This is a genomic window from Paenibacillus sp. FSL R7-0210 (genome assembly GCF_038009085.1).
GTDB lineage: Bacteria > Bacillota > Bacilli > Paenibacillales > Paenibacillaceae > Paenibacillus_AQ > Paenibacillus_AQ silagei.
Map to the genome: position 1 here is coordinate 1,787,819 of NZ_JBBPAR010000001.1, position 57,428 is coordinate 1,845,246.

General features: G+C 45.9%; 57 protein-coding genes and 1 tRNA gene (2 of these 58 running past the window's edge). 40 read left to right on the top strand and 18 right to left on the bottom strand.

Going from position 1 to position 57,428, the window contains the following annotated elements; all coding sequences use genetic code 11:
- Nucleotides 1-131, top strand: partial view of a sensor histidine kinase gene (locus MKY64_RS07660; protein WP_340952027.1) — the 3' portion only. It extends 364 nt beyond the left edge of the window; 131 of the gene's 495 nt are visible here — the last part of the coding sequence; its start codon lies off the left edge, out of view; it ends in the stop codon at nucleotides 129-131.
- A gap of 303 nt (nucleotides 132-434) precedes the next feature.
- Here the strand turns inward: MKY64_RS07660 and MKY64_RS07665 are convergent, their stop codons facing one another.
- Nucleotides 435-788, bottom strand: a complete 354-nt coding sequence (locus MKY64_RS07665) for a hypothetical protein (RefSeq protein ID WP_036733435.1) — start codon at nucleotides 786-788, stop codon at nucleotides 435-437.
- 275 nt (nucleotides 789-1,063) lie between these two features.
- Here MKY64_RS07665 and MKY64_RS07670 point away from each other — a divergent pair, with 275 nt between their 5' ends.
- Nucleotides 1,064-1,960 (top strand): AraC family transcriptional regulator, encoded by an 897-nt coding sequence (locus tag MKY64_RS07670; protein WP_340952030.1) that lies wholly within the window; start codon nucleotides 1,064-1,066, stop codon nucleotides 1,958-1,960.
- Nucleotides 1,961-2,091: 131 nt separating this feature from the next.
- Nucleotides 2,092-2,820, top strand: a complete 729-nt coding sequence (locus tag MKY64_RS07675; protein WP_340952033.1) for an SDR family oxidoreductase — start codon at nucleotides 2,092-2,094, stop codon at nucleotides 2,818-2,820.
- Nucleotides 2,821-2,848: 28 nt separating this feature from the next.
- On the opposite strand, the gene MKY64_RS07680 is transcribed toward MKY64_RS07675, so the two are convergent.
- Nucleotides 2,849-3,844 (bottom strand): MerR family transcriptional regulator, encoded by a 996-nt coding sequence (locus MKY64_RS07680; protein WP_340952035.1) that lies wholly within the window; start codon nucleotides 3,842-3,844, stop codon nucleotides 2,849-2,851.
- A 78-nt stretch (nucleotides 3,845-3,922) separates the two neighbouring features.
- Here MKY64_RS07680 and MKY64_RS07685 point away from each other — a divergent pair, with 78 nt between their 5' ends.
- Both MKY64_RS07685 and MKY64_RS07690 read left to right on the top strand, forming a co-directional pair.
- Entirely contained in the window at nucleotides 3,923-5,209 is a 1,287-nt protein-coding gene (locus MKY64_RS07685) for an amidohydrolase (RefSeq protein WP_340952037.1), read from the top strand.
- 287 nt (nucleotides 5,210-5,496) lie between these two features.
- A complete protein-coding gene (locus tag MKY64_RS07690; protein WP_340952040.1) occupies nucleotides 5,497-5,751 on the top strand; it encodes a DUF6809 family protein in 255 nt (84 codons plus the stop codon).
- Between the two features lie 120 nt (nucleotides 5,752-5,871).
- Here the strand turns inward: MKY64_RS07690 and MKY64_RS07695 are convergent, their stop codons facing one another.
- From MKY64_RS07695 to MKY64_RS07705, 3 genes are all read right to left on the bottom strand, one after another.
- Nucleotides 5,872-6,165, bottom strand: coding sequence for a VOC family protein (locus MKY64_RS07695; RefSeq protein WP_340952044.1), 294 nt, complete (start codon nucleotides 6,163-6,165; stop codon nucleotides 5,872-5,874).
- Nucleotides 6,166-6,403: 238 nt separating this feature from the next.
- Nucleotides 6,404-6,724, bottom strand: a complete 321-nt coding sequence (locus tag MKY64_RS07700) for a MazG nucleotide pyrophosphohydrolase domain-containing protein (RefSeq protein WP_036733455.1) — start codon at nucleotides 6,722-6,724, stop codon at nucleotides 6,404-6,406.
- 106 nt (nucleotides 6,725-6,830) lie between these two features.
- The gene (locus MKY64_RS07705) at nucleotides 6,831-8,681 is read right to left on the bottom strand and encodes a hypothetical protein (protein WP_340952046.1); all 1,851 of its coding nucleotides are present in this window, start codon (nucleotides 8,679-8,681) and stop codon (nucleotides 6,831-6,833) included.
- Nucleotides 8,682-8,922: 241 nt separating this feature from the next.
- Between MKY64_RS07705 and MKY64_RS07710 the strand changes: the two genes are divergently transcribed.
- From MKY64_RS07710 to MKY64_RS07720, 3 genes are read left to right on the top strand one after another with little or no spacing between them, the layout of a single operon-like run.
- On the top strand, nucleotides 8,923-10,404 hold the full coding sequence (locus tag MKY64_RS07710) for a serine hydrolase domain-containing protein (protein ID WP_340952050.1): 1,482 nt from the start codon (nucleotides 8,923-8,925) through the stop codon (nucleotides 10,402-10,404).
- On the top strand, nucleotides 10,401-10,952 hold the full coding sequence (locus tag MKY64_RS07715) for a hypothetical protein (protein WP_340952052.1): 552 nt from the start codon (nucleotides 10,401-10,403) through the stop codon (nucleotides 10,950-10,952). Before MKY64_RS07710 ends, MKY64_RS07715 begins: the two co-directional genes overlap by 4 nt.
- Nucleotides 10,953-10,966: 14 nt before the next feature.
- A complete protein-coding gene (locus MKY64_RS07720; protein ID WP_340952054.1) occupies nucleotides 10,967-11,266 on the top strand; it encodes a metallophosphoesterase family protein in 300 nt (99 codons plus the stop codon).
- A 49-nt stretch (nucleotides 11,267-11,315) separates the two neighbouring features.
- On the opposite strand, the gene MKY64_RS07725 is transcribed toward MKY64_RS07720, so the two are convergent.
- Both MKY64_RS07725 and MKY64_RS07730 read right to left on the bottom strand, forming a co-directional pair.
- Nucleotides 11,316-11,801, bottom strand: a complete 486-nt coding sequence (locus MKY64_RS07725; RefSeq protein WP_340952056.1) for a hypothetical protein — start codon at nucleotides 11,799-11,801, stop codon at nucleotides 11,316-11,318.
- 63 nt (nucleotides 11,802-11,864) lie between these two features.
- Nucleotides 11,865-12,818 (bottom strand): hypothetical protein, encoded by a 954-nt coding sequence (locus tag MKY64_RS07730; protein WP_340952058.1) that lies wholly within the window; start codon nucleotides 12,816-12,818, stop codon nucleotides 11,865-11,867.
- 404 nt (nucleotides 12,819-13,222) lie between these two features.
- Here MKY64_RS07730 and MKY64_RS07735 point away from each other — a divergent pair, with 404 nt between their 5' ends.
- The 5 genes from MKY64_RS07735 (at nucleotide 13,223) to MKY64_RS07755 (ending at nucleotide 17,254) form a co-directional block, all read left to right on the top strand.
- Nucleotides 13,223-13,666: a DUF4275 family protein gene (locus MKY64_RS07735; RefSeq protein ID WP_340952060.1), complete on the top strand. Its 444-nt coding sequence runs from the start codon at nucleotides 13,223-13,225 to the stop codon at nucleotides 13,664-13,666.
- A 108-nt stretch (nucleotides 13,667-13,774) separates the two neighbouring features.
- Complete coding sequence (locus MKY64_RS07740) at nucleotides 13,775-14,467, top strand: class I SAM-dependent methyltransferase (protein ID WP_340952061.1); 693 nt, start codon at nucleotides 13,775-13,777, stop codon at nucleotides 14,465-14,467.
- Between the two features lie 172 nt (nucleotides 14,468-14,639).
- Nucleotides 14,640-15,566 carry a hypothetical protein gene (locus MKY64_RS07745; RefSeq protein WP_340952063.1) on the top strand — a complete coding sequence of 309 codons (927 nt, stop codon included), beginning with the start codon at nucleotides 14,640-14,642 and terminating at the stop codon, nucleotides 15,564-15,566.
- 96 nt (nucleotides 15,567-15,662) lie between these two features.
- Entirely contained in the window at nucleotides 15,663-16,211 is a 549-nt protein-coding gene (locus MKY64_RS07750; protein WP_340952065.1) for a putative immunity protein, read from the top strand.
- Between the two features lie 512 nt (nucleotides 16,212-16,723).
- Nucleotides 16,724-17,254: a DUF1648 domain-containing protein gene (locus MKY64_RS07755; RefSeq protein WP_162174728.1), complete on the top strand. Its 531-nt coding sequence runs from the start codon at nucleotides 16,724-16,726 to the stop codon at nucleotides 17,252-17,254.
- Nucleotides 17,255-17,390: 136 nt separating this feature from the next.
- On the opposite strand, the gene MKY64_RS07760 is transcribed toward MKY64_RS07755, so the two are convergent.
- The gene (locus MKY64_RS07760; RefSeq protein ID WP_200869616.1) at nucleotides 17,391-17,576 is read right to left on the bottom strand and encodes a hypothetical protein; all 186 of its coding nucleotides are present in this window, start codon (nucleotides 17,574-17,576) and stop codon (nucleotides 17,391-17,393) included.
- A 253-nt stretch (nucleotides 17,577-17,829) separates the two neighbouring features.
- Here MKY64_RS07760 and MKY64_RS07765 point away from each other — a divergent pair, with 253 nt between their 5' ends.
- The 5 genes from MKY64_RS07765 (at nucleotide 17,830) to MKY64_RS07785 (ending at nucleotide 22,669) form a co-directional block, all read left to right on the top strand.
- Nucleotides 17,830-18,756, top strand: coding sequence for a helix-turn-helix transcriptional regulator (locus MKY64_RS07765; RefSeq protein ID WP_340952068.1), 927 nt, complete (start codon nucleotides 17,830-17,832; stop codon nucleotides 18,754-18,756).
- 75 nt (nucleotides 18,757-18,831) lie between these two features.
- A complete protein-coding gene (locus MKY64_RS07770) occupies nucleotides 18,832-19,497 on the top strand; it encodes a hypothetical protein (RefSeq protein WP_340952071.1) in 666 nt (221 codons plus the stop codon).
- A 100-nt stretch (nucleotides 19,498-19,597) separates the two neighbouring features.
- Nucleotides 19,598-20,314 (top strand): HEAT repeat domain-containing protein, encoded by a 717-nt coding sequence (locus MKY64_RS07775; protein ID WP_340952072.1) that lies wholly within the window; start codon nucleotides 19,598-19,600, stop codon nucleotides 20,312-20,314.
- A 196-nt stretch (nucleotides 20,315-20,510) separates the two neighbouring features.
- Nucleotides 20,511-21,905 (top strand): ADP-ribosylglycohydrolase family protein, encoded by a 1,395-nt coding sequence (locus MKY64_RS07780; RefSeq protein WP_340952073.1) that lies wholly within the window; start codon nucleotides 20,511-20,513, stop codon nucleotides 21,903-21,905.
- 35 nt (nucleotides 21,906-21,940) lie between these two features.
- The gene (locus MKY64_RS07785; protein ID WP_340952075.1) at nucleotides 21,941-22,669 is read left to right on the top strand and encodes a GNAT family N-acetyltransferase; all 729 of its coding nucleotides are present in this window, start codon (nucleotides 21,941-21,943) and stop codon (nucleotides 22,667-22,669) included.
- Nucleotides 22,670-22,894: 225 nt separating this feature from the next.
- Here MKY64_RS07785 and MKY64_RS07790 read toward each other — a convergent pair whose 3' ends face one another.
- Nucleotides 22,895-23,113, bottom strand: coding sequence for a helix-turn-helix domain-containing protein (locus MKY64_RS07790; protein ID WP_209869420.1), 219 nt, complete (start codon nucleotides 23,111-23,113; stop codon nucleotides 22,895-22,897).
- 264 nt (nucleotides 23,114-23,377) lie between these two features.
- Between MKY64_RS07790 and MKY64_RS07795 the strand changes: the two genes are divergently transcribed.
- Together MKY64_RS07795 and MKY64_RS07800 are read left to right on the top strand one after the other, a co-directional pair.
- A complete protein-coding gene (locus MKY64_RS07795; protein WP_339249098.1) occupies nucleotides 23,378-25,186 on the top strand; it encodes a copper amine oxidase N-terminal domain-containing protein in 1,809 nt (602 codons plus the stop codon).
- Nucleotides 25,187-25,357: 171 nt separating this feature from the next.
- The gene (locus MKY64_RS07800) at nucleotides 25,358-27,460 is read left to right on the top strand and encodes a thioredoxin domain-containing protein (RefSeq protein WP_340952077.1); all 2,103 of its coding nucleotides are present in this window, start codon (nucleotides 25,358-25,360) and stop codon (nucleotides 27,458-27,460) included.
- A 48-nt stretch (nucleotides 27,461-27,508) separates the two neighbouring features.
- Here the strand turns inward: MKY64_RS07800 and MKY64_RS07805 are convergent, their stop codons facing one another.
- Nucleotides 27,509-28,306 carry a PaaX family transcriptional regulator C-terminal domain-containing protein gene (locus MKY64_RS07805; protein WP_340952080.1) on the bottom strand — a complete coding sequence of 266 codons (798 nt, stop codon included), beginning with the start codon at nucleotides 28,304-28,306 and terminating at the stop codon, nucleotides 27,509-27,511.
- Between the two features lie 196 nt (nucleotides 28,307-28,502).
- On the opposite strand from MKY64_RS07805, the gene MKY64_RS07810 reads away from it, so the two are divergent.
- Nucleotides 28,503-29,192 (top strand): metal-dependent hydrolase, encoded by a 690-nt coding sequence (locus MKY64_RS07810; protein ID WP_209869408.1) that lies wholly within the window; start codon nucleotides 28,503-28,505, stop codon nucleotides 29,190-29,192.
- Nucleotides 29,193-29,293: 101 nt separating this feature from the next.
- On the opposite strand, the gene MKY64_RS07815 is transcribed toward MKY64_RS07810, so the two are convergent.
- Nucleotides 29,294-30,103, bottom strand: a complete 810-nt coding sequence (locus MKY64_RS07815) for an alpha/beta fold hydrolase (RefSeq protein ID WP_340952082.1) — start codon at nucleotides 30,101-30,103, stop codon at nucleotides 29,294-29,296.
- 143 nt (nucleotides 30,104-30,246) lie between these two features.
- Between MKY64_RS07815 and MKY64_RS07820 the strand changes: the two genes are divergently transcribed.
- Complete coding sequence (locus tag MKY64_RS07820; RefSeq protein ID WP_340952083.1) at nucleotides 30,247-31,116, top strand: phosphotransferase family protein; 870 nt, start codon at nucleotides 30,247-30,249, stop codon at nucleotides 31,114-31,116.
- A 200-nt stretch (nucleotides 31,117-31,316) separates the two neighbouring features.
- Here MKY64_RS07820 and MKY64_RS07825 read toward each other — a convergent pair whose 3' ends face one another.
- On the bottom strand, nucleotides 31,317-31,544 hold the full coding sequence (locus MKY64_RS07825) for a hypothetical protein (RefSeq protein WP_340952085.1): 228 nt from the start codon (nucleotides 31,542-31,544) through the stop codon (nucleotides 31,317-31,319).
- 151 nt (nucleotides 31,545-31,695) lie between these two features.
- On the opposite strand from MKY64_RS07825, the gene MKY64_RS07830 reads away from it, so the two are divergent.
- The 3 genes from MKY64_RS07830 (at nucleotide 31,696) to MKY64_RS07840 (ending at nucleotide 35,537) form a co-directional block, all read left to right on the top strand.
- A complete protein-coding gene (locus MKY64_RS07830) occupies nucleotides 31,696-32,535 on the top strand; it encodes a DegV family protein (RefSeq protein WP_339310183.1) in 840 nt (279 codons plus the stop codon).
- Between the two features lie 177 nt (nucleotides 32,536-32,712).
- Nucleotides 32,713-33,081: a hypothetical protein gene (locus tag MKY64_RS07835; RefSeq protein ID WP_036733528.1), complete on the top strand. Its 369-nt coding sequence runs from the start codon at nucleotides 32,713-32,715 to the stop codon at nucleotides 33,079-33,081.
- Between the two features lie 200 nt (nucleotides 33,082-33,281).
- Nucleotides 33,282-35,537 (top strand): AraC family transcriptional regulator, encoded by a 2,256-nt coding sequence (locus tag MKY64_RS07840; RefSeq protein ID WP_340952091.1) that lies wholly within the window; start codon nucleotides 33,282-33,284, stop codon nucleotides 35,535-35,537.
- 141 nt (nucleotides 35,538-35,678) lie between these two features.
- On the opposite strand, the gene MKY64_RS07845 is transcribed toward MKY64_RS07840, so the two are convergent.
- Nucleotides 35,679-36,563, bottom strand: a complete 885-nt coding sequence (locus tag MKY64_RS07845; RefSeq protein ID WP_340952093.1) for a carbohydrate ABC transporter permease — start codon at nucleotides 36,561-36,563, stop codon at nucleotides 35,679-35,681.
- Nucleotides 36,564-36,943: 380 nt separating this feature from the next.
- Here MKY64_RS07845 and MKY64_RS07850 point away from each other — a divergent pair, with 380 nt between their 5' ends.
- The 3 genes from MKY64_RS07850 to MKY64_RS07860 are packed head-to-tail and all read left to right on the top strand — an operon-like array spanning nucleotide 36,944 to nucleotide 40,350.
- Entirely contained in the window at nucleotides 36,944-37,801 is an 858-nt protein-coding gene (locus MKY64_RS07850; RefSeq protein ID WP_445668096.1) for an ABC transporter permease, read from the top strand.
- 40 nt (nucleotides 37,802-37,841) lie between these two features.
- A complete protein-coding gene (locus MKY64_RS07855; RefSeq protein ID WP_340952097.1) occupies nucleotides 37,842-39,344 on the top strand; it encodes an extracellular solute-binding protein in 1,503 nt (500 codons plus the stop codon).
- 46 nt (nucleotides 39,345-39,390) lie between these two features.
- The gene (locus MKY64_RS07860) at nucleotides 39,391-40,350 is read left to right on the top strand and encodes a pectinesterase family protein (RefSeq protein WP_340952099.1); all 960 of its coding nucleotides are present in this window, start codon (nucleotides 39,391-39,393) and stop codon (nucleotides 40,348-40,350) included.
- A gap of 91 nt (nucleotides 40,351-40,441) precedes the next feature.
- On the opposite strand, the gene MKY64_RS07865 is transcribed toward MKY64_RS07860, so the two are convergent.
- The 3 genes from MKY64_RS07865 to MKY64_RS07875 form a co-directional block, all read right to left on the bottom strand.
- The gene (locus MKY64_RS07865; RefSeq protein WP_036701193.1) at nucleotides 40,442-40,729 is read right to left on the bottom strand and encodes a YxcD family protein; all 288 of its coding nucleotides are present in this window, start codon (nucleotides 40,727-40,729) and stop codon (nucleotides 40,442-40,444) included.
- A complete protein-coding gene (locus tag MKY64_RS07870) occupies nucleotides 40,729-41,163 on the bottom strand; it encodes a hypothetical protein (RefSeq protein ID WP_340952102.1) in 435 nt (144 codons plus the stop codon). Before MKY64_RS07870 ends, MKY64_RS07865 begins: the two co-directional genes overlap by 1 nt.
- A gap of 213 nt (nucleotides 41,164-41,376) precedes the next feature.
- Complete coding sequence (locus MKY64_RS07875) at nucleotides 41,377-41,940, bottom strand: beta-class carbonic anhydrase (RefSeq protein WP_036733547.1); 564 nt, start codon at nucleotides 41,938-41,940, stop codon at nucleotides 41,377-41,379.
- Between the two features lie 231 nt (nucleotides 41,941-42,171).
- Here MKY64_RS07875 and MKY64_RS07880 point away from each other — a divergent pair, with 231 nt between their 5' ends.
- From MKY64_RS07880 to MKY64_RS07935, 12 genes are all read left to right on the top strand, one after another.
- Nucleotides 42,172-43,689, top strand: coding sequence for a carboxypeptidase M32 (locus MKY64_RS07880; RefSeq protein ID WP_340952104.1), 1,518 nt, complete (start codon nucleotides 42,172-42,174; stop codon nucleotides 43,687-43,689).
- A gap of 145 nt (nucleotides 43,690-43,834) precedes the next feature.
- Nucleotides 43,835-44,482: a PAQR family membrane homeostasis protein TrhA gene (gene trhA, locus MKY64_RS07885; protein WP_036733553.1), complete on the top strand. Its 648-nt coding sequence runs from the start codon at nucleotides 43,835-43,837 to the stop codon at nucleotides 44,480-44,482.
- A 170-nt stretch (nucleotides 44,483-44,652) separates the two neighbouring features.
- The gene (locus tag MKY64_RS07890; RefSeq protein WP_339249066.1) at nucleotides 44,653-45,009 is read left to right on the top strand and encodes a putative DNA-binding protein; all 357 of its coding nucleotides are present in this window, start codon (nucleotides 44,653-44,655) and stop codon (nucleotides 45,007-45,009) included.
- A 21-nt stretch (nucleotides 45,010-45,030) separates the two neighbouring features.
- Entirely contained in the window at nucleotides 45,031-46,422 is a 1,392-nt protein-coding gene (gene ffh, locus MKY64_RS07895) for a signal recognition particle protein (RefSeq protein WP_036701200.1), read from the top strand.
- A gap of 401 nt (nucleotides 46,423-46,823) precedes the next feature.
- On the top strand, nucleotides 46,824-47,096 hold the full coding sequence (rpsP, locus tag MKY64_RS07900) for a 30S ribosomal protein S16 (RefSeq protein WP_036701203.1): 273 nt from the start codon (nucleotides 46,824-46,826) through the stop codon (nucleotides 47,094-47,096).
- A 22-nt stretch (nucleotides 47,097-47,118) separates the two neighbouring features.
- A complete protein-coding gene (locus tag MKY64_RS07905; RefSeq protein WP_020432321.1) occupies nucleotides 47,119-47,349 on the top strand; it encodes a KH domain-containing protein in 231 nt (76 codons plus the stop codon).
- 104 nt (nucleotides 47,350-47,453) lie between these two features.
- Nucleotides 47,454-47,978 (top strand): ribosome maturation factor RimM, encoded by a 525-nt coding sequence (rimM, locus tag MKY64_RS07910; RefSeq protein ID WP_036733560.1) that lies wholly within the window; start codon nucleotides 47,454-47,456, stop codon nucleotides 47,976-47,978.
- Nucleotides 47,978-48,766 (top strand): tRNA (guanosine(37)-N1)-methyltransferase TrmD, encoded by a 789-nt coding sequence (gene trmD / locus MKY64_RS07915; protein ID WP_339257520.1) that lies wholly within the window; start codon nucleotides 47,978-47,980, stop codon nucleotides 48,764-48,766. Before rimM ends, trmD begins: the two co-directional genes overlap by 1 nt.
- A 927-nt stretch (nucleotides 48,767-49,693) precedes the next feature.
- A tRNA-Pro gene (locus tag MKY64_RS07920) sits at nucleotides 49,694-49,767 on the top strand.
- Nucleotides 49,768-50,716: 949 nt separating this feature from the next.
- Nucleotides 50,717-51,757 (top strand): hypothetical protein, encoded by a 1,041-nt coding sequence (locus MKY64_RS07925; RefSeq protein WP_340952107.1) that lies wholly within the window; start codon nucleotides 50,717-50,719, stop codon nucleotides 51,755-51,757.
- Nucleotides 51,758-52,036: 279 nt separating this feature from the next.
- Nucleotides 52,037-53,464: an RES family NAD+ phosphorylase gene (locus MKY64_RS07930; protein WP_340952108.1), complete on the top strand. Its 1,428-nt coding sequence runs from the start codon at nucleotides 52,037-52,039 to the stop codon at nucleotides 53,462-53,464.
- 357 nt (nucleotides 53,465-53,821) lie between these two features.
- Nucleotides 53,822-56,416 (top strand): hypothetical protein, encoded by a 2,595-nt coding sequence (locus MKY64_RS07935; RefSeq protein WP_340952110.1) that lies wholly within the window; start codon nucleotides 53,822-53,824, stop codon nucleotides 56,414-56,416.
- A gap of 168 nt (nucleotides 56,417-56,584) precedes the next feature.
- Here MKY64_RS07935 and MKY64_RS07940 read toward each other — a convergent pair whose 3' ends face one another.
- A complete protein-coding gene (locus MKY64_RS07940; RefSeq protein ID WP_340952112.1) occupies nucleotides 56,585-57,142 on the bottom strand; it encodes a hypothetical protein in 558 nt (185 codons plus the stop codon).
- Nucleotides 57,139-57,428: the 3' portion of a toxin C-terminal domain-containing protein gene (locus MKY64_RS07945; protein ID WP_340952114.1), read on the bottom strand. Its footprint extends 106 nt past the window's final position; 290 of the gene's 396 nt are visible here — the last part of the coding sequence; its start codon lies off the right edge, out of view — the gene reads right to left on this strand; it ends in the stop codon at nucleotides 57,139-57,141. Before MKY64_RS07945 ends, MKY64_RS07940 begins: the two co-directional genes overlap by 4 nt.

Consider the following 57,428-nt stretch of genomic DNA (forward strand, 5'->3'; position numbering starts at 1 on the left):
CGAACGGAGTAACAGGTCTCGGGCTAGCTATCTGCCGCCAGATTGCGGCACGATTGAACGGAGAGCTGACCTATTCCCGCTCGGAGCTGGGCGGGGCTCGGTTTAGTTTTAGGAAGAAGGTTGGGGAATGAGGTGCTATGTGTGTAGACGCGGGGCGGTAGTTTAACCCAAAACAAGTCATCAAAAGGAACAGCAGCAGAATAAGACTGGATAAGTCTTAGACTGCTGCTGTTTTCGTTCAACTTGCGTTTTTTGTTTTTCATCGGCATTCTTCATACCAATGGTCTTCAAGATTTTGAATAGTATCCTGTAAAAGATTTGAAAAGGTTGGAGCTATAAAATAAACAAAATCAGAGAAAAATTTCTTAGTGTCTTCTAATATCATCAAAGGAAAACAATGTAAATGGAATAACACCATATTCCACCTTAGAATACTAACCTTCCGGCATTTTCCAACCTGTTTCCTCATCCCAAACAGCATCCGTATCATCTAGATGCACATGCCAATCCCCACTAGAAATACTTCTTCTAATATCCGTCAAACAGGCCAACCAATAATACAGCGCATTCAATGTATCTTCAAAATTGTCTGAAAGGGGTAGCTTTGTCGAACCTGCAAAGATCACCGTTGGTTCATCCTGATCATAGTCATAAACATAAAATGTTTCTCCAATATCCTTCATTTCAAAACCCGCATTGTATTTATCAATGATGGCCCTGATCTCCTGCTCCTCACTGCCCGTAAGGTTATGATTTCTCGTACAAGTGTAATAGACAGAAACTCCCATGTTTTATTCTCCCCTTTTGTGCTGGTTAGTGATAACAATACATACCCACATTTGCACAGTCTAATCCTTTATTTTCATTCTATTATAGCACTTGCTCGTTTGGAGCTAAATGAACAAGTCGTTTGAGCTTTTCAGCAAAGTATTCTCGCCGGGTTCCAGTTATACTAAAAGGATAAGTGTTGAAACGTAAGCGCAGACTGGCATAACCGAAAGGATGATTAAGAAATGGAAACTAGAGCAATCGCAGGTACAAGTAGGGCGGGACGTCCATGACTATGAGATCAAGCAAAATGGTCAAGGTGCCTAATGAACTGGTAAAGTTTCCGAATAAAAAAGGGAGCTTAAAGCTGGATGGGATGTCCGTTATCGAAATCTGCTTTTACACGCAAGGCATAAAAGGAACCTTTTTTTTGCAGGATCATCTTCTGCTAATTGTCAAGTCGGGTGTCTATACAGTTCGCTTCGGTGATCAAGAATATACGATGCGGAGCAACGAAATGATGTTTATTCATAAATCAATGGGAGTCGAGTACGAGAAAGCGGGTGAACCCGATTCCGAATACATCCTCGACTATATGATGTTTTTCCTGAACGAGAAGATCGTAGATGAATTTCTCAAATTCGCCGGTTTAAACCCGCTTTATCCCGTGAATGATGTTGTTCCGATAACAGTCTTTCCGATCAATGACCGCATTGGAAGCTATATCGAGTCGTTAAAACCCTATTTCGAGAACCCTGACGACGTCAAAGAAGGACTGGTTCGTGTGAAACTGATGGAATTGCTGTTTCATATAGCAGATTCGAATGATCGTTTGTTGCATCAAATGATGCAACCCATAAGCAAGGACAGAGGCAGCATCACAAAGATCATGGAGGAGAACTTCATGAATCCCGTTTCCCTTAACGACTTGGCCTATTTGTCTGGCAGAAGCCTGGCGGCGTTCAAAAGGGATTTTCAAGCAATATACAACACCTCCCCGCTCAAATGGGTTCGCAATCGAAGGCTAGATAAAGCCAAGGCACTGTTAGCGAAAACAGCGTTATCTGTTACGGATATCTGTTTTTCGACCGGATTCGAAAATATCGCTCACTTTTCCAAAGTATTCAAAGAAAGATTCGGACTTCCACCGTCAGAGTTTAGACGGCAGCTGAGGTTGGAGAAGGATGCCTAAAGGGGCTTGGAAATGAGCTAAATAAACAAATAGAATGAGCTTGTAGGCAAAGAAATGTATTCGTCTCCTTGATATTCTTATCTCATGCGGTAAACGCAGCCGTATTAAAACAAGAATAGGGAGGCAATTTTATGAATAAATCTAAGATCGTATTAATTACAGGTGGAAACAAAGGTATCGGTTTTGAGACAGCAAGGCAATTGGGAACTATGGGGTATGAGATTTTAATAGGAGCAAGAAGCGAAAATAAAGGACATGAGGCCGTAACGTTATTGGAAAAGGAGAAAATTACAGCTAAAACAGTGGTTCTTGATGTCACGGACCCCAGCTCCGTTCTCTCCGCAGCAGAATGGATTGAGCAAGAGTATGGATTGCTTGATATCTTGATTAATAATGCAGGCGTGTTTTTCGAAGAAAATACCACTCCAATTGAACTGGAATTGTCTGTTCTCAAGAGTACGTATGAGACAAACGTTTTCGGTGTATTTTCTGTCACTAAAGCAATGCTTCCACAGCTCAGAAATTCTTCTGCCGGAAGAATCGTTAATCTTTCCAGCGCCTTAGGCTCCTTAACCTTGAATTCAGACTCAACGTCGGAATTTTATAATGCGAATTCGCTCGCCTACAATAGTTCTAAAACGGCTGTAAATGCTTTAACCGTTTCCTTAGCCAAAGAATTAAGCGATTCTCCTATTAAAATCAACTCCGTTTGCCCTGGATTTACAGCTACCGATTTAAATGGTAATACTGGCTATCGTTCAGTCGAACAAGCAGCTTCCGTTGTAGTGGAGCTTGCCACAATAGCTAGTGATGGTCCAACTGGCGGCTTTTTTGATGAGCAGGGAGTTGTGGCTTGGTGAACCTTGACGCAGGGGTAAGCTTTTTGGCTTACCGGATAGGTACTGCTAAAACAACATGCAACAGTTTATTTACTTTAACGTGCTTCGTGATGCATCCGCTATCCTCTAATAAATCAATGAGCTTGGGGAGCAGAACAGAATCCTCATCACCTTCATGCGCTGTGCTGCCTTCCCCGTCAATCATCAAATCGGCGATGCAGATCCGTCCGTGAGGTTTTAATACCCTGCGCATCTCCTGAATAGCCAATAGCATTTGGCCGCTCGTCAGATGATGCAGGGCAAAGCTTGAAACAATAAAATCAAATTTCCCGTCAAGGTACGGAAGTGCCAGGAAATTTCCAAGCTTGGTCTCCATCTCGGGAAATTTGCGCTGACACTCCTTTAACATTTCATTGGACTGATCCACCCCAGCCATCACCGCGCCTTCATGGATCAGTCGGCCAGCCAAATTCCCTGTCCCCGTTCCAATATCCAATCCACGTTCTCCACGCATTGCTGAGACCCATTTCACTACGAGCCGCAGCGCCTCATCATAGTCCCCATATTTCCGTGTGTCCTCTTGAACCAACTGATCGTGAACGCCGGCTAAGCGGTCATACCCCCACTTATCCTTCCATGTCCGTTGTTCTCTCAGTCTTCTCGAACCCTCCGCCAGAATGTAAATGTCGTCAAGCGGAAGGGTATGGTCATTCTTGAGGGTGTCAATCATTTGGTCTGTTGTCTCGATAATCTGCTGCATTTCGACCCACTTGGTGAACATGACGGACCGCTGGAGCTCCAACAAATACCGTAATTGACTGTTTCCTTTGGCTTCAATATCCAATAGTGCAGTCCGAATCTCACTAACCGGCATTCCTGATTCCCTGAGTGCAATGATTGTCTGCAAGCGCCAAATATCTTCTTCGTCAAACCTCCGATACTGATTGTCAGCTTGTTTGGAAGGAGCAATGAGACCTTTGGCTTCGTAAAACCGAATCGCGCGCTGCGATATTTTCAGCATATCAGCGACTTCTTTTATTTTCATGAGATAGACCCCTTTATGTTCTTGACCCTCACTTAACGTCAAGGTTTAGTATAAACCCTAGAAAAGGAGGCTGTCACGATGAAGACGTTAATCAAAGGCGCGACCATCTTAACCATGGGAAACGAGGAACCCTATATCGGGGATATTCTCATCGATGGGGACCGCATAGCGGACATTCAGTCCATTATATCTACTGGGGCAGATGTGATCATTCATGGCGGGGGGATGGCTGCAATGCCCGGGCTGATCAACGCCCACCAACACTCGTCTATGAGCTTATTGCGGGGATTTTCCGACGATTTGAAGCTTATGGATTGGTTGAACCAGAAAATGCTCCCTGCTGAAGCACGCATGACTCCAGAGGATATTTATTGGGGAGCAAAGCTCGCGATGGCGGAAATGATTAAATCGGGTACGACAACCTTCGCCGACATGTACATTCACATGAATGAAATCGCGGCAGCGGTAGAAGAGGCTGGTATGCGGGCTTCTTTAACACGGGGGCTCACCTTCCTCGAAAATGACGGAGGGCGGCGAATGTCCGAGGCGCTTGATCTTGTTCGTCACTGGAGCGGTGCAGCGGGAGGCAGAATCACGACCATGCTAGGTCCGCATTCCCCTTACACTGTTCCTCCGCAGCCATTTAGAGAGCTTATCGAATTAGCGGAGCAGGAGGACATACCGTTACATACTCATTTAGCCGAAACGAAAGAGGAAGTCATTCAGATTCGGGAAAAGTATAATCAGACCCCAACCGAATATTTGTATCACCTCGGTCTGTTTGAACAGGCGCATGTGCTCCTCGCACATAGCGTGCATCTAAATCGCCGTGATATCGGTTATCTGAAGAGTATGCGGGGTGGCGTGTCCCATAATCCAGTGAGCAATCTCAAACTTGGCTGCGGCATAGCACCGATCAAGGATATGGCTGACCAAGGGATTACCATTGGTTTAGGCACGGATGGGGCTGGCAGCGCCACCACATTAGATATGTTCGAGGAGATACGGGCTGCAACATGGCTGCAAAAGTTGGATTACGGGGACCCTACGAAGCTTCCTGCTCTGGATGCTCTTCGCATGGCGACGGCTGGAAGTGCGGAATTGCTCCGCATCGCCCATGAGGTAGGCACACTCGAAATCGGGAAGAAGGCAGATATCATCTTGATTGATATGAGAAAACCTCACTTGCAGCCGATACACAACCTCCATTCACTGCTCGCATACTGCGCTAACGGTGCTGACGTGGACACCACCATCGTTAACGGAAAAGTGTTAATGCAAGGCCGTCAACTGCTCACGATTGATGAAGACGAGTTATTGGAGCAAGTATCGCTGAGGTCTAAGCGCATCGTTGAAGGCATCTAATTCTTACTAGAAACGCGGGCAGATCATGTCCGCGTTTTTCGTTGATTATTTTTGCCTTAAACTGCCCGTTAGCTTAATGAAGCGCCGCACTAGCTATATATTTAATTTTCTTTAAACATCGGCATATGGTCTTGTTTTTGTTGAGGTTGTGATTCTATGCGAATACTGCATAAAAAACAATATATACCCACTTTATCAGTTAAACTTGATTTGGTAGGGATCACTATTGTCCACAAGTATACGGATCACATTCAAAGGGAGGCCTGATAATCATTATTTTAGAGGATTTGTATTATGGGAGTTTGCGCCCCAATGAGCGGATGAACCCAAACGATCCGGAATTAAAAAGGATTAATCAGCGGATTATTGATTCATTACAGATGCTTAAAGAGAGACTACCCGAAGAAGATTTTGATCAGGTTGAGGAATTGCTGGAGCTACATAGTGAATCCTGCTCGCTGCATTCGGCATTATCTTTTATTCAAGGCTACAAAGTAGGTGCATTAATGATGATTGAGGTGTTTGGTGGGGAGAGAAGTTAAATAAACTAAGGAGGTCCACACCATGAAACTAGGAGCAACCTTATACATTAAAAATACTACTGAAGCTGTATCATTTTATTCAGAGGCCTTTGGACTTACCCTGGGCTACCACGAGAAATATCACGGTAGATCCTTCTTCTCAATGAAGCTAACCGTATTGCCGTCGGGGTCAAGGAACCAGAAGGAATAGGCGCCCCACGGTCTGCGCTCAGGTGGAGAGGTAATCCCGATGCCGGGGATGGCTTGCATTAGACGGTCATATTCAGCCAAGACATCATGGGCATAGAACATTAGTGACATATTCTTGTCATTGACCACATTCACTTGGCCTGGATTGTAGACCGCGAGCTGGGCGCTGTCGAATCCATAATGCTGCCCTTCAACAACCGGAGGACTCCTTGAGCACGATTTCATAAAAAGCAGCCAGGCGCGGCGCATTGTCAGTGAGGATACAGACTCCACAAAGCTTCATGTGTATACCTTCTTTCCTTTTTTTAGGCGGCTTAGATTATGCTCATTATCCCAAATCTTGTTTAGGATCACAAGTTATTCATGTATTGCTCTTGCCATTGACATAATTACACAGCGAATAACCGAGGCATCAACTGCTTCGGTTATTCATCACTTAGTATAAGTATTACTCCCATTTACTTTAATTTTCTGAATAGCGTGCCTGAAGCTTTTGCTTATGCGATATCAAGATATCTTCAAGCGATATATCATATTTATTGGCGATGACAATGAGATTTCCTAGAACATCTCCAAGTTCTTCTGTTAATTCAGCTTTATTCTCTTGAAATGTGCCTGCAACCTCGTCTGGACGATCCCTGCCAATCTCTAATGCACGAATTGCGCGGGCGACTTCCCCAGTTTCTTCAGCAAGAAATCCAATACGAACAAATATATCTAAGTCCGACCAGTTACGATTCTTGTAATATTCCCTAACCCATTGTTGAAATTCAGTGATATCCATGTTTCCCTCCGGTATAAGAAGATTGATAGACTCAAAAACTCGAATATAATAATACCATAACTACGCTCATTGTAATTTGCTTTCGGTGTTAGCTGTTACCATTCAACTACTTCGTCCGCCCAATGAAAAACGAATATTTATCTGCCGTCCCCAGCTCTGTAGTCTCTGTACGATCCATAAGCTGTAATGCTTTCAATAGAGACCCGACCTGTTCGTGCATCAGGTTCACATCGAATTTATCCATTTCTCTATTTGTGCTATCTACCAGGAGATAATCTGGCATGGGGATCAGTCCAATCATTGGAATCCCGGCATTGAACAGGGGCTGACTCTCACCGAATTGAAACTTATTATGTCCGCGCAGGATAACGGTCCGGGTGTTATTTCTATCTTCAACAGCTTTCATCCAAATAGCTTCCATTATTTCATTCCCTGTATAGGTGAATTCTGTGCTTATTTTGCCAGTCGGTCCATATTGTCCGGAAGCATTGTCCTTCCATTCTAAGCTGCCCAGATGCTCTACAGTGAGTCCTGCCACGGCTTTCAGATGTCCATCTTTACCATCCCACAGCTCAGGATGAGCTTGCATCCAGGTTGAGGTTGCCTGCGAGGTACCTTTGAATTCAGGCAATCTGAAATGTCCTGTTACGAAGGTGAAGATCATCGTCCGTTCTGGCTGCTCCTGCTGCTGCAGGTAACGAATCATGGAGAACATGCCAATCGCACCGTCTTCTTCTACCACATTCACACCATCGGTATGCGTATTTATAATGATCGATTCCTTTTTATTCTTTCCTTCAATTTTCACATAAAAAGATTCGGTCGGCGCATGCTCCTGTTTTTCCGCCTCTAAAATCACTGTGCCCGCCTTATGTTCCTTAGCTGCATTGACCACCTTCTGCCCAGCTGTTTTGTTGACCCAAACTGCCGGGATTCCGAAATAATGCTCGGTGAAGGGGAGGTATTGCTTCTCAGCCTTTTCATCTGAAACACCATCCCAGACGATAATGACTGCTTTGACGCCCTGTTCCTTGGCTTCGTCCAATTTAGCATGCTTCAAAGCTGTGGTAAGGACCAGATCGCCCTCATCTGAAGGAATACCGCCCGGTGCCCGAAATTTTTCGCGTATATTCATCACCAGTGCCATGGGGAAATTCTTAAAGTTCTTGATTTCAACGACGGCTATTTTGCCCTTGGCTTCCTCATATTCACCAGGTTTGGTGTAGACAAACTCTCCGGTAACTCCATTTGTATCGGTCTCGCCAGAGTAAGGAAACGCAGAGGATACATGAATTTCCTGGTTATCAAGGATTACAGAGCTGTCCTTCTCTTCCCAGCGATCAAAAGTATACTTGTCACGGTACACAGTAAGGCCCATACCCGTCACCTGCTGCTGTAACCATGCAATGAACTGATTGTGACCTTCAGATCCGGTTGTACGGCTGCCAAAGGTATTCATTTTTTGGATATTTTCCAACATGAGGGCTGGAGAATCAAGCTGGTCATTGTTGATTTCAGCAGTTAATTCAGCTGGCAGAGTAACAGACCCCGTAATAGGCTGAACATATATGTTAACGATCCAAACCACACTGGCAACTAAAGCTACAATTCCGAACAACACTCTCCGAACCACTAGAAAAACCATCCCGCTCTTACGCACATCACCAGCAAAAAACACATTCCATACCCCTGCTACTATCAGCAGTAGAATAGCAAGTGCGAATATCCAAAACTCCTTAGTGGCCAAGAATAAAATCTCGGTTACCAGGGCAACTGCATAGACCCAAAACAGTTTACCTCTTCTTTGGAGGTGAAAACTATATATACCTAATTGTGCCAATAGCACGATGATTGCTAGTACAGCGAACGACATTTCTTTCCCGATCAATACAGAAGCACCAAGCGCTAGAATTAGGAATACAATCCCCGACAATTCTCGATTTAATTGACTTCTCATAGTCTACCTCTCTCGTTATAAGCATATTTGCCCGTTTTTTAAGTGTACCATTAACTATATTTCACTATAAGGGTTGAAGTATACTTCAAGGTCAAGCCAGGGAGAGAAATTAAATATGGCAGTAGCGTTTTATTCAGAAGCTTTGGGATTTACCCTCGTTGTGCAGGGAACGGCTGCGTCAATACGTCTTACTAGTTAAGTACATCTTGAACCAGACGACAGATCTTAAAGGAGCTTAATCATGAAGAAGACACCGCGGAGAAAAGAAATGCTGCTGAAAGGCATTGCGATGCTGCTGATCGTAATCCTTGCTACGGCTGCATGTTGGCATGAGATTGGAACGCTTTTGACCTCAGGGAAGGTTGACAGTGAGTCCGCTATGGTACAGAGCATCATGGACAAGACAGCGACTCCAGGGATAGCAATTCTATCCGCCACAGGCGGCAAAACAGAATTCAAAACCTACGGCTACGCCGATAAGGCGCAGGGTAAGGAGGTCACAGCGGAGTCGCTTTTTGAGATAGGCTCAACGACTAAAGCGTTTACGGCGCTTGCTGTGATTATGCTACAGAATCAGGGGGATTTGGCTTATACCGATGACGTCTCGCAATATCTGCCAGAGTTTGCTCCGACCTATAAGGGGGAGAAGATTAAGATCACCATTAACCAGTTACTCGCACATACCAGCGGAATACCGTCCTGGAGCATCCGCCTGATCCCTGAAGGTTCAGGTAAGGAGCAGCTTGCAGCGACCATACATAAGATGTCCAGCCTTGCGCTGGATACTAATCCAGGCAGTGCCTATCAGTATGCAACAGTGAATTACGATATCCTGGCAGCGATCATTGAGCGGGTTACAGGGGGGAGTTATCAGGATTATGTGACGCAGCAGATCCTTAAGCCGCTGGGGATGAACGACAGCTATTTCTCGACAGGACAGGAATGGAAGCCGGAGAAGCTTGCACAGGGGTATCGGGTGTTTTTTGGCAAAAGCATGGCCTACGATGCTCCCAGATACTACGGAAATATAGCCGCAGGGTATCTGGTGACCAATCTGAAGGATTTGCAGCACTGGGTCAACGCTCAGATGGGAAGCGGCGAGGTGCCGGATAATCTAAGAAAGGCCATTCAACAATCCCATGAGCTTGACCTTCGTACAACGGGGCATGAAGCTGAGAACCAATTCTATGCCTTCGGCTGGAGCCAAGACCGGGAGACGAGGGTGATCCGTCATAGTGGAAGCAACCCGAATTATTCTTCCCAGGTGATCATCGATCCAGAACGTAAGGAGGGGGTGTTCGTACTGGCTAATCTGAATTCTACGGCCCCCACGCTCATTGCCCAGAATGTCTATGACCAGATGCAGGGACAGCCGATGAAGACGTTCAAGTATGACGATACTTATATCCTGATGGATGGGGTAGCTTCGTTGTTAGTTGTGTTCACTGTGATTGGTATTGCGTTTAAGCTCATCCGTCTGGCGGGAGGGAGAAGCACATACACCATGGAGGAGAAGGGAAACCGCCGTCAAAAGCTCAAGGCCTGTGTTACCCTGCTCATCAGAACGCTGCTGCTGCTATTCGTGCTGGGCTGGCCTTTAATGGTAAATTACAATTATACTATGATTAGTGTGTGGATGTCGTATTCCGTATTGCTGTGGATGGGGCTGGCTTCGATTAGCTGCGTGTTGTCTATGATTCTGGCAGGCAGACATTGGCGTTGACTATAAAGAAGGAGATGATCCTTATTAATCGCTGTAAAAAAATAATATTGAGTATGCTTCTAGGTTCATTACTTGTAGCATTTACCGGCTGTGATGGTAGTCCTAAGAGTAGTGTTACCATTCTTGGCGGAAAAGAAAATATTAAATATGCGACTTTAAATAGTGATCAAAAGGCTTCTTTATCCGATCAGACAGCTTCACCGTTTTCCTTTGCGTTCGAGGAAGGGAAACCTTCAGACATTCAATATTTGAAAAATGGCGAAGAGATTTCAATTGATTTTGGATCGAATCCGCCTGACAAGCTTTCCGTAAGTGATGGATTACTTGATGCTAATGGAGATTATTTATATACATCCAAAGAAATCACCGATGTCCCCTATGTTACAAAGAAAGGTGTGTATAGCTTCAAATTAGACACGCACATCGCTTCTGCTTTAAGCTCTTACTATGAAAAAGATCAAAAGGAATTTAGAGGTTTTATCATAAATGCAATCTGGGAGAAGCAGGAGAAGAAATATGCTTTTGCGATCCAATCAAACGCTCTCTGAAAGGAGCAAATCCCATGATCTACATAACAGGCGACATTCACGGTTCCATCAGTGTGGCCAGCCGTTTTAATTCAAGGAATTTCCCTGAAGGCAGGACGCTGACGAAGCAGGATTATGTCATAATCGTAGGGGATTTCGGCTTGTTGTGGGCAGATGACGCGGAGGATCGCTTTTGGCTAAAAAGGCTTACTGAGAAACCATGGACCACCCTGTTTATTGACGGGAATCACGAGAACTTTGATCTGCTCGAATCCTACCCAGTCTTCGAATGGAACGGCGGTCGGGTGCATCACATCCTAGTATCATATCGGTAAACCAAAAAAAGGAGCAGAAAAAAACTGCCCCTCTAAGACTCATTAATAATCATTTTGCCATAACATTAGAAATCTGATTTTGAACCTCATCTATTGTAAATTCGCCGCTAAATCCTTGAAGACTAGATGAAATGACTCCATTTTTTTCGATTAAAAGAGAGTTATACGATTTTTGTGTATAGTAAGAGCCGGTATCCTCTAAGAACATAACATACTTAGAATCAGAACTAACATAATATGAAGGGTCTGTTAGTTTTAAGGATATTGTTTTATTCGTTTCGTCACCTTTCAACACTTTCAAAACATTCAAATTTGATTCTTGTGAAGGAGGGTCACCGTCAAGATTTTTAGTGTCAGTGATTTCTCCATAAACAACCAAATCTGAATTCGAGACTAATTCTTTAAAGGTGTAAGAAGGCCAATCTCCAGTATTGCTATTGTTTCCAGTACTAGGTTCAGTCGAGGATTGACATGAAGTAATCAATAGTGCAAACAAAAATAATAATAGTAATTTTGTAGGTCTGGTTCTGTTCATCTTTATTTCATCTCCTTTTATCATAAAAGGACGGAGAAGCAAATGAAATAGTTTCTTCTCGGCTTATAAACTTAATTTCTTGCTGGCAAACGTTGACTTAAAAGTATCGAACTCTGTGAATTTTCCTTTGAAATCAGGGATGTTACTATTATATGTGCCATTTTGATCTATAAGAATAGAGTTTTTATCACTTTCATAATAATAATCGCCTTGCTTTTTTAAGATCATAATGTAGGTATTTCCGTTTTCTACAAAATCTAAGGCCTGATCTAAAATAATTTCGCCAGATACATCACCTTGAATCGTGTCCAGGATTTTGAGAGTTGAAAGTTGAGCTGGTGGAAGGTTATCATCAACTGGCTTTTCCTGTGTATCCATGACCCTTACTTGAACGACTACATCTGACTGTTTAGAAATAAGATCATTAAAGTTATACTCAGGCCAATCGGCATGCGGTATTGGATTGTAATTGTCTGGGCTGGTCGAGGATTTTGCGCTGGATCTATAAGAGTTTATATCGTTAATGTCATGTGGCTGTGGAGTGGTTATTGTAGTTCTATCTCTTTCATAACTCATAATGGAAGTGTTACCGTATCCGCTCTCAATGTCATTTAAAAACTGTGCATGTCCGAATTCGTGAGTTGCTGAACTAATTGCACATGCACCTGGGTTGCTATTACACCCTGGATACTCATGTATGGCCTTGGTGTTAACGTAAACATGGAAATATTTAGTTGGAGTGCCTGTAGGAGAATATAAGCCAAACCAGCTATAAGCTAATTCCCCGTAGTGGGCAGCATTTAGAGAGGTTGAGTTTTGTGATATCGTTGTCCCTACAGAACTTGTCCAATTGGAGCCAGCGGTTGTCCAAGCAGTATTTCCCGCAGAGTCGATAAGGCGGTATTGAATCGAATACAGATTATAACCACTTGAATAATAGTGTGCGGAAGAAACTGAACCCATAATAAGCGATAAAAATCCGAAAAATAGAAACATTCTTGTTAACTTTTGCTTCATTTAATTTACTCCTCCTTAAAATTTTAATGAATTTTACATACAATTAATTAACAAAAAATTCTAATCGTGAATCATATATTCAAAATATCCCCTTTTATCTCTATGCGGAAATCTATGGAAAACAATCTTTACTCATATTTAGGCATCCAGTTTGCTTAAGGAGGGAGTATCTGATTCAACATAGTGAGTGATCACTTTTATGAGGAATTCCGAGTGCCTTAGGATATGAATAAGCCTCCGGTCTGTAGCCCACATAGGAAATACTATTTATGTACTTCGTATATAGGGAATAGAATATTATTAATAATATCCCAACTGCCAGCTTCATCGAGCCTTTTATACAATGTAAATACAAAATAAATATTCAACTATATGCTAAATAGTAACGAAAGTGATGATACCTGATGACAAAGACAAAGCTTACAGATATACTTCATAAACGAAATATTCATTATACTGAGGTTGGTAGATGGGGGAAGTATCTTAGAGGCGTCTGGGAGAAGGAATCTGCTGAGACTATAAGCAGCGATGAGAAAAGGAAAATATATTTGAACGACTTTTTATGGAATCTATTCAGCTACAGTAGGGTGAAAGCTTACGAGAAGGACTATGCAAAAAATGCATTTAACAATGAACTGAAGAATCGTGTATATGTGTTTTATCAACATTCTGATCTTGCATTAACTATAGAGAATGCGAAGGATATTGTTGCTGAAGATATTAAAAATGAAGACGATATTTATATCGTAGATACTGAATTTCAATGGACGTATGTGAACACTCATGAATCATTTACTGGACCTTATTTTTATCATAAAAAGAAGAATATTCACATGACCAACGGTTAAGTGCTGGGTCAGTTTCCGCTCATCATGATTTCATCATTTACTAAAAAAAATTGTAGCTATGCTTATGATTGAGTTGAGACTAGATGAGTAGAGGAAAGGTGAGCTGAGATGAGCAGAGAGGTTAAATTGGATTTAAGCCGTATTGTGTTTATTGGACGTACATTTGAAGAATATATGTCCATGTTTAATTTAAGACAGGCGGAATTGAAGGGACGGTCCATTCTGGATTGCCCCGCTGGAGCATGCTCGTTCACGGCGCACGCGAATAAACGGGGTGCCGATGTAACGGCAACGGATATCGCTTATTTTCATGACTATGAGGATCTTCACACAAAAGGCATGAACGACTTGGAACACGCCATGACCAAAATGGAAAGTGCCCAAACGAACTACGTATGGGATTATTTCCAATCCGTTGACGAACTGAAACAACATCGATCCCGCGCCTTAACTGATTGTGCAGAGGATATGAAGAACTATCCCGAGCGTTACATTGCATCCGCATTGCCCTCGCTCCCATTCAAGGATAAGCAATTTGATATGACACTGTCTGCACACTTTTTGTTTATGTATTCAGATCGGCTAGATTTTGATTTCCATAGGCAAGCAATCCAAGAGTTACTTCGGGTAACCAAACAGGAAATCCGGATTTTTCCTTTAGTCAGCCTTTCAGGAGAGAGATATCGTCAATTGGATGAGCTGCTCACCTTCTTACATCAACAAGGTTGTTCAACTGAAGAAATAACGGTCGGATACGAGTTTCAAAAGGGAGCAAACAGCATGTTGAAGATCACTCTTTAGATTATGGTATAAACTGAGTTAAATCGATAAAGGCGCTAACTCCATGTTAGTGTCTTTTCATTTATTCCTAAGCTTCGCCATACTTCCGCCATGTTCTGGTTCCATCTACTCTGACATAATACGGTAATAGAACAGAGGATGGTTTTACACCAGCTCTTAAGGAGGAATTGGCATGTTTCATAAAACAGTGACGCTGCAGCCTTTTGCAGATATTTCGGAGTATACTGAAGGGTTCAAGATCGTCTCGGCTCAATTAGGTGGAGATGGCTGCGTATATGTCCTGCTGATTAACCAGATCCCGGAACGGAAACGAGGAATGTTCGTCCAACCGGCTTTGAAGCAACCACATACCTACAAGGTCCTGATGGTAGAAAGTAAAGATTATATCGATGAAATTATATTTCCAGATCAGCATTTCAATTATCATTATGTTCAGCCGCTTCGCAGACATCTGCTGCTGGTTGGTGCACGCAGTACGTATTATGGTGCAGGTAAATATGATCTGAACGCCAAAGTGTGTGATTATACAGGACGTACCGTTCGTGAGTTCCTGCTTGGAGACGGGATTCAGAATGTTCAAGTGACGGAGAAAGGTACCATCTGGACCAGTTATTTTGACGAAGGTGTATTCGGGAATAACGGTTGGGATCAGCCTGTCGGTGAACACGGCCTGGTGGCCTGGGATGAGCATGGCAACAAATTATACGAAGATCATGTGTCGGATATTGCCGATTGTTACGCTTTAAATGTTGTCCGTGAAGAGCAGGTCTGGTTTTATTATTATACGGACTTTTTGCTCGGCTGCATCTCAGGCGGACCCAGTCAGCCCAAGGTTACGTTTATCAATCCTGAGATTTCAGGTTCGGCCGGGTTCTGCACGGATGGTTGTCACTTCTTGTTCGATGGCGGTTACGGCAAACACGGAGAATATGTTATCAAAAAACATGAAAAAGCAAGCTTGACCAAAGGGCATAAGATACAGTTTCTGAATGAAAAATCTGAGCCTCTTGTGCCAGTCACGCAAGATTTTCGGGAAGATCTCGTGCTGTTCTGTGCAGATGATATGTTGTATCAGGTTTCGGTTAAAGAATTGCTGTGATGCTGCGGGTACCTTATGATTGTAATACAATAAGGAATTGAGGCTATGGTTTCGTTTTCTAATCAAATCTTTTGTAGTTTAATAGGAGTGAATTCAGTGAGATTAGAAGATTACGCATGGAATAAACATGAGCAAAAATTAAAAGAAGAACAAACAGAATTCAAGCATAGTAACCCTAAAATAAAAATTATAGATAACACCGAATTGCGCAATAAAATTGAAGAGGCTCTTGAAAAAATACCGCAGAAGTTAGTTGCTCAATGGACTTTAAAAGTAGCAACTCCGTACTTGGATTACTTAGATGACCATTTAAAAAATGACTCACGAATACATTTAGGGATAGAAACTTTACAAAAACGAATAGACGGAAGCATTAGAGCCTCCGATTTACGGAAAGTTGGATTTGTAGTTAATGAATTGGCGAAAGAATCCAAATCAGACATTAGCAAGTATTCTGCACGTTCATTTGCCCAAGCCATTGCAACAGGACATATGAGAGGACATGCTTTAGTTAGCAGTGATTACGCAATAAGGGCAACAAATGTATTAACTGATAACTCCACAGATTCTTCAACAAAGGAGAGGGAAAGACAATTGAATTTAATACATGAAGTAATTCTAACGCCTCCAGAACTTCAAGCTTGAAGCATTACACCGAAGAAGGTATGCTGCCGATAGGCCTCGGATGAAACTTTCTTAGCATGTGATACGTACACCATAATATGGTAGGGTTATTGCATTGTGCGGAAATTGAGGGCTTCAACTTCTATTGAGTATAAGATCGTTTTCGAGGACTATGTAAAATAATAAGTATGTAGAATGAGGTGAACGATATGACGATACTGCCTGTTATAATATTTATCCTGGTATTTGTACCTTCCATTGTACTCATCGTGAGTATGCCGTATTTAACAAAAGAGACGATTAGTTTCGGAGTCACCGTCAGCGCTGTCCAATTCCACAGTGAGCCGCTGCGTCAGATGCGGAAGTCGTATGCTAGGATTAGTGCAATTTTACATACCATCCTGTTCATAGTTGGCATTCTATGCTTAATTTACAGTGATGAACATTCGAGACAAATTAGTTGGATCATTATTACTTATGCACTCGCTATGCTCGTAATCTCTCTGGTCATTAACATCAGGTATCATTTGAAAATGAAAAGCGTACTGCCTATGCTGCCTGCTGCTCCCGAATCATCGGTCATGGAACCAGGATTGCGGAACGGAAATGTTGGCCTGCCCAGTCATTGGTTCCTCATTCATGCTGTTATTATTGTGGTTAGTATTGTAACAGTGCTGCGCAACTACGATCTGATTCCTGACCAGCTTCCGGTCCATTTCAACGGCAGTTGGACCGTAGACCGCTATATAGATAAATCTTATAGTATCGTGTTTATACCTACGATCATGCAGGTGTTAGGAATCCTTCTGTTCATATATGAATATTGGAGAATGCGCAGAGGGAAGCAGCAGGTTAGGGAAGACTTAACTTACCGCCGTGCCTGGTCGAATTATATGATTACAGCAAGCTTCTTGTTCGTTATCCTGTTATCCGTAGTGCAGCTAAATATGACGTCTCTGCTTAACATGAATTTTGTTATCCCCGTTGTCCTAAGTATAATTGCCTTTATCATCCTATACGCCTACACCTTAACGTACTGGGCTGGTCTGCGCGAAAGCCGCTAGACATGAGCAGATGATTGAGCGCTGGATCAGCTACTCCTCAAATTCTGAGTGCCGCTGATCCAACACGCTCCAACGCAACGAAGTTGCTTCTACCTACAGCCCAATGTTATTTCCTCAAGCTTAATCCTCAATTTGCCTACCGCTTCTTCACCGGCACCCATACTTCAACTTCGGCATCCATAGGATTGCCATTGGTTAGTACCTCCGCGATCGGGTGTCCGGTATACACATACTCATAATTATCGTTCAGGATGGCATCGAATGCCTCATCCTCCAGCCGGTCAAACGCGAGACGCGACAAGCCGCCCTGACCCGACAACACCAAATACTCTCCTCCCGTTCTCCAGCGTGCTTTTGAAAAAAGCCGTTTTGAGCGGAGAATACGCTGGATCGTGCACTGCTCCATCTTCACTTAGTGTGGCCTTGAACCCAATGATGCGGAATGCTTCCTTCGTTTCAATTCTGGTCGAAATCATGACAATGTACCTCCTGGATAGTGGGATTGGTGTATTCCAAGCAAGCATAATCTACCAACTGTGACACCTGTATGGCATACTTGATTAGAGGTGGTCATCATGAAAATGGATCGCTTGATTGCGCTCATTATGATCCTGCTGGAGCATGAGCAGATTAGTGCGCGCGAGTTAGCAGAGCGTCTCGAAGTCAGCAGACGAACGATTTACCGGGATATTGAAACGCTGAATAGAGCCGGCCTGCCCATCTATACGCTTATGGGAGCGTGGGGCGGTGTCGGCTTAATGAAATCCTACAAAGTGGGCAAAACCTTGTTCACCCCGCAAGAAATTCAGAACCTGCAGAATGGATTGCACAGCTACAAGCAGCTTTTTGGAAGAAGGGAAATGGTGTATGCAGCGGAAAAGCTGAACGCTCTCTACCCGGACAATGCAGAGGGAAGGCCGAATGCGCCGTTTGTTATGGATCTGTCCTTGAATCAGGGGAATGAATCGCTGCGCAGCCTGTTCGGGATGATCGAGACGGCGATGAATGAGCACGCTGTGCTGGCTTTTGCGTATACGGATGCGCGGGGGCGGAGCAGTGAACGGCGGGTGGAGCCGTATCAGGTGGTTTTCAAGGAGAGTAGCTGGTATTTGCAAGTCTATTGTCTCGATAAGCAGGACTACCGTATCTTCAAGCTGGCCAGAATGAGCGGTCTCCAGGTAACGAAGGAGCAGTTTGCTCCAAAAGCATTCACCCCTCTTCCCATGGACGGAGGAGATTGGTTAAGTCAGGGCTGGGTGGAGGTTACAATCCGTCTGGACCGCTCCGTCATGGATCGGGTGATCGAACGGTTCGGTGCCGACCATATCCTGCGGGTGGATGAACACCACTGCTGGGCCAAGTATCCTATTATTGCGAATGACTATGGCTACGATCGGCTGCTTGCTTTTGGCGATAAATGTGAAGTGCTGGGGCCGCCAGAGATACGGAATGGGTTCAAGGCATATGTGCGGGGGATTATGAGGAAGTATGAGGGGGATTAGCGGTCTAAATGGGTTAGCGTGGCGGGGTGAGCTTTTTCCACATGAAGGTGAATTTAGTTGAACTGGAGGATGCGGATGATGGGGGATGCCGGGATGGTGGAGAAGAAGGTTGGAGCGAGCGATTATCTGTCTTTAGCATTGTATGCGTTTGCAGGGTTTGGTCTTGAAGTGGTATTGTTGATGATATTACCATCCGTCTTGGGGGTGAAAAGTTCTGATTATACGCTCCTTCATCAATGTATTCATTGGGGAATTACCTGCTTGTTGTGGGGGAGTATGGCCGTATTTCTGATCCAGCTCTCCAAGCGGAAACACGATTTTGACATCATGAAGTTGAACGCTACACCGGACGCCAGGGGGTGGTTGCTCGCGATTGTGGTTTCGGTGATCGCCATTGCAGCGACTACTGTCGTATGGGAGGGCTTTAAGCCGGTTCAGGAGTACAAGGAAGCGGTAAGATTCGTTTTTCAGAATATCTATTACTTATTCGAAGCGGCTCTGATCCTGTTAACGATTGCGTTTGGGCAGAAATTCGGTGAGACGCTTTTCAAAAGAGACGGTCTGCCCTACGGCGGGATGTTCCTCGCACTCACTTGGGGCCTGATTCACATTCTGCTCCAGGGCGGACCGACGGGGATTTATGCGTTCTTCATGTCACTACTTTACGGAACGATATACATAATGTTGAGAAAGAATGTGCGGTATTCGTATTTGGTGATTGCGGTTGTGTTTATTTTGTGAGGCAGGCTTGGGGAGGGGCTAGGGTGAATGAAATGAAGTATTCGATTTGGATTGAAAGTGACACTAGGTTGTGAAAAACTATTTTATGAGGAGTAGTCGCATGTTTACAGAACTTATTCACAGACTTGGTCTTTCATTGCCTGTTGCATTAGTTGAGGAGTTGGAGCTGCACAAGGAGAAACAAAAGAATCAAAATTACTTTTTGAGATTAATGGAAGCTGACGAAATTGTTGAATTAGTTGATTATATGTCCAAAATAGAGGCTTATCGGGATATGATTCCTTTGTGGAGTGACGATCATTCAAACTATATTGGCTTGTACGTACAAGGCGCATGCAAATACAGGATATGTTATATCGATCATGAGGAAACGGATGTATCTCCGGCCTTTAGAAGTATACGTTCATTTATAACGAAAATCGAAGAATATCCTGATCTGGATTGGCATGATTTGAATAAAGACTATCCAGCAGAATTTGAAGTTAGTCAAACTGAAATGAATGAAGACCTCGCTTGTATTGACGAGTTGAATCGAATGATAAGCTCTGACCAACTTATAAGCGATGATATTCGCTGTCAGTATATTTTTTCGATTATGGCATTAACGCCAAAAGGAAATCTTAATTCCATCATAAAATATCTAGACGATGAAGATATGTTTGTTCAAGAAAGAGCATGTGAGATTATTGGATTTCATACTTATATACCAGCTAAGGAAAAGCTGGTGAAGATCTCCAAAAACGGAATGCATAATGGGAAAATAGCAGCCAAAAGAGCATTAGAAAGAATAAGGGAAGACCGAAAAAATGAAATTTAAAAGCTCTGAATTGCTCTGTAAATCGACTCGAACTACTAGGAAATAGAGTACACAAAAGTGAATTTGTAAATGAGATAAGAACTAAAATTATTGAATTTATTAAGGAGATTCAAGCGATAAACAGTGAACTTTTGAAATCTGTTTATTTTTCTAAGTTGTTGGGGTTTTGTGATAATCAAAATAAAGGAGATACAACATGCTGCCATCACTAACGTTTCTGAAACATCAATTAGAGGGAGTTCTGCGCAATAAATTTGCACAGGGGCATCAAACCTCTAGTTATTTAGCCCGTTTGGAACAGCTTCCCGCCAGCTATGATGCTTATCTGGAATTCGCCCATAGCTTGGCTGATATTCCAATGCGGGACAACTGGCCTTACTATGAGCCGAATGATTTAGAGGAGATATGGCGGGAATGCGACCCGGATAGACCTCTAGGCCAGATCGGAGTCTTGAATCTGAAGGACAGTGCCAAGCGTGTGGAGGCAGGCTTCCTTGCTTCAGTCTGCGGTTCAATGCTGGGTAAGCCGATTGAGGTTAATCCCACGTTGCCAGAATTACGTCAAGCGTTAACCGCTGTGGGTGAATGGCCGCTGAATGATTATATTTCGGAACAAGCTCTCCATGCGTTGGATAGTCGTCATTGGTCTTGGTTCGAGACGGCACGGGGGCGGATTCGTTATGTGGCGCCTGACGATGATATCAACTACACCTTAATGGGAATGATGGCGTTAGAACAATTCGGTAAGGGTTTTACGAAAAGAAATCTAAGAGATTTATGGATCAATCATCTTCCGATCAGTACAACCTGGGGACCGGAGAGGGCCATCCTGGTTCGGTCGGGGATTAGCTATTTGGAGCATGACCGGGAATTATTCAATCACTCTGAAATAGAGGCTTGGCCCGACTTCATGGTGCAAGATACAGAATTATGCGGCGCGGCGATTCGTGCAGATGCTTACGGCTATGCCTGCCCTGGTCAACCTGCGCTTGCGGCCGAGCTGGCTTGGCGTGATGCCAGTTTTACACATCGCCGGACGGGGATTTATGCCACGATGTTCATTGCCGCTGCAATTGCTGCCGCACACGTGCTGCGCGATCCGCTTGAAATAGTTAGTACTGCACTGCAATTCGTCCCTAGAAGGAGCCGGTTCTATGAGATTACTGCGGATTGCCTACAGATCGTAGCGGATGCAGAGAACTGGCTGGAGGGTTATCAGGATATTCATCAGAAGTACGCGAATTATTGCCACTGCCAGGTATATCAGGAAATCGGCACCTTGATCAATACCTTTCGCTTTGCTGAGAATGCCGGAGACGGAATATGTAAACAGGTCATGCAAGGCAACGACACCGACAGCTTCGGAGCAACTGCCGGCTCTCTGCTCGGGGTGTATTTCGGCCCGGACAGCTTGGAGCCGAGATGGCTTGAGCCTTTCCAGGACCGGATTCATACGGGCTTATCTTATTTTCATGAGCAACAACTCTCCCGTATGGCTGAGCGCATAGGGCGTTTACCAGAGCTTTTGCACACTGGTCAGCACCGAATTCAACCTAGCGAGCTGTATGTGAACGAGAATTTGGGGATTTGAACATGGCTATAACTTAGGGAGGGCGAGAGGTATATATGGGGAATATTGTGCGGCAAGTTATTCATGAATGGAATCCATACGGCTTATTACCAGAAGCACCTATAGATGAGTTTGATTCTGAAATTGAAAAAGTCGTCCAATCCCTAACAGTTGCTTCTACTGTCGAAGAACTGGCAAAAAGCATACAAGAAATATTCTCTTCCAATTTTGGTGAACCCTTTCGGTATGAAGGATGCTTTATTGCGGCTAAAAAGATATGGGAGTATTCAATTGAAGATAAAAGCTTACCTGCAAATATTGAAATTGTTTCTTTAACTCACGAAAACGCATACCATTCTAGAAATTTATTGTGTGGCTTTAACAATTCTTCGTCTAATGGTGTCGACACAAAGGCAGCTTCAATCGAGGAGCTGGAGCAGAGTGGTCAGGTCATAAAAAGGATTCTGGATACTGATCTAGCAATTTGCTATTTGGCTAAATTTGAGTCACATTATGCGGGATTTATTATTTGCTCCTGGGGGATTTCAGTTTCGAATGGGCACCCGGTATTACGAATAGATGGATTATATGTAGCATCTGAATTTAGAAATAAAGGAATTGCAAAAGCATTAATGAACCATGTAATTGATTTGGCAAATGAAAAAAAGGCAACCCGTATACAGCTTGACACCGATGCGGATAATATTCCGGCCAGCAGCTTATATGTAAGTTTTGGTTTTGAAAAAATTCATGGCAAAGAAGTGTATATGCTTTTTTGCAGCTGAAACAGATACTCCTTTGTAATGTGCGGGAATGCGCATAAGGTTATCTTTTATGAAGCAATGGCGCCAACGAACAAAAAAGCTCATGGGGTCCGCCAATGAGCTTTTTTGTGCTGTGTCTGTTCTTGTTCTTCACGCAACTCGCGGATTTATGCGTATAATGCTCATAGCCCAACGGGTGTAAAGAAGATAATCTTAAATCTTATAGTATCTAAGCATTATACTTATTTAACTTTTGGGATAAGGTTTCTTTTGGTTTGTTCGGTTAAGTAGATAGTCAGTACTCGTCATATGAAAATCTGCCAGCTTGATCAGAATCGCCGTGGGAATATCGATATCACCGCGTTCATAATTACTATAAATCCGCTGGCTGCATTGCAAATACTCCGCCATTTGAGTTTGCCTCAAATCCTTATCTTCGCGTAAATCCCGGATACGTTGATACATAATTGAACACCTCCAACGCAAGCATATCTTAGCGAATTATTCGCTAGTTTTGACTTTTGAAACATCTAATAAAACAAAACATGACAATAGAGTAAATTATATACCGTTGACAAATAGATTTATGCTATCCTTCGTAGGAAGGAATACCCAATTATATAGGGAGGAGAGTATCTGGAAATTAGTGATACATAAGGCTTGAAAGCGGCTCAAATTGTTTTAGCGGTCAGATAAAGTGATAAGAAGCATTTTGAAGGGACGATTGTTATGAGAAAAGTAATAGGATTGCTTATTTTTTGCATGATATTTATTAGTTTTTCAGAGATGGGAATTTCAGAAGCCAGCCCAAAATCAAAATATTTAACAAAGGAACAGAGTATCGTACCCCCAGTAACATTTTATGATAGTTATGGAGAGCAGAATAACACATCGTTGAATTTTCTGACCAACGGTACATATGAATGGAAATGGACGATTCGCAGTGCACATCAATTTAGCTTTGATAAATTTTCGGACAAAATGGTTTATTATACGGACTTTAATGATATTTATACTGCAGTTGATGGCGAGGGAAAGAGAAAGTGGATGTTTTTTGATGAACGGGCAAATGTATCTCGCACTGCGCGGGGGACGCTTATTTCTACATTTTATGATCAATCAAGCACCCTTCAGATTATAGATGAAGAACCAACAACTATTACTCAGCATGGATATTTGAAAATATACAATTCAGATGAAACAGTTCGGGCAACTCTAAACTTTGTAAAGCCTAATAGTCCTTTCTCAGACATTTATTGGTTGGATAATAATGAGAATATAATTGTATTGGAACAAACAGGAATAGTTTCTTACAATAAAACCGGACAGAAAAATTGGACGTATGGAACAGATATTTTGGTTTCGGAGGATCGTCTTTTGGGCACCACAACAAATGTAGACGATATTTATTTTTCTGATTTAAACGGGTATCTCATTGTTGAAATAGGCAACAAGAAGATTTTGTTGGATGATCAAGGCAAACTGGTAAATGGCGAGAAAATAGCGGGGAACTTACAAAGCTCATTTATAGATTATGATGATTTCAATAAATGGAAAGGAGGCTCTTATGAAACTGGTGAAGGTGCAAATCTCATTGCAAAAAATTTATCGGGAAAAATAAAATGGAACTATAAATTGAGGAAATATGGACCACCTGAAAATATTGTTGCGAATTCAAAAGGACATGTGTTTTTTTCGGATGTTAACGGTAATATTTATGGATTAGATGAGATGGGAAACGAAATGTTCTGTTTATTACGTAATAATTCAGCGTTGACCCTCACTGAATTACTTGTGGACAATGAGGGCGACTTAATCGGAATTACAGATAATATAGGCATGTTTAAGATAGGTCTGCGGAAAGCTTCAATGCGTATTAATGGAGAGTTATTCAAGCTCACTAAACTGCCTGTTGTGAAAAGTGGAGTTGTATTAGTACCCTATCGCAATGTACTTGAAAGATTGGGGTTCAAAGTAGTAGAGAACCAGAAAACACACGAAATCACAGGGAAATTGGAAAGTAAGGAAATTCGATTTAAGCCAGAGGATAGCACTGTATATCTTAATGGTAAACAGCGGAAACTTACGGTCGGGGCTGAGAGTCACAATGGAACCACTTATATTCCACTTCAACTCATTGCTGAAGTATCAGGGTTGGAAATGGAATGGGATCCAAGTATAAAAGAAGCGCGATTAGGCACAGCAACCAGTCTGGCTCAAAACGCAGTTGAACGATTCTTGCTTCAAGTTGAACAGGGGGATGAGGTAAAGATAAAGAATTCCTTAGTTAAAAGTAATAATTTGAATTTGAAAGTTGCAAAACTTCTTGGAACTCATCAAAGTTTTAAACAAATATATGATCTTAAATCAATCTCTGTTAAAGCCGTTAGTAAAGATGAAATGATTGTGGAAACAGTACAAAGAAATCAGCAATATTTTCAGAAGAATCAAGCAATATTTGATAAAGTAATGACAAATCATTTTACAATTAATCGGATGAAAGACGGACAATGGAAGATCAGTGATTTCGATATATAGGTTTATGTCGATGCAGTCCCAAAACCTAATGAGCATGAATTTCCGGCTTATTAATAAATACTTCTCTGTTGTTTGTAGTCTTTTTCATATCTTGTGCCCTCCCCCACCAAATTGGGTAAACTATCCCTAGACAACACTTTACCCAAATTATCCGAAATGAGGGGACGCCTGGTGACGACTCATAAAACACCCAATAGATTAGCGAACGAAAAATCGCCTTACCTGCTCCAACACGCCCACAACCCCGTAGACTGGTATCCATGGGGAGAGGAGGCTTTTGCCAAGGCGCAAGCGGAGAACAAGCCGATCTTCTTATCTGTCGGCTATTCCACCTGCCACTGGTGTCACGTAATGGAACGCGAATCCTTCGAGGACGCCGAAGTCGCGGAGCTCCTCAACAATCACTACGTAGCGATCAAAGTAGACCGCGAGGAGCGGCCGGATATTGATGCGCTGTATATGTCGGTGTGTCAGGCGCTGACGGGGAGCGGGGGATGGCCGCTGACGGTGCTGTTGACGCCGGAGAAGAAGCCGTTCTATGCCGGGACGTATTTCCCGAAACGGCAGATGTTCGGGCGGATTGGGTTAATGGATGTGCTGGAGCAGATCCATACGAAGTGGGAGCAGGATGGAGCAGGGCTGGATAAGCTGGGCGACGACCTGCTGGCGGAGCTGCATACGCTTGACCGCAAGAATGCGTATAACCCGGAAGCCGCAGGCGGCATTCCCGGCGCGGAGCTGCTGCATGAAGCGTATGAGCTGTACCGGCGGCAGTTCGATGAGGAGTACGGCGGGTTCGGCAATGCGCCGAAGTTCCCTTCGCCGCATAATTTGTCTTTCCTGCTGGCGTACAGCCAGCTGCATGATCAGCCGGAAGCGCTGCGGATGGTGGAGCATACGCTGGAGTCCATGTACAAGGGCGGCATGTACGACCATGTGGGCTTTGGCTTCGCCCGGTATTCCACGGACCGGGAGTGGCTGGTGCCGCATTTTGAGAAAATGCTCTACGATAACGCTCTCCTCGCGAATGTCTATCTGGAAGCGTTCCAGCTTACGGGGAAGCCGCTGTATGCGGAGATTGCCGAGCAGATCTTCACGTATGTGCTGCGCGATATGACTTCACCGGAAGGCGCTTTCTACTCTGCGGAGGATGCCGATTCCGAAGGAGTGGAAGGCAAGTTCTATGTCTTCTCCCGTGAGGAGATTGAGGAAGCGCTTGGGCTGGAAGATATGCATTCCTACTGCAATGTGTACGGGATTACGCCGGAGGGCAATTTCGAAGGGGAAAATATTCCGAATCTCCTTCACGGTCTGCCGGAAGAGATTGCGGAGCGTATGGGCATGAATCCGCTTGGTCTGCGGACCCGGATGGAGGAATGGCGTACGAAGCTGTTCGAGTACCGGGAGCAGCGCATTCACCCGCTTAAGGATGATAAGGTGCTGACCTCATGGAACGGGCTGATGATTGCTGCGCTGGCCCTGGGAGCCAAAGCCCTCCAGAAGCCGGAATACGCCAAGGCCGCCGAACGTGCAGCGGACTTCATCTGGGACAAGCTGCGGCGTGAAGATGGACGGCTGCTGGCCCGTTACCGTGACGGGGAGTCGGCGATCCCGGCGTATGTGGATGATTATGCATTCCTGATCTGGGGTCTCAGCGAATTATATGAAGCTACAGGTCAAGCGGTCTATCTGGAGCGGGCGCTGGTGCTGAAGGACGGACTCTTGGAGCTGTTCCATGATACGGAAGGTGGTGGGTTCTTCTTCACGGGTCATGACGGGGAGAAGCTGCCGGTCCGCTCGAAGGAATTGTATGACGGGGCGATTCCGTCCGGGAATTCGGTGGCGGCGAAGCTTTTGTGGAAGCTGTCGATTATTACCCAGGATATGGAGTTAAAAGAGATCGCGGAGCGCACCGCTGCGGTGCTTGCTTCCGCTGCTTCAGAGTATCCGCCAGGGTATGCGATGTATTTGCAGGCCCATCTGGGGATGGTCTCCGGCGGCAGAGAATGGGTCCTCTCCGGCAAAAAAGAAGATCCCGCGCTGCACGCCATGCTCTCCCAGGTTCAGCAGACCTATCTGCCGGACGCAGCACTCATCGTCAACTGGGAAGGGGACAGCGGAGAGATGCTCCGCCTGCTGCCGCATCTGGCGGACAAACCGGCGATCCGCGGTGAAGCGACGGCCTATGTCTGCCGCAACTTTGCCTGCCGGGCCCCTCTTACGAATAAGGAAGCGGTCCGGGAGCTGCTGGTTTCCGGCAGCCATTCGGAGTAGTTTATATACGAAGAGCAGCCCGGAGTCCGGGCTGCTCTTTGCCATACCTTATTGGACGAAGGGTGCATAGAACGAATCCGCAGGTATCGCCTGCGCGGCTTTAACCATGTATTCTCTCATGTCTGAGAGGACCTGTTTGCCTGGCCAGTGGTCCGGCAGCAGCTCATCCGGGAGATAGGGGTCAGCCATGAACAGTCCGCTTAACTCCTCGCCCATTTGCAAATATAGCAGGAACAGCTGTAACGGTTGCCCCGCCTGAAGGGTATCCGCTAATCGCGGAGCGAATTCTTCCTTCAGCCAGACTGCTTTCTTCCTGTATAAGGCTTCGATGTCGTTCAGGTGCCAGATGGCCTGTGCTTTGAGCGGTGTAATCATACCTTCCTGAAATTGGCCTTGCAGGATCGACACCTTGCCATCCAGCTCCAGCTTCTGGATCTGGGCTGCGACTTCATCCTGATAGTTCCACGGTGAGATGTACACACTGTTATATAAAAGCCCGTAACCCAGCTGCCCGAGTGCTGAGCGGAACAGGTCGCGCTTCTTGCGTTCGGATTCGGGAACCTCCAGCATCACCACATCCCAGGTATGGTCCCACTGCTCCTGATAACGGGCCGGCTTGCTGTTAATCGCCTTAATGTAGGCGAGTCCCTCGGCAGTGACGTTATACCAGGAGCGTGCCGGGGATGCGATATAGCCCTCTTTTTTCAAGCGGGACAGGGCATTGCGGATATAGGTGGAGGTGTACCCCCTTTGTTCATAGATCTCGACAATCTGCTGGGCGCCCATCTGCTTCACCTTAGATAACAGAAACAGCATTGTTTTCTCAACGGACAGCAACTTCTTCACACCTCTCTTGACAGCTGGCAGGAATAGATATATCATAAAAACCAACGAACGTAATTATTTATGTTATATTCGTCAATCGCACTGCTGGATTTTGATTTAGAGCAACTTGGTGTCATTGTATCGTAAACCTTGGGTTTTTGCACGATGCATTCCTTAGGACCTATTGAAATCTAATCAAGAAGAGGAGAGGAATTCTATGAAAATTACCTACCACGGCCATTCCTGTGTTCAAATTGAGGTGAACGGCAAATCGCTGATCATCGACCCATTCATTAGCGGTAACTCTGCGGCGGTGACGAAGGTAGAGGATATTAAGACAGATGCTGTTCTGCTGACTCATGCCCATATGGATCATATCCTGGACGCTCTGCCGATTGCCGAGCAGAATCAGGCGGTGGTTGTAGCCAACGTGGAACTGGCGGGCCATCTGGGGGGCCAGGGAGCGAAAAAGACCATCGGGATGAACATTGGAGGGACGGTGGACCTTGGTTTTGCCAAAGCGACGATGATTCATGCCTTCCACACCTCAAGCATCACGCTGGAGGATGGACAGAGGATCTATGGCGGAACCCCGGCGGGCTTCATCATTGAGGCGGACGGACACACGGTGCTGCATGCAGGGGATACAGGGCTGTTCGGTGACTTGAAAATGTTCGGGGAGCTGTATGAGATCGACCTCGCGATCCTGCCAATCGGCGGACATTTCACCATGGGACCGGAGCATGCGCTTATCGCGGCGAAGTGGCTGGGCGCAAGACAGGTGCTTCCGGTTCACTATAATACCTTCCCGCCGATCAAGCAGGATGCCGGGGCCTTCGTTCAGGCGCTGGAGGAGGCGGGGATCAGAGGCTCGGCACTTGCATATGGTGAGACGCTGGAGCTGTAGAGCTTCTCATTCGCACACGCACCTACGCCTGCGAATTAACACAGGACTGCCCCATGAAGCTATTTCTTCTCGGGCAGTCCTGTTCTGGCTGTGCGGAAAATCTATCCCGCGAACCCTGCCAGCTCCCGGTTGAACCGTTCCCGCTCGTCATAGAATAAACCGTGGCCGCTGTTCTCAAAGGGAATAAGGACCGAATTCCTAATCCCTTGATGCTGCGCCTCTGCGAGCGGGAAGAAGCACACCTGATCATGAACCCCGTGTAGAATCAGCGTAGGCACCTGGATCCGGGGGAGATCATCGAACAACTCTTCGGCCAGCCAGGCGTTGGAGACTGCGATGGTGGACCAGTTTGCCGCCTCCAGCCCTAACAGGAAGAACCAGTCCGAGAATGGCTGTGATACCGGCTGATAGAAGAAAATATCGCCGAAATCCTTCAGCATCTTGGGCCGGTCCTTGTAGGTGGACTGGATAATCTGCTCTATAGCTGCTCTGGTCGTGCCATAAGGGAAGCCCGGCCGCTGAATCAGACTGGGGGCTGCCGAAGCGAATAAGGCCAGCTTGGAGACACCATATCCCTTGTGCCGGGCCATATACCGGATCGCTACAGCTCCGCCGGTAGAGTGCCCGCCGAGTGTAATATTGTGCAGTCCCAAGGCTCCGATCACACAGCGGATATCATCTGCGAGACGGTTGTAGTCGTAACCGCCAAGCGGTTTGTCAGACCGTCCGAAGCCTCTCATATCCATTCCAATGCAGCGGTAGCCCATGGGCACCAGCTGATTGTACTGGTATTCGAACATCTGGTGATTTGCTGGCCAGCCGTGAATGAAGAGTATCGTTTTGGTGCCAAGCGGGTTAAGATCATTCACATACACCTTCACATTCGGTTCTACTCTAATCCAATGTTCCATTTCGCATCCCTCAATTCTCTGTTGATTGGTATAGTTGGAATATGTTATTCATTGGAATAGGGAAAATGCCTAGAATATGGTCTGAGGGATTCGGAGCAGCTTAATGAGCAGCAGATCGTTCCTTGGAGAGGAGAATAATAACTATGAATAATGTTCTGAGTGGTATCCGCTGGCAAGAGCAGAGTGCAGAGAGTGAGCGGCTGCTGGCAAGGCTGGAAGAGGCGGCCGTTACCCCGATGAAGGGGGGACTGGAAGCTGAGGTGTGCTGCATTACACTGCCGGATACGAAGCTTGTGCTGAAAATCTGGAACCGCGAGTCCCGGCCGGACGTCTCGATCCAGTATCAAGTGCTGGAGCAGCTGGTCCGGCAGGGCTGCGCGGTCTCACAGCCGTATGCCTGGGGTCTAGACGCTGAGGACCATCAGGTGCTGTTAACCAGCTTCGATGGTATGCCTGTCAAGAAGGTAAATGCCGCCAGCCTTACAGCTATAGCGGCTAATCTGCTTGATGTACATAAGCTGCACATTGATTCAGCCAGCGGCTTGAAGGTACCAGCTTATGATTTCGCAGATTACTTCTTCCCTGCCTGGGCGGAGCAGCCGGAGATCCGAACGCTGGCGCAGGAGCTGGCGGAGCGGGGCAAGCTTACCGCACACCAGCTCATTCATGGTGATTATCATCTGGGCAATATTTTGGAGGCCGCAGGGGTATTTACCATCATAGACTGGACGAATGTTCAGCTTGGCGATCCAAGGTATGATATAGCGTGGTCTATTCTGCTCTTTAGAGTATATTTGTCGGAGCGGAATGCCAGCCTGTACCAGTCAGCCTTTGCCGCCAACAGCAGGTATAGCCCGGCAGAGCTGGAGCTGTTCGAGGCATTGGCTGCCCTACGCTGGCTTCAGCTGCACCGGACTACGGGTGTCCCGATTCAGCGGAATACTCTGAAGGCAATCCGGGCGCTAATGCGGGAGAACCGTTATGTGCCGGATAGTCTGACTGAATCCTTGTAGCGGGATACCCCGCTTGGATATTACCAGCCCTAACAAGCTCACCGTTCTCCAGCCGGCTATTGCAAGCAGAAACGGCTACGCCATCCTCTTAAGGACGGCGTAGCCGTTTGTGTCTGCATGATAACAAAGGTTGCGGGAAGCCCGCTAGCTGGGGGAATTGTGCTTCCATAGAATGCGAAGCATGTCAGTCGTTAAGCTGCTTAATTCTTACGTTCCGGGTTTTGCGGCTTCACGCGGGCGGGCCGGGTGACCCAGTTGCTGCGGTTCATCGGCTTGACGGTATCAATCCGCTCGTTAATTACCTCGTCACTGTGGTCCTCTGACGCAGCGGTCTCGGCAACACCCTCGGATTCAACAGCAGCCGGGGCTTTCTTGGACAGGCCGGCACCATTATGCTTTCCCCGGTTCCATACTCTATTCTTGCTCATCCTGGTACACTCCATTTCTGTATGCTTATGCTTCAACCATAACATAAGTAGGACCAAGCATAAAAGTCCGATTTTGACAAGTTATAAATTGTACTATTGATGTCCGGAAAGGGTAACTATAATGGTATAGAATTGAAAGGAGAGCATTCTGATGCCCATCAAGATAATTACGGATAGCGGTTCGGATCTACCCCCTGAATACACGAAGCAGTATGACATCTCCATTGTTCATTTGCCGGTCCATTTCGGCCATGAACTGATGCCGGATGATATGAATGCGAAGGATTTCTATGACAAAATGCATCAATCGAAGGAATTGCCGACGACTGCAAGCCCGAGTCCGCAGACCTTCCTGGACAGCTTCAAGCAAGTGGAAGCAGGCACTGACATTCTGGTCATCTGCATGTCCTCTAATATTAGCAGTACTTATCAGACCGCAATGATCGCCAAGGAGATGTACGAGGAAGAAGGACATCCGAATGCGATTGAAATTATAGATTCCAAGCTGTTCTCCGGTGGCTTGACCCTGATTGTCGCTATGGCGGCCAAATGGTCACTTACCGCAGCAAGTCTGGCTGAGTTGAAGGACAGAGTGTTGAAGAAGGTCGAAGAGACGACTGCGTACTTCACGCTGGATACCCTGGAGAATGTGATCAAGGGCGGACGGCTGAGCCGGATCTCCGGCGCTGTGGCTTCCGTGCTGAACATCAAGCTGCTGCTGAAGATTAGCGATGAGGGTATTGTTGAAGTGGTCGAGAAGACGCGCGGACTGCCCAAGGCGCTGACTCATTTGCTGGCCAAGCTGGATCAGAAGCAGCATGATTATGAGCAGGCGGTAATCGCCATTGTGCATAGCAATTGTGAGACGCTGGCGCTGGAGATCAAGCGGCGTATTCTGGAAAAGCATCCCTTCAAGGAGGTTCTGCTGTCCACGATGGGACCCGTGATGGGAACCTATGCCGGGCAGGGCGGAATCGGAGTGGCTTTTTGAGCGTTCTGAACGCACAGCAGTTTAAAGTATTGATAACAGCCGTATACCGGACTTTCCGGGTACGGCTGTTTGCTCTGCGTATGCGGATCGAATGAACGGCGGGGAGCAGGCTAGGCACACTGGACTGGGCAGGTGCATAGTATGAAGCAAATCCAATTACACGGAGGTCATGCACTTATGTCGACAACTTCTTCCGGCACGCAATCGCCGGTGATCTATCAGGCAGACCCGGCGGTGGTCCAGCATCTGAACGGGGTCCGCGATTCGCTTCACCAGTCCTGTAAGCCGTATCTGAATCATAAAGTGCAGGTGCAGACCCTTGACGGTCAGATGCATGAGGGTACGATTGCCGGTATGGACAGTAAGCATATGTATCTGGCTGTAACCATAGCCACAGATATGGGCCGCGGATATTACAATCCGTACTACAAGCCTTATCCAGGTCCGGGATATCCGGGCCCGGGCTACCCGTATCCCGGTACGGTGAACAGCAATGTGATTATGCCGCTGGTCTTGTTCGAGCTGCTGACGATTGCGTTACTCTAAGCAAGGCTCATAGCCTGGGTCATCATCGAGCTACAGCCCCACGTTGTGGGGTTGTTTTGTATGATCTACTGCGCTCAAGGAGAGGGCTGAACGGCTTCAACGAGACCTTTTGCCAATTGCACACGTGAAAATAATCATGGAACCGCATTCATGAAAGCGCTATAATTTAATGGAGTCTATCAAATCAAAGGGGAAACACAATGAGCAAAGGAAGAATGTTCTACGGCATCTTTATTCCTATATTAATCCTTGGCGTGGGACTGGTGGTCGGCTTCGGAAGCTATATCTACATCAGTACCATCGATTCAGTGGTCGGGCGGTTCTCCAGCAGCAAGCAGAGCTATATCGAGCAGATCAAGAACAATCTGGAGCACAAAATCCAAACGATAGAATACGCGTTCAATACCTATAGCACCACCAGCTCTTTTCAGGAGGTCGTGACCCATCCCATTACCGAGCAAGACTTCATCGCCTACCGGAATGTGAACTCACAGCTGAATTATATCGCCTCCATGGCGGCTGAAGGGACGGAATATTCGCTGATCAGTCTGGTGCAGAACTGGCAGATCCTGAATGAGAAGCTCAGCAATCTCAGTGCCGGGGAGGTTCAGCAGCTCCGGGAGCAATATATTGAGAATCAGGAGCAGAGCCTCTTCTGGATGAAGACGGACAAGGGAATCCGGTTCGTGAATACACTGCCGGTGTTCTCCACTAAGAAGCAGGCGATTGCCTTATCCGACATTTCATTACATACCCTTAATGCCACGATAAGCAGCGGGGAAGATGCAGCTGTCTACATTTTGAACAAGCATGGTGAACTGATGTATGAATCTGATCCTGGTAATGTGCTGTTAGCCCCGGAGCAGTTCGGCCAGCTTGCCGGGACAATCAATTCCATGGAGGACAAGGGGACGGTCCAGCAGGAGATGTCCGGCCGCGACAGTGTGAAGCTTATCTATGCCAAGTCCTCGTATAATAACTGGATCTATCTGACCGTGCTGGATCAGGCGGAGATTACCCGCTCTCTGGAGATGACCAAGTTCGGGATCTCCGCGATGGGGCTGCTGTTGATTCTCCTGATCTGGGTGGTGGCTTATATGATCTCTCAATATTTCACCAAGCCGATTGAGCAGCTTAAGCGCAGTCTGCCCGTTATTCCGCAGGTGAGCTCCAGGAATGAGCTGGAATATATCCGGCATTCAATTGATACGATTATCTCGGAGAAGGCTTCGCTTGAGAGTCTGATCGAATCGGAAATGCCCCGGCTGGAGACGCAGCTGATCCTTAATCTGTTCCGCAGCCGCGTCTCGGCGGAGGAGCTGGAGCAGAGTCTGCTCCGGTTCGGGTATAACCTGTCAGAGAAGCACCGTTATGCTGCGATGCTGATTCAGCTGGACAGTCTGGGCGGCCGGGAGGCCTCGGACAAGGATGTCCTGCTGCTTGCCGTCAATAAGATGGTGGAGGAGCTGATCCCCGCAGGTCAGCGGCTGCAGCCGATTATCCTGAATGATGACACACAGGCAACGATCCTGACCTTCACCGGATCCAACGATGCCACAATGAATAAAGAAGTGCTGGATTATGCCACGGCACTCCTGAAGGCGGTGCGCGATTATCTGAAGGTATCGATCAGCATCGGCATCAGCAACTTTTACAGCAATCTGTTAGAGAGTAAGGAAGCCGGGGAGATGAGCAAGCAGGCACTGCATCAGCGGCTGAATCTGGGTAAGGAATCGATTATCTTCTATGAGGATATCTCCATGGTCGTCTCCGGTCCGGTGTCGCTGCATTATCCGGCAGAGCTGGAGACGCAATTGTTCAATGCCATCCGGCTGGGGGACAAGGAGCAGGTTACGGCTGCGCTCTATCCGTTTCTGGCGGAGCTGATGGGCAAGAATAAGAGCACCCTGAAATTCGAGGTCATGCTGGTGCGGCTCGTGAATAATCTGATCCAGCTGGAGCAGCATCTGGGAGTTAGTGTCCTGTTGACTCAGGATAACAATAAGCTGTATCACCGCCTGCTGGATATTCGCAATCCCGAAGAGATGGAGCGGATGCTGGTGCAGGAGGTTATTTACCCCATGATGTACAGCATGAAGGACAAGACCAGCCAGCAGTTCCGCTGTCTCTCGGATAAGATCACCGACATTGTGCATGCGGAATATGACCGTGAGCTTACGCTGGAGGGGATCGGCGAGCGGCTTCATTACAATCCGAATTATCTAAGCAGCATCTTCAAAAAAGAGTACGGCACCGCCTTCAGCGAATACCTCATGAACTACCGCCTGGAGATGGCCAAACGGTGGCTGACGGAGACGGATATGACGATCAGGGAGATTGCCGAGCGGCTGCAGTATCATAATCCGCAGAATTTCATCCGCTCTTTCCGTAAGAAGGAGCAGGTTACGCCTGGTGCTTACCGGAAGCTGAAGCAGGGGGAGCAGCAGATATTTTAGCAGGAATAGGGGCTTGGTTCAGGAGAAAGCTTGGATCAGGGGTTCATGCACAAACGGTACCGTCCTTGCTTCAAGGCGGTACCGTTTCTGTATATGTTCTAAAGTTCCGGTAGTTTCGGATGGATGCTGAACAGCGGGCCGTCAGCCTTTGACTGCTCCGAGCAGGGCGCCCTTGGTGAAATGCTTCTGGACAAAAGGATAAGCGGCCAGCATCGGCACCGTGGCGATGACAATGACCGCCATTTTGATCGTCTGGGCCGGCGGCACAATATCGACCGAGGTTCCCTCGGCCTGCATCCCGCTGGAAACAATAACGATCTGGCGCAGCAGCACCTGGATCGGCCATTTTGCCGAATCATTCATATACAGGATCGCGTTCATGTACGTATTCCAGTAAGCAACCGCATAGAACAGGGAGATGGTGGCGATGGAAGGCAGGGCCAGCGGCAGCATGATTCGCATGAAGATTCCGAAGTCATTGCTTCCGTCGATCTTGGCGGACTCCTCCAGACTGTCAGGCAGCGCCTGGAAGAAGTTGCGCATGATAATCATGTTGAAGGCATTGACGGCAACCGGGAAGATCAGGGACCCGTACGAGTTGATCAGGCCGACGCTTTTGACGACCAGGAAGGTGGGGATCATTCCGCCGCTGAACAGCATGGAGAAGACGACGATGAAGTTAATGGTATTGCGGGCAGGCAGGTATCTCCTGGACAAGCCGTAGGCCATCAGCGCAGTAAGCAGCATACTGACTAAGGTTCCTGCAATAGTGACACCCACGGATACCCCGAGTCCCCGGAAGATGGTAGGCGTTGAGAGAATGTAGCGGTACGCATCCAGTGAGAAAGTAGTCGGGAATAAGATGAACCGCTTGGCCATGACCTCCTGGGTGGTAGCGAAGGAGCTGGCAATGATATTGATGAAGGGCAATAAGCAGACAAGCGCAATCAGAACGAGTATGGCTGTATTAACGAAGGTGAAGATCCTTCCGCCGACCGATTCTTTTCTACGTGAGCTATGGTTCATTCTGTGATCCTCCTCGGTTTTCAGTACCTCTTCACTGTAACAAGGAGCAGAAATTACGTATATAATCCGGGCATGAGGTGTTCGCAGACTTGCCTTGTGAAGCCCCCTCTCCGGAGATAATCATTAGCCTAGGCAGGTAATCCTCAGAGGAGATCTGATCGTCCTTAACCCCGCAGCCAAGCGGGTTCTGTAAACGCTATCACATAATGATTATATACGTAATGTAAGAAATTTCTTACGCTGAGACCGTAACAGGAACGAGCAAAGGAGGCTGACATGTGAAAGCAACAAGCATCACCGCAACACCAAATCTGACTATCGAAAAGGGGAAAGGTGCACGCGCTCTTACGGCTCTGAATAAATACAAGCTGCTGTATCTGATGATCCTGCCCGGGCTGCTGTATTTCATCATCTTCAAATATCTGCCCATGGGCGGGCTGATCATTGCGTTCCAGAATTATCAGCCGTTCCAGGGAATTACCGGGAGTGAGTGGGTCGGCCTGAAGCATTTCATCCGTCTATTTACGGAGCCTACGTTCATGCAGCTGCTGCGCAACACCCTGATTCTGTTTGCCATGAACATTGTGATCTTCTTCCCGCTGCCGATTATTGTAGCCTTGATGCTGAACGAGTTGAAGGGACGCTATCTCAAGAACTGGATTCAGACAATTATCTACATCCCGCACTTCATGTCCTGGGTTATTATTGTCTCTATTACGTATGTGTTCCTGACGGTGGATGGCGGGGTCATCAATGAGCTGATCGCAAGTCTCGGCGGCACCAAAATCAGCTTCCTCACCTCTTCGGAGTGGCTGCGGACGATCTATATCCTGCAGATTATCTGGAAGGAGCTGGGGTGGTCGACCATTATCTATCTGGCAGCTATTACTGTAGTGGACCCGCAGCTCTATGAAGCCTCCGAGATGGACGGGGCAAGCCGTCTGCGCAAGACCTGGCATGTTACACTGCCGGCGATCCGTCCCGTGATTATTACCCTGCTGATTCTCAAAATCGGCAGCACGCTGGATCTCGGCTTCGAACATATGTATCTGCTGCTGAATTCGCTGAACCGCAGTGTCGCCGAAATTTTCGATACCTATATCTATACGGCGGGCCTCAAGAACGGGCAATTAAGCTTCAGCACCACGATAGGCTTGTTCAAGGGCGTTGTCGGGTTAATTCTCGTGATGCTCTCCAACAAGCTGGCCAAAAGAATGGGCGAAGACGGCGTGTATTAAGGCTAAGGCTACCTATTTCATCTACCAAAGGAGAAGTGTTATGAACAAAAGATGGGTCACTCTAATTGCAATCGCTACAATGGCTACCACTATGCTCTCGGCATGCGGCGGAGACAAGGAAGAGAAGAAGAATGCCGCACCAGAGGATCTGAACTCGAAGCTGGAAGTAAGCTGGCTGAATATTCTGCACACGGCTTCGCCGCCGACCGATACGATCAAATCGCTGCTTGAGGAATATACCAACAGCAAAATCACCTTCAACTGGGTACCCGATGCTTCCAAGGAAGAGCGGATCACTACGGCGCTGGCCTCGGGGGAGCTTGCAGACATTGTCACCCTGACCATGATGACCAATTCATCGGTTAGAAGCTCACTCAAATCAGGTCTGTTCTGGGATGTGGGCCCTTATCTCTCAGAGTTCAGTAATCTGGCGAAGATTGCTCCTGAGCTGAAGGAAGCGGCTTCGATTGAAGGCGTCCTCTACGGCGTTCCCTTCCAGAAGAATCTGGCGCGTTCCGGCCTGATCTTCCGCAAGGACTGGCTGGATAAGCTGGGTCTGCCGGTTCCGAAGACGCTGGATGAGGTGTATGAAGTGGCCAGAGCCTTCACAGAGGATGACCCGGATGGCAATGGTGTGAAGGACACGACAGGCTTCGGGGACAGATCAGAGCTGAAATACAGCAGCTTCAAAACACTAAGCTCCTATTTTGGCACGCCCAATGGCTGGAAGGTGGATGATAGCGGCAAGTTTATCCCTGAATTCGATACACCGGAATATATGGACACGATGAATTTCTCCAAAAAGCTCTATGAAAACGGATATCTGGCGCAGGACTTCGCAGTTACAGCCAAAACAGACCAGCAGCAGCAATTCGCGCAGGGTAAAACCGGGATCTATACCGGTATGGTGGACATCTCCAGTCTGAGAACCCTGGCACAGGATCTGCAGCCGGGCATGGAGCTGGTGCCGGTGAACAAGATCTCTAATGGAGACGGGCAGTATCATATCTGGTCCGAGGGCAGCGGGATCGGCGGATTGATGGCTTTTCCGAAATCCGAGGTGAAGACCGAAGCAGAGCTCAAGCGGCTGCTGAAGTTCGTCAATGACCTGATCGATGAGAAGGCGTTCATGCTGATGACCGGCGGGATCGAAGGCACCCATTATGAATATGATGAGAACGGCGCCTTCAAGATTCTGAACACCGAGCTGTGGCAGGCGGATGTGCAGCCTTTCTCCTCCAGCAGACCTAGTGAGATTGCCTATACGCTTAAGGACGCGAACCCTGAGAAGCAGCTGGCCAATGAGCTGATCCGCGAGAATGACAAGTTCGCTGTGCTTGACCCCACCGTTCCGCTGGATTCGGCTACCAATAATGAGCAGGGAACGGAATTGCAAAAGATCATCACAGATGCTACCTTCAAATATATCATGGGCCAATCGGATGAGGCGGCCTTCAAGAAAGCCGTACAGACCTGGAAGGATTCGGGCGGAACCAAGATCACCGAGGAATACGAAGCTGCATACAAACTGACACAGAAGTAAGCAGGTCTTAAGCGAAGGCCAAGTGTGAGAGAGGATGGGAAAAGGGATGCTGGTGGGCAAGGAGGGCTTTTGCGATTACTCTACCATTCAGGCGGCAGTCGATGCCCTAGAAGGGCTGGACCCGGACACAGAGGCAACGCTCTACATTATGCCGGGAGTGTACAAGGAGGAGGTGCGGGTCTACCGCTCCTGTCTCCGTATCATCGGCATCGGACAAGTGGAGATCACGATGAACCGCTATGCCCGGGAGCTGGATGAGCAGGGGGAAGAGATCGGGACCTTTGCCACTCCCACCCTGTTCCTGGGCGGCAGGAAGCTGGTGCTGGAGAATCTGACCGTTTCCAATACAGCCGGACAAGGCAGCGAGGTGGGGCAGGCAGTGGCGGTGTACGCCCATTGTGATGAGACGGTATTCCGAAATTGTACATTCAAAGGCCATCAGGACACGCTGTTCACCGGTCCGCTGCCTCCAGCCCCCAGAGAGCGCCTGTTGTTCGGCGGCGTTCCGCTGCGGGAGCATCATGCGCAGTACCGCCAGTTGTACCAGCACTGTTACATTGAGGGAACGGTAGATTATATCTTTGGCGGAGCAACGGCCTACTTCGAGCATTGTACGCTGCACAGCCTGCGGAATAGCGGAGGCTATGCAGGCTACATCACGGCTGCCTCCACTCCTGAAGGGCAGGCCTACGGCTACGTGTTCAATCAATGTTATCTGAGTGCTGAGCCGGGAACAGCGCCGGTATTCCTGGGCCGGCCATGGCGGGAGCATGCCAAGACAGTCTTTGTGGATTGCCGGATGGGCCAGCATATCCACCCCCAAGGCTGGGCTCATTGGGGCGAGCCTGGGGGTGAGCAGACGGTCAGGTATGCGGAGTACACTTCTGAAGGAACTGCGGCGATTCTGCGGCAGCAGCGTGCGCCTTGGGCTGAGCTGCACGGAAGCGGCAGTGCGCGGGTCAGCAGGGACGATGTACTGGCTGGATTCCTGACAGCAGAAGAATAAGCTATCTTGTGATTATCAGGCAGCAGTCACAATAAAAGGGCTGACCCCGCTACCCGGGGTCAGCCCTTTATTCGATCAAGTCTTGCAATGCTTACGTGTTCACAACCGCTGTAATTTCTTCATCCAGCTCCAGCCGTACATCCTCACGGTAGGCACGGATGCCGTATTCGCTGTGTACGTAGCGAAGGATGGATTCAATCATGTTGGACTCCACCAGGTACTGGCTTCTTCCCTGTATCCAGACCTCTGCGGTGTAGCCGGTGTCCTCGTCCCAGCTAAGTTCCACCTGGACTTCCTCCACCCGTACAGCCTTGCGTTCCGCCATATGCAGGCAGATTGCATTGATAATCTCGTCCATGCTGAGAACGGTAACACCCATTAGTAGCGTCCGTCCCTTTCTTCCAGCCGGCGTCGTTCCTGTCTGCGCTTGAAGAAGGACATAATCAGCGTAATCACGAAGTAGATGGCCAGCATGTTAATCAGGAATCCGATGATATTTCCAAAAGCGCCCATTCCGGCGAACATTCCGCCGAAGAGGAAGCCGGCGATCCCGCCGATCATCAGGCCTTTCATCAGGCTGCCGCCGCTGAAGAAGCCGCGGTTCGCATTCGCTGCAGTTCCGTTGGTGTTGCTTTTAGTGCTATCGCTTTTTTTCACATTATCGGTGGTCGATTTCTTCGGGGTCGTTGTGAATCCCCGGCTTCCTGATTTAAAGCCCCCGCCGCGGCGGGCATCTGCGAAGTCAGGAACAGTGACAGCGAAGAACAGGGTGAAGGCCATGACGATCATCATTACACGTTTCATTGATTTCATTGAGTACGAGAACCTCCTAGAAGTATTGGTAACATCCAGTTTACCTGGCTGTTGCCCGGTAATACGCAAGGCGGAGGCTAAGGTTTCAATTTTTAAAATATAAGAATTTATATGTTTCACACGATAACTTTCACCCGGCATTGGCCCGGATACCCGGACACAAAAAAAACGCGGGTCCGGGACCCGCGCAAACAGCAGTATCAGAGAGTTGCCTTAGTCCGCGTATCCGTCCGAGACAAGCTCAAGCGCTCCGGTAGCCGGATCGATGATCATGCCGTGAATAGGTACGTTTGGGGGGAGTAAGGGATGGCGCTTAATCAGCTCCACAGTCTGAATTACCCCTTCCTCGACATTGTCAAACCCGCGCAGCCATTTGGTCAGCTTAATCCCTGAATTCTCCAGGGTACTGAGTACTTCCTCGGACACGCCGCGTTCCTTGATGGAGTTAATCATATGGTCAGCATTCAGGGAAGCCATGCCGCATTCATAATGGCCGACGACAATCACTTCGTCCGCGTCCAGTTCGTATAGCGCAACCATTACGCTGCGCATGACGCTCCCGAACGGCTGGGAGATGATGGCTCCGGCATTTTTGATGATTTTGACATCACCGTTCTTGAAATTCATTGCTTTGGGCAGAAGCTCAACAAGCCGTGTGTCCATACAGGTGATGATCAGCATTTTTTTATCCGGGAAGCGGCTGGTCAGATAGCTCTCATATGCTTTTTCCTCTACAAAATGCTTGTTGAACTCTAAAATGTCTGTAACCTGACTCATAAGCCATGTGCCTCCTTAAGATTAAACTGTAATTCATTGTACTGCGTCTTGCCGCGAACATAAAGGGCTTCCTGCAATCAAATATTGCAAAATCTAAGCGGAGTCTGTCTCCGCGCCTGTGAACTGTTAACTACTTCAAATTTGAAGAGATACAGCCCGAATTTGATTATAACGATTATAAAAAGTATCATCAAGAGGAGTAGAAAAAAATGACAAGGCAGGTGCTCAGACATGGAACAGCAGGTCCGGGAACAATGGGATAAATTCAGCGAGCTATTATCTAAAATCAAAGGCTATTATGAAGCAATTGGACTTCTGGGCTGGGATCTGCGTACAGGCGCGCCCCGCAAAGGTGTAGAGATCCGTTCCGCCACGCTGGGTATGCTGAGTGCAGAAGCATTCAGACTCCAGGTATCGGAGGAGATCGGAGCGTTCACAGCGTATTTCAGCCGCCCGGAAGTAGCGGAGCAGCTGGACAGCAATCAGAATAAGATTGTGAAGGATACCCGCAAGGAGTACCAACGCAGCAAAAGCATTCCCTCCAAGACCTTCGAGGAATATTCGGTGCTCACCGCCCATGCGCAGACGATCTGGGAAGAGGCTAAGGATGATAATGATTTCGCCTCCTTCGAGCCGTATCTGACCAAGATTGTGGCCTTCAAACAAGAGTTCATTGATTATTGGGGTGTGCAAGGCTCGCGTTATGACACTTTGCTGGATATGTACGAGCCGGATTTGACCGTTGAGAAGGTAGATGCGATCTTCACCCGTCTGCGCAGCCGTCTTGTGCCGCTGGCCGAAGCGATCAATGCTTCGCCGAACAAGCCGGACACCGAATTCCTGAGCCAGATCTTCCCTAAGGAGCAGCAGGAGAAATTCGGCCTCTTCTTACTCGAACAGATGGGCTATGATTTCGAGGCAGGACGTCTGGATGAAAGTGTGCATCCGTTCGCTACAGGGCTGAACCCCGGCGATGTCCGCATAACCACGAACTATCTGCTGGACAATGTGACCAGCTCCATCTTCAGCTCGCTGCATGAGGGCGGACATGCCCTGTACGAGCAGAATTTCGGTGAAGAGCTGATCGGTACACCTCTGGCACAGGGGGCGTCCATGGGAATTCATGAATCCCAGTCCAGACTGTGGGAGAATATGATCGGCCGCAGCCGGGCCTTCTGGCAGCGTTATTACGGCGATCTGCAGCAGCATTTCCCGGAGCAGCTTGCGAACGTGGAGATGGAAGACTTTTACCGGGCAATCAACAGTGTAGGCAATTCCTTCATCCGGATCGAAGCTGATGAGCTGACATATAACCTGCATATTATTGTGCGCTATGAGATTGAGAAGCTGATTTTCAACGAAGGGCTTGAAGTCAAGGATCTGCCTGAGACCTGGAACGCGAAGTATCAGGAATACTTAGGGATTACACCGCCTACGGATGCACTTGGCGTACTGCAGGACGTTCATTGGTCCGGCGGAGACTTCGGCTATTTCGCTTCCTATTCCCTGGGTAACATGTATGCGGCCCAAATGCTGAACACCCTGCGTAAGGAACTGCCGGAATTCGAGGAGCTGATTGCCACTGGTAACCTGCTGCCGATCAAAGAATGGCTTACTGACAAGGTATACCGCTACGGCCAGAGCCTGACCCCTTCGCAGATTATCGAGCAAGTCACAGGCGAACCGCTGAATCCCGATTATCTGGCGGATTATCTGGAAGCGAAGTATACCGAGCTCTACAAGCTATAAGACTTGAGTTGCTGTAGCAGTAAATGATGACTTCTTAAGCTATTGAATGTTGCAGCAGCAGCCTGCCCTGAGGCGTCCGTAAGCTGGAAGGACTTCGGAGAAATGGCTATAATAGAAGGAAACCGCAAACGGAAGGAATCGTGGTATGGCAAATACTCACACTTACAGCCGCAAGGAAGAAGTAGCAAATGCGGTTACACACGGGATCGGCGCTCTATTAAGTATTGCTGCGCTGGTTCTGCTGATCGTATATGCTGTTCAGAACGGCACAGCCTGGCATGTAGTCAGTTTCTCCATTTACGGCGCTACTATGCTGATCCTGTATTTTAATTCAACGATGGTGCATAGTCTCAGAGACGGCAAGGCGAAGGACTTCTTTGAATTCCTTGACCACGCTTCGATCTACTTATTCATTGCCGGAACGTACACCCCGTTTATGCTGGTGGCGATCCGCGGACCGCTGGGCTGGACGTTATTCGGTATCGCTTGGGGAGTGGCGGTATTCGGTGTTTTCTTTAAGGCTTTTTTCGTCAAAAAATTCCTGTTCATGTCCACCGTCTTCTACATTGCGATGGGCTGGATGATCGTAATCGCCTGGAGCCCTCTGTCCCAGGCCGTCGCCAGCGGCGGGATGACTCTGCTGATGATTGGCGGACTGCTGTACACTCTGGGCACCGTGTTTTATGTATGGCGCGGCTTCCCGTACCATCATGCGATCTGGCATTTATTCGTGCTTGCGGGAACCGTTCTGCACTTCTTCGTTGTATTGTTATACATTCTCCCTATTCATTAATGCGGGAGGCATAGTGCCGTACTGGTGCAGGATTTCAAGGCGGGAATGCCGGTTTTGGGCAAAGAAAAAGATGACAAGTAAAAAGACTTGACATCTTTCTTTGTTTTCGGTATCATAAGGGACGTTGTGAAGCTGTAAAGTGTTTTTCCTTGACGAAGGGAGTGCCCTTGATGAGTCAGGAGAATAGGCTCGAGAAAACCAACCGGATCAACCTGTTATTTGCTTTCTATGAACGGCTGCTTACTGACAAGCAACAGACGTTTCTCAAATATTATTTCCATGATGATTTCTCCCTGGGGGAGATCGCAGCGGAATTTGAAATTAGCCGCCAGGCTGTGTACGAGCATATCAAGCGGGCGGAGCAAGTGCTTGAGAATTATGAAGAGAAGCTTGGACTCCTGTCCAAGCATGAAGACCGCAATAAGTACTTAGAAGAATTGCGCAGATTCCCTGACAGTGGAATGCTGCCGGAGCAATATAAGCAGCAATTCATGGAACTCATGGACCGGCTGCAGAGGTTAGAGTAGGAAGAAGGGAGCGAGCCGCCTATGGCATTTGAAGGATTAACCGGAAGATTGCAGAATGTGTTCAGCAAACTGCGCGGCAAAGGGAAAGTATCCGAAGATGACGTAAACGAAGCGATGCGTGAAGTGCGGCTGGCCCTTCTGGAAGCCGATGTTAACTTCAAGGTCGTCAAGGACTTCGTGTCCAAGGTGAAAGAGAAGTCTGTTGGTACGGAAGTGATGGACAGCTTCACGCCAGGCATGGTCATCATCGATATTGTTAACAAGGAACTGACGGAGCTGATGGGCGGAAGCCAGGCGAAGCTGGCTAAGTCGAACAAGCCGCCGACGGTCATCATGATGACGGGTCTGCAGGGCGCAGGGAAGACGACCACTTCCGGTAAGCTGGCGAAGCTGCTGCAGAAGGGCAACCACCGCCCGCTGCTCGTAGCCGCCGATATCTACCGTCCGGCTGCGATCAAGCAGCTGCAGGTGCTCGGAGAACAGATTAAGGTTCCTGTCTTCTCGCTGGGTGATCAGACGAGTCCGGTAGAGATTGCCAGACAAGGTGTTCAGCATGCGAAGGACAATAACCTGGATTATGTGATTATTGATACGGCAGGCCGCCTGCATATTGATGAAGAGCTGATGGAAGAGCTGAAGCAGATCCATAACGTTGTAACTCCGGATGAAGTGCTTCTGGTAGTCGATGCTATGACCGGTCAGGATGCCGTGAATGTGGCGGACAGCTTCAACAAGCAGCTGGAGCTTACCGGCGTAGTGCTTACGAAGCTTGACGGCGACACCCGTGGTGGTGCTGCATTATCCGTCAAGGCGGTCACCGGCTGCCCGATCAAATTCGCCGCTCTCGGCGAGAAGATTGATGCGCTGGAGCCGTTCCATCCGGAGCGGATGGCTTCGCGGATACTCGGCATGGGCGACATGCTGTCGCTGATCGAGAAGGCTCAGGCCAATATCGATACCGAGAAAGCCAAGGAAATGGAACGTAAGATGCGTAATGCAGAATTCACGTTCGATGATTTCCTGGAGCAGATGGATCAAGTGAAGAAGCTTGGCCCGATCGACCAGATTCTTGATATGCTGCCCGGCATGAACAAGGCCAAGGGCATGAAGGACCTGAAGGTGGACGATAAGCAGATGGGCCGCGTTGAAGCCATTGTTCATTCCATGACCAAGGCCGAGAAAGCCCAGCCTGAGATTATCAACCACAACCGCCGCAAGCGTATTGCAGCAGGCAGCGGTACCAACGTCGCTGAGGTGAACCGGCTCATCAAGCAATTCGATGAAATGCGCAAGATGATGAAGCAGTTCTCTGGTATGATGGGCGGCGGAGGCGGTAAGGGCGGCAAGAAGAACGCCATGAAGCAGCTCAAGGGCCTTGCCGGTAAAGGCGGAATGAAGTTCCCGTTCCGTTAATCTTAATCTTTACGGTTTAATGTTTAGGTTTAAGGTTTAGCTTTAAGTTTTAGGTTTCCCCCTAGATCTGATATAGTACAACATCAGAAGATCGAGTAATCTTTTGACCTTAATCTTTTGACCTTAATCTTTTGACCTTGATCTTTTGACCTTGATCTTTTGACCTTGATCTTAATGTTTAAATCTCTTCCCCTCGTTACCAGGGAACGCCGCCAGTCAAGCGTATCCCGCAGGGAGGAAAAGCGGTCTTTCCCCGAACTCACCCAAGTCCCGCCAGTCTGAACGCCTACGCTAGTTGCACTTAGCGGGTGTCCAGAGGGCAGAGCCCTTGGGGCCCTCCCTTCGGGAAGGGAGGGTTTGGGAGGGATCGAAAACGATATTCTTTTAAGGAGGTGAATTTCGTGGCAGTACGTATTCGTTTGAAAAGAATGGGAGCACATAAAGCGCCTTTCTACCGTGTAGTGGTTTCCGATTCCCGGTCTCCTCGTGACGGCCGTTTTATCGAGGAAATCGGTTATTATAATCCGATCGAAGTACCGGCAGTCGTTAAGATTGACGAAGAGAAGGCTCTTAAATGGCTTCAGACAGGTGCACAAGCATCTGATACCGTCCGCAACCTGCTTTCCAAAGCTGGCGTGATGAAGAAGTTCCATGAGTCAAAGCTTCAGAAATAATGACTGATTGCGAGGGTCCTCTATGGAAGAATTAGTTGGTGTTATTGCTAAGGCTTTAGTGGATCATCCGGAGGATGTGGCCGTACGGACCGTGGAGAAGGATCACCTGATTGTCTATGAGCTCTCCGTGCATCCTGATGATGTCGGTAAGGTCATCGGCAAGCAGGGGCGGATCGCCAAAGCGCTTCGTACCGTAGTCACATCTGCAGCAGTCAAAAGTGATAAACGCGTTACCGTGGATATTTTATCTTAAGGATGCGCACAAGGAGGGGCTAGGGATAGTATATCCCGGCTCCTTTTTGTTGAAAATATAAGAATTTATAGACTGTACGCAATCAACGTGAAGGAGATGAACACATGACAGAAGAGTTAACCGTAGGCAGGCTGGTGAACACGCACGGCATTCGCGGGGAGATCAAAATCCTGTCGCATACCGATTTCCCGGAAGTGCGTTTCGCACCCGGCAACAAGCTGCTGCTGATTCCCGCAGACGGAAGCCCGAAATTCGAGGTTACGATCGAATCGGCGAGAGAGCACAAAGGGATGTATATCGCCAAGCTTAAGGGGTATACGAACATTAATGAGATCGAGAAATACAAAGGCAGCCTGCTCAAGGTGCCTAGTGATAATCTGGTTGAGTTGCCGGAGAACGAGTATTATTTCCACCAGATTGTAGGCTGCGAGGTTTACACGGATGAAGATGCCAGCCAGCCGCTGGGGACGATTACAGAGATTCTGCAGCCCGGGGCCAATGATGTCTGGGTAGTGAAGCCGAAGAAGGGCCAGGATATTCTGATTCCGGTTATTAACGATGTAGTGCTGGACGTCGATATTACAGCCAAAAAAATCACTGTGCACCTTATGGAAGGGCTGCTCCCATGATCCGTATCGACGTGCTGACGCTGTTCCCTGATATGTGTGAAGGCGTCTTCGGCACCAGCATTCTCGGTAAGGCCCGTGAGAAAGGCATTGCTTCACTGAACACAGTGAACTTCCGCGACTTCTCGGGCAACAAGCATAACAGCGTGGATGATACACCTTACGGCGGAGGAGGAGGCATGGTGCTGAAGCCTGACCCTATCTTCGCAGCGGTGGAGCATGTGCTGGCTCAGAGTAGCGCTGGAGGAGAGCAAGGGGAACACGGCAATACAGAGGCGGTGAAGCCGCGTATTATTCTGATGTGCCCCCAGGGCCGGACGTATAATCAGCAGATCGCCGAAGAGCTGGCACAGGAGCAGCACCTGATCTTCATCTGCGGTCATTATGAGGGCTATGACGAGCGAATCCGTGAGCATCTGGTGACGGACGAGCTGTCGATTGGCGACTATGTGCTGACCGGCGGTGAGCTCCCGGCCTTGACCGTCATTGATTCGGTAGTGCGGCTGCAGCCGGGGGCACTGGGCAATGAGACCTCTGCAATCTCCGACTCCTTCAGCACCGGGCTGCTGGAGTACCCGCATTATACCCGCCCGGCAGAGTTCCGGGGCTGGAAGGTGCCGGACATGCTGCTCAGCGGACATCATGCCAATATCGAGGTATGGCGGCGTGAGCAGGCGCTGCAGCGTACCCTCGAACGCAGACCGGATCTGCTGGAGACCGCTGAGCTGACAGCGAAGGACAAGCAGACGCTGAAGCGGCTGCAGGAGCAGGCAAGCCTGGAGCAGAAATAAATGATAAAATTGGGCTTAAATAGAGTCATAGCTGGCGTCTTTCTAACGTATATTACGTAAGGGAGGCGTTTTTTGCTGTGTTCTGAGAACCGGGAACGGGAATTACGAACTAGAACGGATACGCATAGAAGAAGTTTTGCCAGCGAAATAAATACGAGCAGATGTGCGTCAATACCCTTTTTCTAGGGTAATGAATAGAGGTGCCGCAAGTAGACATGCAGCTATAGACGCAGCTAGCTTAATTATCGAAAGGAATGACTGAAGTGACTACGAATACGCATGAATCATTCAAGCCAGCCGTGGACACTGTCCACAAGGAGGCGGAGCCGCTCCGCACGGTAAGTGATATTATTGATTTTTATAAGAATCGTAAATCGTAATCTTATAATTGAAGAAATGAATTAGACCTGGAAGCAGGTTCAATAGGCTCAGTAATACAGCAAATTCCACAAATAACCGCTGAAGACAGACGAACCCCAGGTTCGCTGGCTTCGGCGGTTATTTGTTTGTTGGGTGCGAACAGTACGGGCAAACAAAAAAAGACCGTCCGAAGACGGTCTCTCTACCCGAGGCGCTAGTTTGTAACTTTGATCCGTATCCCGCGCCACCAAGACTTAATCATTCAGCCGTTGGTCCGGGTAAGGGATACGTTCAGCATGTCATGCTTGATGTGAACGCACCTCCTTTCCTTGTGCCAAGAGTATAGCACAGCCTTTACGGAAAATCCATTAAATTTTAATGAGATGTGAAAAAATATTGAACTCAATAAAAATACTGAACTCTATTTGAAACTGCTGAACTAGTGAGGTATATTTATAGTATAACAGTAAGTAACCGCTTACCGGCATATTATGCATTAGATGAACGTATGTTAATCTTAGGGATGCGGCAAACGTAAGCATGAAGTAATGGATTGATTTGCAATGTCGGGGTATAGCGCAGCCTGGTAGCGCGCACCCTTGGGGTGGGTGAGGTCGCAGGTTCAAATCCTGTTACTCCGATTATACTAATGTATCAAGGTTCTAGCCACTTTTTAAAGGAAGCTTTATTTTGTTGTTAAAATTTAGTTTGACGCAGAAGAGGATGCTAGTAGTCTTGAATTATAAGACGTTGTGAACAAACTCCGAGGTCAACATATTGTATTTCAAAAAAGGTTATTGTTAAAGCGAACGGGGAGGTATGGAGAAAAGACTCTTATTAAGATACAGCGAGGGGATTTATCATAAGGTAAACAGAAAGCGTGTTTCCAGCCTAATGGGAAACGCGCTTTCTGTGTTTCTGTGTTGCTACAAAGTGAGAAATTCATATCTCTTAAACCTAAGTTAGTCATATTCATTTAGGAGTCATAATAGTGGTGATTTTCTTATTTTTCTCATTGATGCCTCTAAGTATTTACCAACTAAATCTCCAGATATTCCTCAGTTCATTTGTGGAAAAACTTGTTTAAGTATTTAGCTAGTTGGTGTACCACTGTTTATATGCTCAGGAATGTAAAAGGTGAGGTAAGAGTGGAGCAGATATATACTCGTTTTTGCAGAACGTTTAAAAGCAGCAGTATAGTTAAAAGTATATTTTTTATCTTTAGGTATGACCTAAACATAATCTGAGTTGGATTTTAGAATATAACTTCTAATCAAATTTGCTTTTCCCGTAGAGCACGAGAAGAGATTATGAATGTGATATGTGAATAATTAATATGTGATCGGACATTGACTACAGGACTTAAAGAAGGGAAGTATGATTAACTTGTGCTTGGGTATGCATAGATAAAGGACTTGTTAAAATTTGTGTCGAATAATAATTAAATGGCCTTAATTGTCTTTGTGCTGAACAACAGCTGGTAGGGACCATTTACATATTATGATGCTGCGCCTAGCTTAAGTAATAATTGATTATAATGAAATATATCATGTATATGGAGCACTATATTCTTAAAAAGGGGAGAAGCACTTGGATGTAAATAATATATATATTCTAATATTACCCTATGTAGTAACTTTAGTTACAGGTGCTATAGGAGGGCAAATCTTAAATCACTTAATTATAGGAAAGCGAGAAAGAGTTAAATTAAAGCAACAGAAGAAATATAAATTTTATTTACCATTGTATAGCTTAATTAATTTGTACTTTGAGAGGAGTACTTCATATAGGGCAGATACATATAAGAAAAATATTACAAGCTCTGACAACAGAGAAGAGATACTGAGAATCATTGAAGCCAATATTGATTATGCAAATGGCGAAGTGTTAGAAGCTTTTTATTTAGTTAAAAATTTGAGATATTACACAGATATTGATGGAGCCCAAGAAAGAGAACTAGAACATCAATTGTTTTATAAAATATTAAAAGGCTACTATATTATGGAGAACAAGAGATTAGACATTAAAATAACTATTTTATTTTTCCAAATATACTTGCTTACTTTAAATATGAAACTACCTAATCCGCATGAAGCACTTACTAATAAATCTCTAATGGATAGAGATAAACTAGGCAATTATTATTCGCTTAGTGACTTTGAGAAAATTATGGTTACGACTTATGAAAGAAAAGAATTCTTTCTGAAGAAACTTCTAGAAAGAGTGTCTATTGATAATAATAAAAATAATCTTATAAATCATTTTTTTGTTCGCAGTTTAAATCTAGTTGACCCAAAGGAGCATGACAATAAAAAATATATATTCAAAATTTTGAATGATCAAGAAGTTGGAGATGTATCATTATCTGTTTTTAATAGGCAATATTTAAGAAGCCAAATACTAAATGACATTTGTTTTTCTTATTTTTATAAACAGGGAAAGGAATTTAAATATTATAAAAAAGAATATGATTCTCTTCCTCGTGAAAAAAAATTAGCTTTTGAATATTTTGAAGACGGAGGTTTAATCAAAATCACCAGACAAGAGAATTTAATTTCTATTAAACCTACTATAAAAGCTATAGATGATTATGAAAAGTATTTACATAATATTAAGGTGATACGAAAATGAAGGGGGCAAATTATGATCGGTTTGATTAAAGAACAAGACGGTATAATCAAATTCTAAAGTCAATAATATGGTGTTTCTATAATGATTGTAGTTGGAGTGAACGGGCAGGTACTAAAAAACTTGTTGACTTGATATAAGAAAGTTGTTTCTGAGCGTGTTTCCCTTAAAAAGGAAACACGCTCTATTTCGGTTGAGATTTAAAGACAATTAACTTTAGAAAAAGTGGTATATTTAGATTACAATATCAACCATACTTAAGATAAGACGGGAGAAGAAAAAATGTCTAACCGAAATAATAACGACTCTCCGCAACAGCAATCTCAAGCAAAAAAAACTGGTACTAAGGGGAGCGAATTGACAACAGCCGAAAAAGTCTCGCGTGGTGCCACAAGTGTAAAGTGGAGGGAATTGACGTCTGTCGAAAAGGCTTTGCGTGATAGAAGAGATGTAAAGTGGAGTGAACTGACACCAGCCGAAAAGGCCTTGCGTGATATCAGAGATGTAAACTGGAATGAGCTTACACCAGCCGAAAAAGCTTTACGTGATGCCACTAACGTAAAGTGGAGCGGATTAACATCAGTCGAAAAGGCTTTGCGTGATAGCAGAGGTGTAAATTGGCATGAGCTCACACCAGCCGAAAAAGCTTTACGTGATGCCACTAACGTAAAGTGGAGCGAATTAACATCAGTCGAAAAGGCTTTGCGTGATAGCAGAGGTGTAAATTGGAATGAGCTCACACCAGCTGAAAAAGCTATACGTGATGCTGCTAATGTTATATGGGGTGGTTTGACACCAATAGAAATTGCCATGCGTGGTATTGAAAATGTCAAGTGGAACGATCTTACACCAAGTGAAAAAGCTCTGCGTTACCCCTCAGATGTTAAGGCAATGAATAAAATTGCTGATGCTGGTAGCACTATTCAGAAAGCACATGTAATTTTTACTGAACGCTTGGACAATTTACCGAAGCATTATAAATACGTTAATTCTGAGATGCAACCTTTAAAAGAACAACGTATGACTATAATATCTGGAAAAAATAATGAACCTGCGGTATCTGTTGAAGAGCTACAAAATGCATTTGGATTACTGGATATATTAAAAACGGTTTCAGTAGAAGAGATGACTAACTTTGTTAGTCATCTTATCCGTTACCCTATGTTGGCATTGGAACATAAAACAGGAAGATTAATTCGAGATATTGTTAAAGAACTTGCAAAAAAATGTCAAGTAACAGGATCTTTATTCCGTTGTCGTCCTCGGGAAGTTAATGATATGATGCCTTGGACCGAGTCTGAAATGTGGGAGGCTCCTTACGGTTATAGTTCTCAAGGTCGATTTAATACGGCGGGAAATGGAGTCCTCTATCTTTCCAGAAGCCAAGATACAGCCATATTAGAAATGAAACAACCAAAAGGAGCTATAATAGATGTCATGAAGCTTAATTTTGATGCGGAAATAAAGCTTATTGATATAACGAAATTTGACATCCCGTTGTTTCAATATTGTATGTACAAAGCATCTAACAACACAAAAATAAAAAAAGAATATTTAGTCTCGAATTTTTTTGGGCAGTGTTGTCAAAGAGAGAAGATACATGCTATCAAGTATAAAAGTGTTTTTTCACATAATATCAGTAATTATGTTTTCTTTGATTATATGAGGGAATGGTTTAACTATGAATCCTCGGCCACTATTATAACTTAAAGTTAAAGTAAGTTTGACCATCAATGTACAACAAGTGTGAAAAACTGGCGGGACTTTTATAGTGATCTAAGTAGTAGGAGGTACTTTCTCTATACTGGTAAAGAATAATAACCTCCGCGAAGTTTCACGGGGGTTTTTAAAATAAGTTGGATGTAAATGATTGGCTCCTAAAAGTTTACAGTTGCAAGAATTCATAAAAGAAATTCTCAAAGATAAGTTCATGTTGGGCTATGGATTTTAACTGCTAATTTGAATTAGATAATGGATTGTGGTACAACATGTGCTAGTAAATTGGAATGTGTTATACTATATATAGATTGTGGTTATTAGGAAAATAATATGAAACCGAGGTGTAATATGTCCGCTAACGGAAAATACTCGACTCAGGAAAACGTGAATGAAGCTTACTGGCGGGATTTGGGTGTCAGATTTGATGCCTTGAACGAAATGAGCTCCCAACGGAAGGAAGAGCATTTCAAGTCCATACTGGATGCTTTATCTGGCGAAGACCTGATAGAATTGGCCGCTGTAGCGAGTATTCCACTGACGGATAAAGAAAGTAAGGAGCAAATTCAAGAGGATCTACTTGCCGCAAGTGAGGCTGAGCGGGATTTGCTCATCTATCTTCGTGACTTTCAAAACAGAAGAAAAAAAGCAATAAATTATTACTATGAGCATAACTCCAGTCCAAATGAGTATATAACCCCATTTGCGCGGCTACGTCACATTTACGCTCAAGGAACATCTCATCTCTTTTCCATTTATACATATCATTTGTGGGACGTACGTGGCTCTGGTGATACGTTCATCTTGAGTATGGGAATATCTAAACAATTATCTCGTCAAATTGCAACAGAGGCTGGATTCGAGAGAACACTTCAGGACAAATTATTTTATGCTTCTGGTGAAAAAAATAATTACCGCATATTCTCATTCTCTATTGTTGGGGACCATCGTTATATTGTATTGCTGTACAAACAGGTGAACGACACATCTATCCCTGACTTTAAGGAAGCTGTTCGAAACCAAGAAGTCAGCACTTTGCTTTTTGAGCTAAACACGGTGGCCAAAACTTTGGAGATTAAATCGGCGTCTCATACTGAGGTGCGAGCAATTCGAGAATACGCGGAAATGACCTTAAAAGATGTATTTGAGCCCGTTAAGCCTGAGATTTTTAAAAGTTATAACAAGAACGTATTTCTTGAGTCTATTTTAAACGGGAAAACGGCAAGCGGAAAATCTGTTGATGATTTTCTTGTAGAAAAGGTAGTTTTTCGCGGCAGCCCACTTAAGAATTCGCCTGAAGTTACTTTACAATTAAAGAATATTGATATTTGGCCCTCTGTCATTGAGGCGCATTATCAAGGCAGTGTAGATGTAAAGAGTATTAAGGACTTGGCAAGTTTGTCTTTTAAATCAGTAGGTACAAGCCGAACCATCCGTTCTCGAGTTATGGAAAACGGTAATGTTGTTTTTACTATGGACAACAGCAGGATGGATCGTGAAAAGCTGGAAGCAATAAAAGAAAAGTTCAAATTAAAATTCGGAATTCCTCTTTACCAAGAGATCTCAAACGAACAGTTTGAGGACGGTAAAGCGGACTTGATTGATTATGTTATGGGGCAGTCAGACCCTGGGAAACACACGGAATATGACGTGAAGGAGCTACACGACAGACTCGTCTTAGATAAGCTATTAGAGGTGAAAATAGAACGTATGGCGGTGTGTGAAAGCGGTTTACACACGGTCAAATTGAATGATGACGAAGTTCCAGCAGAGTGTGTATCGTGTGAGACAGAAATGCATTTGCACCTTATCAAAACAGTTGAGATAAGTCTCAAAAATGTAAAAAAGCGGGTTAAACAACTCTTGGATTTGTGGTGTGGAGGAGAACAATGGGCCTTATTACCAGATGGTATTATGACCCACAGTGGAATTAAGCACCCAGTATTTAAGGTTGAACGAAAGTCCGACTATAAAAGACTTCAAATTTTGGTGATCGATCGTACAATTAACGCTACCTTGTTAGAAAAACTTTGCAAGATGTTGACACCTACAATTATCGTGGCTGTTGGACAACAGGCCAAATTTGTCGAAAGGTTTTCACGTGATTGCGTACAATTGATTCCCTTTGGAAAGCTACATGTTCTGCAAGATCATGAATCGGAGAGATTTTTTAATGAAGTGTATGCAAGCTTGGAATTACGAGAAAAAGCCTATGTGGCATCTGCGGCAAATAAAGCACACCATTCTATTCTTAAGACCCTATGCGAGCCTTCTGACATTGAGGAAGCTTACGGTTCTTCGGATCTTGAGGACGATGCCTACGCGATCATAAAGGATATGTTTCCTAACGCAGTGAAATGGGGCAAGGAGCAAAGCGGAAAGGCTGTACCCGAAGGCGTGTTCACGATTTCCTACTTGCCCCAAAAGGGAAGTGCACCTACACTGAAAAACCTTGCTTTTTCCTACGATGCCAAGTTCACGCGTGATAATGTAGGATATCCCTTGGGTATAGAGGAGCAGCGGAAGGCATCTGACTATGTTAGGTTACTCAATGACTCGGATTTGATTTCGTCATATGGGAACAAAAGAGAGCTTAGTGCGCATGTCTTTATTTACAATCGGTTCTCCGAAGCTCAAATTGTAGGAATGAAGAATTACTTCGAGGAGCATCTGTCAGATCTATACACCGCGATTCCCGTATTTATTAAAACCGATGTGCTTGCACACTTACATGCCAATTATTTAGAATTTCATGAGCATGTTGCAAACGCAAAAAATTATTTCTTGGGTTGGATGATTAATGTACTACTTAATAAGGATGGGATCGTTACTAGAGAACATATTGACGGCATTTTTGCAAATCTTGCACGTAAATCAAACTGGGAAACCGAGATCATCGACATGCCGCTTCTGACCCAGGAAATTACAAAGAAAAATGCAATTTGAGAATTTGGTGCTAATTCAATACGATCAATTTTCAGTTTATTTTATTGATTGAAACGTTAAAGGTGAAGGTTAATGTTATGAACAATGGTTGGAGTCGGGGAGGGTGTCTTGATTTTTTTTCTCCCCGTACTCCAACAACATATTAAGCGAATTCGTGTTCTTAAATATTTAATCAATATAAGGTGATATACAGTTTTCTATATACAATGAAGTGTCGGTCAAAATTTCTTTAATAAGAGGAGTGCAATCTATGTTGCATCCAATATACATATAAAAATCAAAACCAAAATGAACAAAGAATAAATCATTATACTCTAATTTGCACCATAAATGATCACGAAGTATGTATCTACACAATTGACGGGTTTGTTTTTCATCAACTATGGTTTCATCCTTGATTGTTGTAATAAAGGTTTCTTGGTCAGAAGTGTGTTTAAAATATGGGAACTGATAATGCTTATGTTCTAGCTCAAGCTCATTATGTATATACTTTTCAAGGTGTGTTACTTTCAAATATGGTATCTCAAGATAACTGATGAAAAAAGAAACGGTATTTACATATTTGCTCTCAATTTTAATATAATCATTGAATGTTAGGATTTCGCCGTTAAATGGTTTTCCAATATCTGAAAATGAGGTCCAATCTTCTTTCATGAATTGATCGTGATTATTTCGATATTCTGGATTATATTTTGTAATTCTCCAATTATATTTAATTGATCTCACTCCCCAATTCTTGTAAGTAAAGCATCGTAAGTTCCCATCCTAGTTTGCTTACTCGTTAATTTAGAAGCAGATTTAGCCATCTTCCATGTGCCGCCAATGTGTGAGTCTATATCTTGGACGATAAAACACGTTCCATTTGTATAAATTGGTTTTGATTTTAATGTATCATTTGTTATTGTAAATCCTAAATATCTGGCTAATTGATTCGTTTCACCATTACGTAAAGGCGGTGTCTTTCTATTCGATTGCGTAGGCAATGCATTTGAATAGTAAAAGGGAATAAAAT

What these genes read in the sequence shown, in the direction of transcription:
- MKY64_RS07830 (WP_339310183.1), top strand. Translation starts at nt 31,696, where the DNA reads ATGCCCATCAAGATAATTACGGATAGCGGTTCGGATCTACCCCCTGAA.
- MKY64_RS07680 (WP_340952035.1), bottom strand. Translation starts at nt 3,844, where the DNA reads ATGAAAATAAAAGAAGTCGCTGATATGCTGAAAATATCGCAGCGCGCG.
- MKY64_RS07825 (WP_340952085.1), bottom strand. Translation starts at nt 31,544, where the DNA reads ATGAGCAAGAATAGAGTATGGAACCGGGGAAAGCATAATGGTGCCGGC.
- MKY64_RS07845 (WP_340952093.1), bottom strand. Translation starts at nt 36,563, where the DNA reads ATGAACCATAGCTCACGTAGAAAAGAATCGGTCGGCGGAAGGATCTTC.
- MKY64_RS07875 (WP_036733547.1), bottom strand. Translation starts at nt 41,940, where the DNA reads ATGAGTCAGGTTACAGACATTTTAGAGTTCAACAAGCATTTTGTAGAG.
- MKY64_RS07665 (WP_036733435.1), bottom strand. Translation starts at nt 788, where the DNA reads ATGGGAGTTTCTGTCTATTACACTTGTACGAGAAATCATAACCTTACG.
- MKY64_RS07790 (WP_209869420.1), bottom strand. Translation starts at nt 23,113, where the DNA reads ATGTATCAACGTATCCGGGATTTACGCGAAGATAAGGATTTGAGGCAA.
- MKY64_RS07890 (WP_339249066.1), top strand. Translation starts at nt 44,653, where the DNA reads ATGAGTCAGGAGAATAGGCTCGAGAAAACCAACCGGATCAACCTGTTA.
- MKY64_RS07855 (WP_340952097.1), top strand. Translation starts at nt 37,842, where the DNA reads ATGAACAAAAGATGGGTCACTCTAATTGCAATCGCTACAATGGCTACC.
- MKY64_RS07930 (WP_340952108.1), top strand. Translation starts at nt 52,037, where the DNA reads ATGTCTAACCGAAATAATAACGACTCTCCGCAACAGCAATCTCAAGCA.
- MKY64_RS07935 (WP_340952110.1), top strand. Translation starts at nt 53,822, where the DNA reads ATGTCCGCTAACGGAAAATACTCGACTCAGGAAAACGTGAATGAAGCT.
- MKY64_RS07735 (WP_340952060.1), top strand. Translation starts at nt 13,223, where the DNA reads ATGACAAAGACAAAGCTTACAGATATACTTCATAAACGAAATATTCAT.
- MKY64_RS07785 (WP_340952075.1), top strand. Translation starts at nt 21,941, where the DNA reads ATGGGGAATATTGTGCGGCAAGTTATTCATGAATGGAATCCATACGGC.
- MKY64_RS07670 (WP_340952030.1), top strand. Translation starts at nt 1,064, where the DNA reads ATGAGATCAAGCAAAATGGTCAAGGTGCCTAATGAACTGGTAAAGTTT.
- MKY64_RS07880 (WP_340952104.1), top strand. Translation starts at nt 42,172, where the DNA reads ATGGAACAGCAGGTCCGGGAACAATGGGATAAATTCAGCGAGCTATTA.
- MKY64_RS07850 (WP_445668096.1), top strand. Translation starts at nt 36,944, where the DNA reads ATGATCCTGCCCGGGCTGCTGTATTTCATCATCTTCAAATATCTGCCC.
- MKY64_RS07795 (WP_339249098.1), top strand. Translation starts at nt 23,378, where the DNA reads ATGAGAAAAGTAATAGGATTGCTTATTTTTTGCATGATATTTATTAGT.
- MKY64_RS07860 (WP_340952099.1), top strand. Translation starts at nt 39,391, where the DNA reads ATGCTGGTGGGCAAGGAGGGCTTTTGCGATTACTCTACCATTCAGGCG.
- MKY64_RS07840 (WP_340952091.1), top strand. Translation starts at nt 33,282, where the DNA reads ATGAGCAAAGGAAGAATGTTCTACGGCATCTTTATTCCTATATTAATC.
- MKY64_RS07770 (WP_340952071.1), top strand. Translation starts at nt 18,832, where the DNA reads ATGATGGGGGATGCCGGGATGGTGGAGAAGAAGGTTGGAGCGAGCGAT.
- MKY64_RS07765 (WP_340952068.1), top strand. Translation starts at nt 17,830, where the DNA reads ATGAAAATGGATCGCTTGATTGCGCTCATTATGATCCTGCTGGAGCAT.
- MKY64_RS07730 (WP_340952058.1), bottom strand. Translation starts at nt 12,818, where the DNA reads ATGAAGCAAAAGTTAACAAGAATGTTTCTATTTTTCGGATTTTTATCG.
- MKY64_RS07740 (WP_340952061.1), top strand. Translation starts at nt 13,775, where the DNA reads ATGAGCAGAGAGGTTAAATTGGATTTAAGCCGTATTGTGTTTATTGGA.
- trhA (WP_036733553.1), top strand. Translation starts at nt 43,835, where the DNA reads ATGGCAAATACTCACACTTACAGCCGCAAGGAAGAAGTAGCAAATGCG.
- MKY64_RS07725 (WP_340952056.1), bottom strand. Translation starts at nt 11,801, where the DNA reads ATGAACAGAACCAGACCTACAAAATTACTATTATTATTTTTGTTTGCA.
- MKY64_RS07695 (WP_340952044.1), bottom strand. Translation starts at nt 6,165, where the DNA reads ATGAAATCGTGCTCAAGGAGTCCTCCGGTTGTTGAAGGGCAGCATTAT.
- MKY64_RS07835 (WP_036733528.1), top strand. Translation starts at nt 32,713, where the DNA reads ATGTCGACAACTTCTTCCGGCACGCAATCGCCGGTGATCTATCAGGCA.
- MKY64_RS07720 (WP_340952054.1), top strand. Translation starts at nt 10,967, where the DNA reads ATGATCTACATAACAGGCGACATTCACGGTTCCATCAGTGTGGCCAGC.
- MKY64_RS07675 (WP_340952033.1), top strand. Translation starts at nt 2,092, where the DNA reads ATGAATAAATCTAAGATCGTATTAATTACAGGTGGAAACAAAGGTATC.
- MKY64_RS07775 (WP_340952072.1), top strand. Translation starts at nt 19,598, where the DNA reads ATGTTTACAGAACTTATTCACAGACTTGGTCTTTCATTGCCTGTTGCA.
- MKY64_RS07685 (WP_340952037.1), top strand. Translation starts at nt 3,923, where the DNA reads ATGAAGACGTTAATCAAAGGCGCGACCATCTTAACCATGGGAAACGAG.
- MKY64_RS07865 (WP_036701193.1), bottom strand. Translation starts at nt 40,729, where the DNA reads ATGGGTGTTACCGTTCTCAGCATGGACGAGATTATCAATGCAATCTGC.
- MKY64_RS07810 (WP_209869408.1), top strand. Translation starts at nt 28,503, where the DNA reads ATGAAAATTACCTACCACGGCCATTCCTGTGTTCAAATTGAGGTGAAC.
- MKY64_RS07870 (WP_340952102.1), bottom strand. Translation starts at nt 41,163, where the DNA reads ATGAAATCAATGAAACGTGTAATGATGATCGTCATGGCCTTCACCCTG.
- MKY64_RS07905 (WP_020432321.1), top strand. Translation starts at nt 47,119, where the DNA reads ATGGAAGAATTAGTTGGTGTTATTGCTAAGGCTTTAGTGGATCATCCG.
- MKY64_RS07745 (WP_340952063.1), top strand. Translation starts at nt 14,640, where the DNA reads ATGTTTCATAAAACAGTGACGCTGCAGCCTTTTGCAGATATTTCGGAG.
- MKY64_RS07700 (WP_036733455.1), bottom strand. Translation starts at nt 6,724, where the DNA reads ATGGATATCACTGAATTTCAACAATGGGTTAGGGAATATTACAAGAAT.
- ffh (WP_036701200.1), top strand. Translation starts at nt 45,031, where the DNA reads ATGGCATTTGAAGGATTAACCGGAAGATTGCAGAATGTGTTCAGCAAA.
- MKY64_RS07705 (WP_340952046.1), bottom strand. Translation starts at nt 8,681, where the DNA reads ATGAGAAGTCAATTAAATCGAGAATTGTCGGGGATTGTATTCCTAATT.
- MKY64_RS07815 (WP_340952082.1), bottom strand. Translation starts at nt 30,103, where the DNA reads ATGGAACATTGGATTAGAGTAGAACCGAATGTGAAGGTGTATGTGAAT.
- rimM (WP_036733560.1), top strand. Translation starts at nt 47,454, where the DNA reads ATGACAGAAGAGTTAACCGTAGGCAGGCTGGTGAACACGCACGGCATT.
- MKY64_RS07755 (WP_162174728.1), top strand. Translation starts at nt 16,724, where the DNA reads ATGAAAAGCGTACTGCCTATGCTGCCTGCTGCTCCCGAATCATCGGTC.
- MKY64_RS07780 (WP_340952073.1), top strand. Translation starts at nt 20,511, where the DNA reads ATGCTGCCATCACTAACGTTTCTGAAACATCAATTAGAGGGAGTTCTG.
- MKY64_RS07710 (WP_340952050.1), top strand. Translation starts at nt 8,923, where the DNA reads ATGAAGAAGACACCGCGGAGAAAAGAAATGCTGCTGAAAGGCATTGCG.
- MKY64_RS07820 (WP_340952083.1), top strand. Translation starts at nt 30,247, where the DNA reads ATGAATAATGTTCTGAGTGGTATCCGCTGGCAAGAGCAGAGTGCAGAG.